The sequence below is a fragment of the Micromonospora sp. NPDC048169 genome (genome assembly GCF_040652815.1).
In the GTDB taxonomy this organism is placed as follows: Bacteria; Actinomycetota; Actinomycetes; order Mycobacteriales; family Micromonosporaceae; genus Micromonospora.
Window position 1 is genome coordinate 112,762 of the sequence record NZ_JBEZMS010000007.1, and the last position, 56,782, is coordinate 169,543.

Consider the following 56,782-nt stretch of genomic DNA (forward strand, 5'->3'; position numbering starts at 1 on the left):
TGTGCACCTCGGCCCGGCGTCCCTCGGCGCCGACCGCGAGGCCTGTGACCACGCACTCCTCGCCCGGCTGTGGCAGCGCCGTGACCTGCGCGGCGATGCGCCCCAGCACGTACGGTCGGCCGGGCGCGAGCACCGCCCAGCCGCCCGGGCAGTCCAGCGCCGCCCACACGGTCGCGGGCACCACCTCGGCCGGCGCGTCGAACGGGGCGGCGGTGCGCCCGTCCGGCAGCCGCCCGGGGAAGATCCGTAGCCCGTCCGGGTGTGCCGGGCCGCAGACGTAGCAGCGGGGGAAGGGATGGTCGACCAGGCCGGGGTACGCCCGCGCGGCGTCGGTCGCCGTCGCCCGGTCCACCGGCGGCACCACCGCGTCGACCGGCCGGGCGCGGCGTACCTCGGCGACCAGGTGACCGTCCGGGTCGCGTACCTCGCCGTCGGCGGCGGCCAGCGGGGTGTCCAGCGGCGGCGGCCGGCGCAACGTGACCTCCACCGGGCCCCGGTCGTCGATCAGCGCGGCGAAGATCCCGGCGCTCCAGCCGCCGTTGCCGGAACCGTCCGGCCCCTGGAAGCGGGCCTCGACCAGCATGTGCACCTCCGGTTCACTGCCGCCGGCGCCGTCGCGGGCGGTCCGCCCCGGCAGCCTCGCACACGCCCGTCGCGCCCCGGCCGTCCCGGTTCGCACGCCGCGGCCCACCGGCGTTCACCGGATCGACACCGCTCACCCCGGCCGGTGGCAACCCGGGGCACCTACACAGGAGTCATGGCCGTTCTGCACGCCGCTGGCGCACCGCTCACGACCAGCGGTTACACCCTGCTGATCGCCGACGACCCGACTCTGGTCGCGGCCGCGCAACGCCTGCGCCACGAGGTGTTCGCCAGTGAACTCGGCGCCACCCTGCCGACCGCCGCCACCGGCCTCGACACCGACGAGTTCGACGCGCACTGCGACCACCTGGTGGTGCTGCGCGAGGAGACCGGCGAGGTCGTCGGCACGTACCGGCTGCTGCCGCCCGGTCGCACCGAACGCCGGTACGCCGACGGCGAGTTCGACCTGAGCCCGCTGGCCCCGCTCCGCGACCACCTGGTCGAGGCGGGCCGCTCCTGCGTGCACCCGGATCACCGCACCGGCGCCGTGATCAACCTCATGTGGGCCGGGATCTGCCGCTACCTGCACCTGCGCGGCACCCGCTGGCTCGGCGGCTGCGCCTCGGTGCCGGTGGCCGACGGCGGGACCGCCGCCGCGCAGGTGTGGGCCGAGGTCACCGCCCGGCACCTCGCCCCGCCGCTGTTGCGGGTCACCCCGCGCCGGCCCTGGTTCGCCGAGGCGTCGGCCGCCGACCCGGCCGCGCTCACCCCCGCGCGACGAGGGGCGCTCGTGCCGCCGCTGCTGCGGGGCTACCTGCGGCTGGGCGCGTGGGTGGCCGGCGAGCCCGCGTACGATCCGGACTTCGGCTGCGCCGACTTCTACGTGCTGTTCTCGCTGGACCGGATGAACCCCCGCTACCTGCGGCACTTCATCGGCGGGGACGGGTCGTGACCACCACCGCCGCCGATCCGGCCGGTCCGTACGCCGGGGAGGGGCTGTGGCGTCCCGCCTCGGGCTGCGGGCCGGACTGCCTGCCGCCGCCGGTCGCCCCGGACGTGTCGCGGCTGCGCCGGGCGGGGCGGCTGCTCGGCGTACTCGGCATGCTGCTGGCCGGGGCGGGCGTGGCAGTGCTGCTGCCGCTGCTGCCGGCCGCCCGGGGCCGGGCCGCGTCGCGCGGCTGGGCACGGTGGACGCTGCGTACCCTCGGGGTGCGGCTGCTGGTCCGGGGCCGGACGCCGCGCGGGCGCGCCCTGCTGGTCGCCAACCACGTCTCCTGGCTGGACATCCTGGCGGTGCTCGCCGTGTCGCCGACCCGGATGGTCGCCAAGTGCGAGGTCCGGAGCTGGCCGCTGGTGGGCGCCCTGGCCGCCGCGGCGGGCACCGTCTTCGTGGACCGGTCCCGGCCGCGTGACCTGCCGGCCACCGTCGCGCGGGTGGCCGGCGCGCTGCGGTCCGGGCGGTCGGTGGCGGTGTTCCCGGAGGGTACGACCTGGTGTGGCGCCGCGACGGGCTGCCGCCCCAGCCGCGGGTTCCGCCCGGCCATGTTCGAGGCCGCCGTGGCGGCGGGTGCGCCGGTGGTGCCGCTGAGCCTCGCCTACCGGTACGCGGGCGACCCGAGCACGCTGCCCGCCTTCCTGGGTGCGGAGACGCTCTGGGCGTCGGTACGCCGGGTGCTCGCCGCCCGAGGTCTGACCGTGTCGGTGACTGTGGGCGCGGCGCTGCACCCGGCCGAGGGCGTTGATCGCCGCGCGCTGGCCCGGATCGCCGAGGCCGCGGTCCACTCGACCCCTCGCTCCGTGCTCGCGGACCGGCTCGACCTGGCGGCCTGACCCGCTGGGGCGTCGGGACGCGACACAGACGCGATAGTGTCTTGTTCAGTCGCGATGTATCGCGTTATGCTCCTCGCAACACCTGGCGGGGCCGTGGGTCGGCCCGCCGACGAGGGGAGCGCGTCATGGCCAGCTGGACCGTCGAGAGCCCGCAGCGGATCACCGTGGACGAGCCGATCACCCGGCTCGACGCCGAACTGGTCAGCGGCCGGCTGAACGTGGTCGGCGCCGACGGTCCGGCCCGGGTCGACGTGACCCGGGTCAGCAACCGGCCGCTCCTCGTCGAGGTCCGCGACGGGCGGCTGACCATCCGGCACAAGCGCAAGCCCGGCCTCTTCGGCATCTTCTCCTGGTTCGGCAACCGGATCCGGGCCGAGGTGTCGGTCGCCGTGCCGCCGGACGTGCTCGCCAACCTGTCTGTGGTCAGCGGCGCGCTCGTCGCCTCCGGGCTGCGGCGGGAGACCCGGGTCGACGTCACCTCCGGCCAGGTCACGCTGCGCGGACTGCGCGGGCGCACCAGCGCGAAGGTCATCTCCGGCCCGGTCGAGGCGCTCGGCATCGGCGGCGACCTGGACCTGGAGACGGTCTCCGGCGAGCTGATCCTCGCCGACAGCGCGCCCGAGCGGGTCCGCGCCCACGCCGTCTCCGGCTCGATCACCTGCGACCTGGACAACCCGCGCGGCAGCGAGATCCGGCTCAGCGCCATCTCCGGCAGCATCACCGTGCGGGTCCGCGAGGACAGCGACCTCACCGTGCACCTGCACACCACCTCCGGCAAGATCACCAGCGGCTTCCCGCAGGTGGACGGCGGCGGGCGCGGGCTCGGCTCGATCAAGGACAGCCACGGCGTGCTCGGTGGCGGTGCGGGTAGGCTCTGGGCCTCCGCGACCTCCGGCAGCATCGCGCTGCTCGCCCGCCCGGTCGCGCCCGCCGACCACGTGGAGGACGTGCCGTGACCGCCGTGTTCAGCCACGGCCGCCTCCGGCTCTACCTGCTGAAGCTGCTCGATGACGGCCCGAAGCACGGCTACGAGCTGATCCGCCTGCTGGAGGAGCGCTTCCTCGGCCTGTACGCGCCCAGCGCCGGCACCATCTACCCGCGGCTGCAACGGCTGGAGGCGGAAGGGCTGGTCCGGCACACCGCGGCCGGCGGGCGCAAGGTCTACGAGATCACCGAGGCGGGCCGCGCCGAACTGAGCCGCCGCGCCGACGAGCTGGCGACGCTGGAGAGCGACATCGGCGCCGCCGTCGAGGATCTCTCCGCGCTGGCCGGGGAGATCCGCACCGAGGTACGCGGATCGGTGCGCGACCTGAAGCGGGAACTGCGCGAGGCGACCCGGCAGACCCGGCAGGGCGGCTGGGCGCCGTCCGCCACCGCCCGCCCGGCGAACGGCGGGGGCGCGGCCCGTCCGGACGACCCGCCGCTGCTCGCCGACTTCGACGAGCGGCTGGCCGCGTTCACGGTCGAGGTCGGTGCGCTGGTCCGGGCCCGGGGCCTGAGCGACAACCAGCTCCGTACCGCGATCCGGCTGCTCGACGGCGCGCTGGACGGGCTGCGGCGGCTGCTCCGCTGATCTCACAGGTTGTTTCCAGCCGGCGCCCAGCGCGACCGCAGCCGAGGCGCGGATGATGGGTGCCATGGCGGCTACCCAGACCGAGGCACGACTTCTCGTCGTCGAGGACGATCCCAACATCCTCGAACTGCTCTCCGCGAGCCTGCGCTTCGCGGGCTTCGACGTGGCCACCGCGACCAGCGGCAGCGCCGCGCTGAACGCCGCCAAGGACCACCGGCCCGACCTGGTGGTGCTCGACGTGATGCTGCCCGACCTGGACGGCTTCGAGGTCATCCGGATGATGCGCGAGGGCGGCACGCGTACCCCGGTGGTCTTCCTGACCGCGCGCGACGCCACCGACGACAAGATCCGCGGGCTCACCCTGGGCGGCGACGACTACGTCACCAAGCCGTTCAGCCTGGAGGAGCTGACCGCGCGGATCCGGGCCGTGCTGCGGCGCACCGCGACCGGCGAGCAGGCCCCGTCCCGCCTCACCTTCGCCGACCTGGAGCTGGACGAGGAGACGCACGAGGTGCACCGGGCCGGTCAGCGGGTGCAGCTCTCGCCGACCGAGTTCAAGCTGCTGCGTTACCTGATGCTCAACGCCAACCGGGTGCTCAGCAAGGCGCAGATCCTCGACCACGTCTGGAACTACGACTTCCGCGGTGACGACAACATCGTCGAGTCGTACATCTCCTACCTGCGGCGCAAGGTCGACAACACCCAGCCCCGGCTGATCCACACGCTCCGGGGAGTGGGTTACGTGCTCCGCAAGCCGGCGGCGTGAACCTCGTCCACGACGCCAAGGGCTGGCTGCGCGGGATTCCGCTGCGGCTCAAGCTGGTCACCGCCGTGCTGGCGCTGGTGGCCGGCGCGTTGCTGGTGATCAGTGTCTCCACCGCCTACTTCCTGCACAACTACCTGGTCGACCGGATCGACGGCGAGCTGAGCGACCAGTTCAACAAGGATGTGGTGGTCAACCAGGCCAACGCCAACAACCTGCCCACCGACTACCTCTTCAGCGAGTGGGACCGCCGCACCCAGCGCGTGGCGATCCTCCGCGACAGTTCGCTGGTGCCGGACGACCTGCCCGCGGGGCTCAGGGACGCGAACTGGTACCTCGACCACGCCGGCGGAGCGGCCTTCACCGACGACGGCGCGGACATGCGGGTGCGGTGGCGCCTGATGGTGCGGCAGGTCGACGAGAACACCTACCTGGCGATCGGGCAGAACCTCGACGACGTCGACCTCTCGGTCCGGCAGCTGCTCTGGATCGACGTGCTCGTCGGTGGCGCGGTCCTGATCATCCTGGCCTCGGTGGGTGCGGGAATCGTCCGGGCCAGCTTGAAACCGCTCGTGGAGATAGAGCGTACGGCGGCCGCCATCGCCGGCGGCGATCTGACCCGGCGGGTGCCCGACCCGGAGATGGGGCGGCCCTGCCCCACCTCTGAGCTGGGCCGACTGTCCCGGGCGCTGAACGCCATGCTCGCGCAGATCGAGGCCGCGTTCACCGCGCGGGCCGCCTCCGAGGCGGCGGCGCGCAGCGCCGAGATGGGCGCGCGGGACGCCGCCGCGTACGCGCAGGCGTCGGAGGCACGGGCCCGCCGCTCCGAGGAACGGATGCGGCAGTTCATCGCCGACGCCTCGCACGAGCTGCGGACGCCGCTGACCACCATCCGGGGCTTCGCCGAGCTGTACCGGCAGGGCGCGGTGCGCGCGCCGGAGCAGACCGCGGATCTGCTGCGCCGGATCGAGGACGAGGCGTCCCGGATGGGTCTGCTGGTGGAGGACCTGCTGCTGCTCGCGCGGATGGACCGGGAACGGCCGATCACGCTGGCCCCGGTCGAGCTGCCGGTGCTGGCGTCCGACGCGGTGCAGGCGGCCCGGGTGGTCGACCCGGAGCGGCGGATCGAGCTGGAGCGGGAGCCGGGCGGCGGCCCGCTGGTGGTGCTCGGCGACGACGCCCGGCTGCGCCAGGTGATCGGCAACCTGATGACGAACGCGCTCACCCACACGCCGCCGGACGCCGCGGTGACGCTGCGGCTGCGGGAGGAGGCGGGCAACCTCGCCGTGGTGGAGGTGGCGGACACCGGTCCGGGCCTCACGCCGGAGCAGGCCGAGCGGGTGTTCGAGCGGTTCTACCGGGTGGACGCCGCCCGCACCCGCCGGGCCGGCGGGCCGATCAGCACGGGCCTCGGCCTGGCCATCGTCGCCGCGCTCGTCGCCGCTCACCACGGCACCGTCGAGGTGGCGGAGACGCCCGGGGGCGGAGCGACGTTCCGGGTGAAGTTGCCGCTGCTCGCCGAGGCGACCGATTCGGGCGAGTGACATTCAGAAAACTTCCAGGCAGATTCCAGGCTGGTGACAGTGCTACGGGGAAAGCTGGTGACATGACCGACCACGAGACCGATCCGCAGCGGTCGCCGGCCCCCGCCGACGCCGAGCCGTCGCACCACACCGCCGAGCTGCCCCGCGTCGAGAGCGGGACGTCGGACTCCTCCTCCACCACCCCGGCCCCCGCGTCGGTTCCGGCCGACTCCCCGGCCGCCGGAACCGCCACGCCCGCCGGGAACACCACGCCCGCCGGGCCGTACCCGCCGCAGCCGGCGACGCCGTCCGCCCCGCCGTACCCGGCCTCGGGGCAGCCGCAGCAACCCCATCCCTGGTACGGGGGACAGCACCAGCAGGGCGGCTGGAACCAGCAGGGCAACGCGGGCTACCCGTCCACGCAGCACGGTGGGCCGGTGCCGTCGTACCAGGCGCAGCCGTACCAGGGGCAGCAGGGCTACCAGCCGTACCAGCCGACGCCGCAGTGGGGCCCGCAGCAACCGGCGCGGCCCAGCCGGGCCGGTAAGTTCGTCGGCGCGGGCGTGCTGGCGCTGGCGCTGATGTTCGGCTCCGGTGTCGCGGGTGGCGCGCTCGCCCTCGCGCTCGACGGGGGCGGCCCCACCCGCACCTACTCCGCCGCTCCGGTGATCAACAGCGCCGACCTGCCCAAGATCGCGGCCTCCGTCCAGGACAGCATCGTCACGATCATGACGGGCAGCGGTGAGGGCTCCGGGGTGATCCTCAGCGCCGACGGGTACGTGCTCACGAACAACCACGTGGTCGCCGGTGGCGGCGACACGGTCCGGGTGGTCTTCGCCGACGGCAAGAGCGCCTCCGCCAAGGTCGTCGGCACCGACCCGAAGACCGACCTCGCGGTGGTCCAGGCCGAGGGCGTGCGCGACCTGAAGGCGGCCAAGTTCGGCGACAGCGACGCCATGCAGGTCGGGGACCAGGTGCTCGCCCTGGGCAGCCCGCTCGGCCTCCAGGGTTCGGTCACCGCCGGCATCCTGAGCGCCCGCGACCGCACCATCCAGGCGGGCGGCGGCCAGCAGCAGAACCCGCAGCAGGGCGCCAGCTCGATCTCCGGGCTGCTGCAGACCGACGCCCCGATCAACCCGGGCAACTCCGGCGGCGCGCTGGTGAACACCCGGGGCGAGGTGATCGGCATCAACACCGCCATCGCCACCGCCGGACAGGGCAGCACCGGGAACATCGGCGTCGGCTTCGCCATCCCGAGCAACAAGGCCAAGGACGTGGCCGAGAAGCTCCAGCGCGGTGAGAAGATCAGCCACCCCTCGCTGGGGGTGAGCGTCAACGGCGCCGAGGACGGCGGGGCGCTGGTCGCCGCCGTCACGCCGGGCAGCCCCGCCGAGAAGGCCGGGATCCAGCGCGGCGACGTGATCACCAAGTTCGGCGACAAGGTGATCAACGACTCGAACGACCTGGTCGGCGCCGTGCAGGCCGGCAAGGTCGGTGACCGGGTCGAGGTGCAGTACAAGCGAAACGGATCCACCGAGAACGCAACCGTGACGCTCGCCGAGACGTCATAGTCCCGAGGACCTGCCTCCCTCCCGGGCGGCGGGCGACGGAGCCAAGGGGGTTGGCTCCGTCACCCGCCGCCCCTCCTCGTTCCCTCTCGCCCGAGCCGCGACTCACAGTGACGTGGAGCCGGCGTCGAGGTCACCGACGCCGGCAGGGCCGGCCTCGCCCCTGCGAGGGCGGATCGCCCACGGCGGATGACGATCTGTCACCCGGTACGGGTGAGGCCGGCTCACCCGCACCGGCGGCAGCCTGGCGGGTATGACCACCACCATGCCTGCCGTGCGTACCGACCAGGCGATCCAGCGTGACGTCCTCGCGGAACTGGACTGGGACGCGCAGACCCGGGCCACCGAGGTCGGCGTGACGGTCGCCGACGGCGTCGTCACGCTCACCGGCCAGGTGGACGGCTACGCCCGGCGGTGGGCCGCCGAACGCTGCGCCCACCGGGTACGCGGCGTGCGCGCGGTCGCCAGTGACCTGGCGGTCGTCCTGCCCGCCACGGAACGGCGTACCGACGCCGACATCGCGATCGCGGCGAGCCGGGCCCTGGAGTGGGACAGCTTCGTGCCCGCCGAGCGGCTGGACGTGACGGTGGCCGACGGCTGGGTGATGCTCCGCGGCGAGGTCGAGTTCGGCTTCCAGCGCCGTACCGCCGAGCGGGAGCTGCGCCGGCTGCGCGGCGTACGCGGCGTGACGAACCTGGTCGAGGTGCGGCCCCCTACCCCGCCGAGCGACGAGCAGAGGCGGCTCGACCTGCGCCGCCTGCTGGCGCGGCGTACCGGGACCGAGCGGATCGACGCCCGGGTCGACGGCGACACGGTCGTGCTCGACGGCGTGGCGAGCGCCTGGTGGCAGCGGGAGGACGCGGAACGGGCCGCCTGGGCGCTACCCGGCGTACGGGAGGTGCACGTCGGGATCGTGGTGTCCGGCTGACGCGGTCGTTTACCGCGAGCCGGGTCGGGAACCCGCGCGCAGCGGGGTACGCCGGGGAACCGACGGGGAGGACTCGTAGCCGTGAACCAGCAGTCCCCGGAGCGCGGGTGGGCCGGGCCGTTGCGGATCGCCATGGTGGTGCCGCCCTGGCTGTCGGTGCCGCCGCCCGGCTACGGCGGGCTGGAGACCGTGGTGGCGGGTCTCGTCGACGCGCTTGTCGAGCGGGGGCACCGCGTCACGTTGTTCGGCGCCGGGACCGACCACGGCACCGCCGCCGAGTTCGTCTCCACCTGCGCCGACCTCCAGTACGAGCGGATGGGCGAGTCGCTGCCCGAGCTGGCGCACCTGGCCCACGTCGACCGCCTGGTCGGCCCGGCCGACTTCGACCTGATCCACGACCACACCACGATCGGCCCGATGGTGGCCGGCCGCCGCCGGGTGCCCACAGTGGCCACCGTGCACGGCAACCCGGTCGGCGAGTACGGCACGGCGCTCGGCGCCACCGACCAGGGCGTGGGGCTGGTCGCGATCTCGCACGCCCAGCGCCGGGCGAACCCGGGGCTGCCCTGGGCCGGCACCGTGCACAACGCGATGCCGCTGCGGGACATCCCCCGCAAGCGCGGTCCGGGCGCGGGCCCGGTGCTCTGGCTGGCCCGGTTCAGCCCGGACAAGGGCCCGGACGTGGCCGTGGCGGCCTGCCGGGCGGCCGGGCTGCCGCTCACGCTCGCCGGCAAGAGCAGCGAACCGGCCGAGCGGCGCTACCTGGAGCAGGTGGTCCGGCCGCTGCTCGGCGACGACGTGACACTCGTGGTGAACGCGGACCGGGCGACCGCGCTGCGGCTGATGCTGGACGCCCGCTGCCTGATCATGCCGATCCAGTGGGCGGAGCCGTTCGGCATGGTGATGGTGGAGGCGATGGCGACCGGTACGCCGGTGGTGGCGCTGAGCCGGGGCGCGGTGCCGGAGCTGATCCGCGACGGGGTCACCGGTTTCGTCTGCGACCACCCCGGCGAGCTGCCGGCGGCGTTGCGGGCGGCGGCGGACCTGGATCCGGTGGACTGCGTCGCGCACGTGGCGGAGAACTTCTCGGTGGAGCGGATGGCCGCCGACTACGAGGCGGTCTACCGGGGCTTCCTGGCCGCGCGGGCGAGCACGGGGGCGGCCCGCGCGGTGGCGCCGGCCGTCGCCGGCTGACCCGTCAGGTCTGCCCGGCCACGAGTTCCGCGGCGGCGGCGTCGAGCCGCCGCGCGTACCCGGGACTGATGCTGCCCTCACGGCGGCGTTCGTCGATCTTGCCGCGGAGCCGGTCCACGGCGGCGGTCACCGCGTCCTCGCCGTTCGCGGCGACCGCGTTGCGCAGCAGGTTACGCAGGTCCACCCCGACGTCCTCGCGGATCTGGCCCTCGGTCAGCCCGGCCTCGATCAGTCCGTCCACCCGTTCGGCGGCGTCGGCCTGACCGGCGGCCGGCGGGCGGGTGCCCCCGGTCGGCGGCGGGGGTGTCGTGGTGGCCGGCGGGGTGGTGGCCGGGTCGTCGGTCACCGGCGGTTCGGCGGGCGACGGCTGCACCGGCCCGGCGGTCGGCAGCACCCGGGGTCCGGCCTGCCGGTCCGGCGTCAGCGCGGGCACCAGCAGCGCCGCGGCGGCGACCACTGTCACACCGACCGCTGCCAGCGTGAGGGTACGCCGCCGGCCCGGCCGCGCAACCGGCAGCGGCTGCGCGGCGGGGGACGGCTCCGGCACCGGCTGCGCCACGGGGATCCGGCCCGCAGCCGGCTGCGCGGCTGGATCGGGCGGCGGCGAGGTCAGCGCGGGCAGCGTCATGGTCGGCGCCAGCATGGTGGCCGCCTGCGGGTCGGCGGGCAGCAACTGGTCGCGCAGCACGGCGGCGACCCGGTGCGCGGTGGGCCGCCGCCGCGGGTCGCGGGCCAGGCAGCGCAGGCAGATCTCCGCGACCGGCCGGGGCAGTCCCGGTACGTCGTCCAGAGTGGGCTCCGGACTGTCCGCGAGCGCCGCGCTCAGTTCCTCCCAGGTCTCCGCCGGGTACGGCGGGTGCCCGGTCAGCGTCTCGAACAGCAGCACGCCGAGCGAGTACACGTCGGTGGCCGGCTGGGCGGGCGCACCGTCGAGCCGCTCCGGTGCCACGTACGCCGGAGTGCCGAACGTGCCGCCGTCCTCGTCGTCGTCGGGCGTGCCGATCCGGGTGGCGATGCCGAAGTCGAGCACCTTCGCGCCGGTGGCCGTCATCATCACGTTGGCCGGTGTCACGTCGCGGTGCACGATGCCGAGCCGGTGCGCCGCGGCCAGCGCCTCGGCCACCTGCGCGCCCGTCTCCACCGCCGCCGGCCAGGGCATCGGCCCCTCGGTGAGCCGGTGCTCCAGTTCCTCGCCGCTGAGCAGCTCCATCACCACGAACGAGGTGATCGAGCCGTCCGGGGCCACCGTCTCGCCGTAGTCGTGCACGGCGGTGACGTGCGGGTGGTCGAGCTGCGCGGCCGAGCGGGCCTCCTCGCGCACCATGTCGCGGAACCGGGCGTCGGCGGCGAGCGAGGGGGCGAGCACCTTCACCGCCACCACCCGGTCGAGCACCTCGTCGCGGGCACGCCAGATCACCGACATGCCACCGGCGCCGATCCGGTCGATGAGCCGGTACCGACGGGCCAGCAGACGGCCGGCCTGGAGTGTCGCCATCAGCTCGCACCTGCCTGGGCTCGGGAGCGCTATCAGGTTGCGGGAATGTGTCTGACCTGTCAACAGTCGTCCGGTTGACGATCGCGGTGCGTCACAAGCCGGGCCGGTTCGTGTGACGCTCCGGTGACCGGGCGGGGCGGCCAACCGGCCGGGTGTGGGCCGCGTGCCAGGATGAACGGCATGGCAGCAGGTCCGGTGGCGTTCGTGCTCGGCGGCGGGGGAGTGCTCGGCGCGGTCGAGGTGGGGATGCTGCGCGCCCTGTTCCGCGCCCGGATCAAACCCGACCTGGTGCTCGGCACGTCGATCGGCGCGGTGAACGGCGCCCTGGTCGCCGCCGACCCGACCGAGGCGGTCACCGACCGGCTGGTCCGGCTGTGGGCGTCGCCCGAGGCCAGCGAGGTGTACGGCGACTCGGTCGCCCGGCAGCTGCGCCGGTTCGCCGCCCGTACCCACCTGCACTCGCCCCGGCCGCTGTACCGCCTGCTGGAGAGCACACTGGGCGAGAACACCACCTTCGCCGACCTGGTTGTGCCGTTCCGCTGCTGCGCCGCGAACATCGAGCGCGCCGCCGAGCACTGGTTCCACACCGGACCGCTGGTGCCGGCGGTGCTCGCGTCCGCCTCGGTGCCGGGGCTGCTGCCGCCCACCCAGATCGACGGCCAGCACTACATCGACGGCGGGGTGGTCAACTCGATCCCGGTCGGCGAGGCGGTAACGCTCGGCGCGAAGCAGATCTTCGTACTCCAGGTGGGCCGGATCGAACGCGAGCTGAGCCCGCCGCGCCGCCCGTGGGAGATCGCCCAGGTGGCGTTCGAGATCGCCCGCCGGCACCGGTTCGCGCGGGAGATGGCGGCGCTGCCCGAGGACGTCGAGGTGCACGTGCTGCCCACCGGCGGGCTGGAGCCGCGCGACGACAGCCCGTGGGCGTACCGGGACACGGCGGCGGTGGGACGGCGGATCAGCCGGGCGTACACTGCCTCCCGCCGATACCTGGACACCGCGCTGGAGCGCTGAATGCCGCTGCCGCCCCGCTGGCTACGCCGGCTGGTGCTCGCCCCTGGTGTGGTGCTGCTGGCCTTCTTCGTGGTGACCACGCTGCCCGGCTGGGCGCTGCTGGCGCTGGCCGCGTCCCCGCTGGTGCCGGGGCGGCTGCGCCCGCTGCGGCTGCTCTGGATCGGCACCGTCTACCTGGTCTGGGACGCCGCCGCGCTGCTCGCCCTGTTCGTGCTCTGGCTCGCCTCGGGCTTCGGCGTGTACAAGCGCGCGCCGGCCTTCCAGCGGGCCCACTACGTCCTGGCCGGCTGGTTCCTGCGGGTCATGTTCTGGCAGGCCCGGTGGACGCTGCGGCTGAGCATCGACGTGGTCGGCACCGACCCGGACACCGCCCTGCCCGGCCGCCCCGAGCTGGTGGTCTGCCGGCACGCCGGGCCGGGCGACTCGTTCATCCTGATCCACGCGCTGGTGAACTGGTTCAACCGTGAGCCCCGGATCGTGCTCAAGGAGACGCTCCAGTGGGATCCGGCCATCGACGTGCTGCTCAACCGGCTGCCCAACCGGTTCATCGCGGCCGGGCCGGACGGGCGCGAGTCGGTGACCCGGCAGGTCGGGCACCTGGCCACCGGCCTGGACGACGACGACGCCTTCGTGATCTTCCCGGAGGGCGGCAACTTCACCCCGTCGCGCCGGCTGCGCGCGATCGACCGGCTGCGCTCGCTCGGCCTGGAACGGATGGCGCGGCGGGCCGAGCGGATGCGGCACGTGCTCGCCCCGCAGCCGGGCGGGCTGCTCGCCGCGCTCGACGCCGCGCCGGACGCCGGAGTGATCTTCGTGGCGCACACCGGTCTGGACCAGATGCTCACCGTCGCGGACGTGTGGCGCGAGCTGCCGATGGACAAGCGGATCGTGATGCGGTTCTGGTCGGTGCCGCCGGAGGAGATCCCGGCCGGCAAGCAGGAACGCATCGACTGGCTTTTCGACTGGTGGGCCCGCATCGACAGGTGGATCGCGGACAACCGCGACGGCGCGGCCGACACCTGAGCCGAATCACCGGAGCTCCTGTTCAGCGCGGTGGCGGCGGGCGACGTAGGGTGCGCTGGTGGACCAGATCTGCGTGGTGACGACTGTGGTGGACGCCCGCGGGGTCGCGGACGTGCTGGCGGCCGCGGCCGTCGCCGGCCGGCTGGCGGCCTGTGCTCAGGTCGGCGGCCCGGTGGACAGCACCTACTGGTGGCAGTCGGCGATCCAGACCACTGTCGAGTGGCAGGTGCGGTTCAAGACCGCGCCGGACCGGGTGGACGCCCTGGTCGACCAGATCCGGGCCAACCACCCGTACGAGGTGCCGGAGATCCTGGTCAGCCGGGAGGGCAGCGGCAACCCCGGTTACACCGCCTGGGTACACGAGCAGACCCGGCCCTAGGTACTCCTACTCTGTCCCTCCACCCCGCCGCCCGCGAGGCTGGCCGGGTGGAGAACACCGGCTACCCCTGCCCCGGTTGCGGCGCCCCGGCCGACCTCGTCGCCGGATGCCGCGGCTGCGGCCGTCCGCCCTACCCGCCCGCCGCCGAGGTGATCCGGCTGGACCGGGAGATCGGCGAGCTGGTGCCGCGCGTCGAGGCGGCCCGGCTCGCGTACCAGGAGCTCTCCGGCCGGCTGGTCACGGCCCGGCAGCGGCGGGCGGCGCTCGCCGCCCGGGTCCGCCAGGAGATCCCCGCGCCGCACGCCGCCGGTCCCGCGCCGCACCCGGCGGTGACGCCGCCGCGCCCGGTTCCCCCCACCCCAGCGGTACGCCCCGGCGGCGCGGAGACCTCCACCCGCGCGGTCCAGGGCCTGCTGTTCGTCCTCGGTGGACTGCTGCTCGGCACCGCCGCTGTGGTGTTCACCGCCGTCGCCTGGACCACGTTCGGGGTGGCCGGCCGGGCGCTGATCCTGCTCGCCGTGACCGCGCTGGCCCTGGCCGCGCCGCTGGTCGCCCGGGCGCGCGGGCTGCGCGGCACCGCCGAGACGCTCGCCTCGGTGGCGTTGCTGCTCGTGGTCCTGGACGGGTACGCCGCCTGGTCGGTGGACCTGTTCGGGGTGACCGCCCTGCCCGGCAGCCGGTACGCGGCGCTTGTCGCGGCGGCCGGCACGGCGGTGGCGGCCGGGTACGGCCTGGCCAGCCGGCTGACCGCACCCTGGTTCGCGGCGTGGCTGCTCGCCCAGCCGGTGCTGCCGCTGGCCGCTGCCGCGTTCCGGCCCACCGCCGCCGGCTGGGCGCTGGTGCTGACCGCTGTGGCGCTCGGCAACCTCGCGGTGGTGCTCGCGCTGCGCCGCCGGACCCCTGAGGCGCGCGTGGCGCTGGTGGTCGGGCGGGTGCTGGGTTGGACCGGACACGGTGTGGCGCTGGTCCTGGCGGCCGGCTGCGCGCTGGTGCCGCTGGCTGTCGGTCGCGCGGCGGGCACGCCGCTGCTCGCCGGTGGCCCGCTGCTGGTGGTGGCGCTCGCAGTGGTCGCCGGCGCGCTCGCCGCCGGTGGCCGCCTCTGGCGCGCGACGACCACCGGGCTGCTGGTGCCGGTGCTCGCCCTCGCGCTGATCCGGCCGGTCGGCGAACTGCGGCCGGGGCTGCTGCTGCTCGCCGCCGGCCTGGTGGTGGCGGCGCTCGCCGGTGCGGTCCGGGCGCTGCCGGCGCCGGTCCGGACCGGCCCGCTCGTGGGCGCGCTCGCCGTGGCCGCCGGGCTGGGCCAGGTCGCGGTCGTGCTCACCGGCCTGGTCGGCGCGGCCACCGCGAGTGCCGGATTCCCGGCCTGGCAGGGCGGCCGGGACGTGCCGGTTCCGTCCTGGGGCTGGCAGCTTCCGGTGGCCCTGCTGCTGACCGCCGGGGCGGTGGCGCTGCTGACGCCGCGGGCCGTCCGGCCGCTCGCCGGCGTGGCGGCCGCCGGGCTGGTCGCCCTCGCGGTGCCGGCCGTGACGGCGACGCCGTGGCCGCTGGTGCTGGTCGTGGACCTCGCGGCGGCCACCGCGCTGCTGCTGGCGGCGGTGGTCCGGCCGCGCGGGGGACGGGTCGTCGTGCCGGCCGCCGCGTCGGCCGGGGCGGTGCTGCTCGGGCACGCGCTGCTGGTCGGCTGCGCCGCCCCGGCCGGTGCCGTCGCCGTGCTCGCCGTGACGGTGGTGCTCGGCGTGGCGCTCGCGGCACTGGGCCGGCGCGGGCGGGACGCGCAGCCCGTGGTCGGCGGCGTCGCGCTGGCGGTGGCGTTGCTTGCCGTACCGGCTGCGGTGGCCGTCGCGCTGCTCGGCCTGGGTGCGCCGGTCTGGTGGCAACTGCGGGGCGCTACCGCCGCTGTCGTGGTGCCGGTCGCCGCCGTCCTCGCCGTCCGTCGCCTGTGGACCGACCTGAGCGGGTACGCCTCGGCGGGGCTCGCCGTGGCGCTCGCCGGGGTCGGCCTCGGCCCGGTCGTCGCGCCGGGCGGGGAACCGGTGGCGCCGTACGCCACGGCGGGGGTACTGCTGGCGCTCGCCGCCGGGGCGGGTGCCCGGCCGGCGGTCGCGCCGCGGGTGGTGGGTGCCGCGCTGGCCGTGCTGGCGTTGCTGGACTCCGCGCGGCCGGTGCTGCTGGTGCTCGCGAACCTGCCGGTGCTGCCCTGGTCCGGGGCGCCCGCCGTCGCGGCGGCGTCCGCCGAGACCGCCCGTGCCGGGCTGGTGCTGCTGGCCCTGGGCGTCGCCGCCGCAGCCTTCGCCGCCACCGATCGCCGCGTCGCGTGGTGGCTCGCCGCGCTGCCGTTCGGCGCGGTGGCGCTTCCGGTGCTGCTGGCGGCGGCGGGTGCGCCCTGGCCGGTGGTGCCGGCGGTCGCGTTCGGGATCGGGCTGGCCGCGCTGCTGGCCGCCGCGCTCACCGGTGTGCGCCCGGTGGTGCTCGTGCCGCTCGGGGCGGTGCTGGCCGTACCCGGGTTCGGTGGCCTGCTCGCCACCCGGGCCCTGACGCTCACCGCGCTGGGTGTGCTGGTGGTGGCCGGGGTCGTGACCGGGGTGGCCGGGCGGTCGACGCCGGTCCGGATCGCGGGCTGGCTGGGCGCCGTGGCGGCGGCCACCGGGTTCGCCGTCACCGCGTCGATCGCGGCCGGGCAGCCGATGCGTACCGGGGCGTTCGCCGTCCTGGCCGTCGCGGCGGTGACGTCGCACGCGGCGCCGCTGCTGCGCGCGGGCCGGTCCCGTCGGCCGGCAGCGGCCGGGCCCGTCGTGCCCGCTCTGGCGCCGGGTGCGGCTGGGCCGGTGACGTCGGGTGCTGTGGGCGGGCCGGCCCTGCCGGCGAACGGGCCGGGCGGAGTCGGCGCGAAGCGGGCCGGTGCGTGGGTGCTGGAGGCGGCGGCGCAGGCCGTGGCGCTGCTCGCGCTGCTGCTCGCCAGCGGCTCGTTGCGGCACGCGGCGGCCGTCTGCGTGCTGTGGGGCGTCGCCGTCGCGCTCCGGGTGCTGCGCCGGGGCGAGTCGCCGGCCGGGCGGCGCGTGCTCGCGGCGGTGGCCGCGAGCAGCGAGCTGGTCGGCGCCTGGCTGCTGCTGGCCGCGCGCGGGGTGACGGTGCCGGAGGCGTACACGCTGTCGGCGGCGGCGCTCGCCCTGGGCGCCGGGTTGCTGGCGTTGCGGCGCCGGCCCGGGCTGACCAGTTGGCTGGCGCTCGGCCCGGGACTCGTCGCGGCGTTCCTGCCGAGCCTCGTGTCGGTGCTGGTCTCCGGTGAGCCGCAGCCGTGGCGGCGGCTGGCGCTCGGCGCGGCGGCGCTGGCGGTCGTGCTCGGCGGGGCGGCCCGGCGCTGGCAGGCGCCGGTGGTGCTGGGCGCGGCCACGCTGGTGCCGCTGGCCCTGCACGAGCTGGCCCGGGGCTGGGACCTGATGCCCCGCTGGATCTTCCTGGGGGTGGGTGGGCTGCTGCTGATCGGGCTGGCCGCCACCTACGAGCGGCGCCGGCGCGATCTGGTCCGGCTGCGCGACGCCGTCGCCCGGCTCGGCTGACGAACGCGGCGAGCCCTCTCACCCGCGATGGTGGGAGGGCTCGCCGCGTCGGGATCGATCGGTGTCGTCGGTCTCACCGGATCGGCGAACCGCCGTCGACCGGGATGGTGTGGCCGTGGATGAAGGACGCGTCGTCGCTGGCGAGGAAGCAGACCGCGCGGGCGATCTCGTGCGGCTCGCCGTACCGGCCGGCGGGCGCCTGCATGGTCAGGTCGTAGAACGGGAAGTCGCTGGTGATCTCCGCGCCCTCGAAGGCGGCGGTCTTGATCACGCCGGGGCCGATGCCGACCGCGCGGATGCCCTTGTGGCCGTAGTCGTAGGCGATCTGCTTGGTCAGCCCGATGACGCCGTGCTTGGCGGTGGTGTACTCCGCGCCGACCTCGCTGGCGACCAGGCCGGACGCCGAGGACACGTTGATCACGACGCCCTTGCCGCGCTCCAGCATGTGCGGCAGCGTGGCCTTGGTGGCGAGGAAGACGCCCTTCAGGTCGACCTCCATGACGCGGTCCCACTGGCTGTTCTCGATCTCCAGCAGCGGCACGTACGCGCCGAACACGCCCGCGTTGTTCACCAGCACGTCGATGCGCCCGTACGCGTCGAGAGCGGCGCTCACCATGGCGCGTACCGAGTCCTCGTCGATGACGTCGGCGGCCACCGCCACCGCGTCCCCGCCGGCCTCCTTGATCCGCGCGACGGTCGCCTCGGCGCGCTCCAGGGAGAGGTCGGAGACGACGACCTTCGCGCCCTCGGCGGCCAGCTCGACGCACATGGACATGCCGAGTCCGGAGCCGACCTGATCGGGGCTGAAGCCGCCGCCTGTCACGAGCACAACCTTGTCTGTCAATCCACGCACCGCGCTGTCTCCCGTCTGTCGATGACCCTGCGGCCCGCACCTGGCCGTTCGGGTGAGCAACACTCATCTTTTCGTCCAGACTAGCTGGTCAGAGCGGGTGCGCCCACCGGCGAGCGGGCTCGCTGCGATGTGACGAAGATCGTTTGCGCTGGTCCGGCCCGGCGGGGTAGGGACAGCACCACCATCGGGCCGGGGGTCTGCGGGATTACCCACGGCGACGAAAATCGCCAGAATCGGTGACGGAGAGTCGCGTACGAGAGCGTGGCTCGCGGCATCGGGGGCGACATGACTTCTTCCACGTTGACGGAACCCGCGGCACGGCGGGGCAGCGACTACGCGCGGCTGTCCCGCCGGATCGCCGAGGCGGGGCTGTTCGAGCGGCGGCCCGGCCGGTACGCGCTCCGGATCGCGCTGACGCTCGGCGTGTTTGTGGCCGGCTGGGTGGTGGTGGCGCTCGTCGGCGACTCGTGGTGGCAGATCCTCCTGGCGGTGGTCATGGCGGCGGCCACCACACAGGTGGCCTTCCTCGGCCACGACGCCGGGCACCGGCAGATGTTCCGCCGGCGCGGGCCGAGCGAGGCGGCCGGACTGGTCGCCGGCAACCTGGCGGTCGGTCTCAGCTACGGCTGGTGGGTGGACAAACACAACCGCCACCACGCCAACCCGAACCACACCGACGAGGACCCGGACGTCGGCGCGGGCGCGCTGGTCTGGACGTACGAGCAGGCGACGGCCACGCGCGGCCTGAGCCGGTGGATGGCCCGCCGCCAGGCGTGGCTGTTCTTCCCGCTGCTGCTGCTGGAAGGGCTGGCGCTGCACGTGGCCAGCGTGCAGGCGCTCGTCGGCCGCGAGCCGGACGGGCGGTGGCGGGTGCCGATGCGGCACCGGGCCGTGGAGGCGCTGCTGCTCGCCGCGCACGCCGCCGGCTATCTCGGGCTGCTGTTCGCGGTCATGTCACCGGCCAAGGCGCTGCTGTTCGTCGCCGTGCACCAGGGGCTGTGGGGCCTCTACATGGGCTGCTCGTTCGCCCCGAACCACAAGGGCATGCCGATGCCGACCGCCGACGACGAGCTGGACTACCTGCGTAAGCAGGTGCTGACCTCGCGCAACGTACGCGGCGGCCGGTTCGTCGACCTGGCGCTGGGCGGGCTCAACTACCAGATCGAGCACCACCTGTTCCCGAACATGCCGCGCGCCAACCTGCGCCGGGCCCGGCCGCTGGTGATGGCGTACTGCGCCGAGCAGGGCGTCCCGTACGCGGAGACCGGGCTGGTCGAGTCGTACCGGCAGGCGTTGGCGCACCTGCACGACGTGGGCCGGCCGCTGCGCGCGGCCTGAGCCGACCGGCTGCCGGTAGGGTCGTCGGGTGGTGGAGGGCGCGCCGCGGTGGTGGCGCGCGGCGCGGCGGGGCGAACGGGCCCGGCCGCGTCACTGACGACATCGTGCGGAGCTGCGGCATGAGATTCGAGATCAGCAAGGTGCTCGACGCCATCGAGGGGCGGGTCTGCACCGACCCGTCGCTGGCCCGGGCCGTGGTCGACCTGGCCGAGGTCATCCGGTGGCAGAACCTGGACGGCGGCCGTCCGGCCAGCCTGCTGCGGCTCGGCATGGTGATCGACGCGCTGTCCCGGCAGATCGGCGAGGACAGCGTCCCGGTCTACGCGATCGTGCACCGGGCGCTGCTGTCCGACGCCGACCTGACCTCCAACGAGCGGATGGTGGTGCGCCGCTGGGCCGACGACGGCCTGGTGGAGGTGCTCGACCAGCCCGGTGACCGGATGCTGGAGGTGGCCGACCTGCTCGGCCTGCCGGTGCTCACCCGGGCGCGGCTGGACGGGCTCGTCGGGCGGTACCCGTGGGTCGGGCAGGCGGGCCGCGTGCTCGCCCCGGTGCCCGGCGCCGGCGGGCCGGTCTTCATCGCGCACGTCGGCGGCGGCCAGGACCCGGCCACCGGCAGCCGCTCCCCGGCCGGGGTCAAGCTGCTCTCCCGGAAGTGGCGCTGCCCGGAGCCGGGGTGCGCGCTGTTCGGCGGCGGCGGGGGCGGGGGCGCGTTCGCCGACCTGGCCGCCGTGGACCGGGTGCCGGCCGAGCAGCCGCCGCCCACGCTGCGTACCGGGGCGCCGACCTGCCCCCGGCACGGCGCACGGCTCTCCGACGCCGGCCCGCGCCCGCGTACCGTGGTGCTCGCGGCGCGCATCGGCGGGCTGGTCCGCAAGCGGTTCGTGCTGACCGAGACCGAGCCGGTGGCGATCGGCCGGGCGCCCGACGGCCCGGGCGGGGTGACGCTCGGCCAGTGGCTCAACGACGAGGCCCGCCGCTGGATCAGCCGCAGCCACATCCGGCTGGAGCTGCGGGTGGGCGAGGTGGTGGTCACCGACACCAGCACCAACGGCTCCGGCGTACGCCCCGGCGGCTCGATGGCCGAGCACGAGCGGATCGCGCTGGCGCCGCAGCAGTCCCGGGTGCTGGCCGAGGGCGACCTGATCGAGCTGTACCCGGGCGTGCAGATCGGCCGCGCCGACGACATGAGCAGCGACGCGAAGTACACGCCGAACTCGGTGATGGCCGAGGCGCCGACCATGGCGATGCGGCTGCCGCGTCAGTGACCGGCACGCGCGAAGGCGCCGGGACCGTCGCGGTCCCGGCGCCTTCTCGTGTACGGAGTGAGGCGTACGCCCTCAGCCGGCCAGCACGGCGGCGAGCTGCGCCACCGCGTGGTCGATCTCGTCCTCGGTGATCACCAGCGGCGGGGCGAGCCGGATGGTCGAGCCGTGCGTGTCCTTCGCGAGCACACCGCGCTCCATCAGCCGCTCGCACGCCTGCCGGCCCGTCATCAGCGCCGGGTCGATGTCCAGCCCGGCCCACAGGCCGCGACCGCGTACCGCCACCAGGCCCTTGCCGATCAGGCCGCGCAGGCCGGCGTGCAGCCGCTCGCCCAGCTCGGCCGAGCGGCGCTGGAACTCGCCGGTGGCCAGCAGCCGGACCACCTCGGTCGCTACCGCGCAGGCCAGCGGGTTGCCGCCGAACGTCGAGCCGTGCTGGCCCGGCTGAAGCACACCCAGCACGTCGCGGTTCGCCGCCACCGCCGACACCGGCACGATGCCGCCGCCGAGCGCCTTGCCCAGCAGGTACATGTCCGGCTCGACGCCCTCGTGCTCGCAGGCGAACGTCGCCCCGGTACGCCCCAGCCCCGACTGGATCTCGTCGGCGACGAACAGCACGTCGCGCTCGGTGCAGACCCGGCGCACACCCGGCAGGTAGCCCTCCGGCGGCACCACGACACCCTGCTCACCCTGGATCGGCTCCAGCAGCACGGCCACCGTGTTCTCGTCGATCGCCTCGGTCAGCGCGTCCAGGTCGCCGTAGGGGACCACAGTGAAACCCGGGGTGTACGGCCCGAAGTCGGCGCGCGCGTCCTCGTCGGTGGAGAAGCTGACGATCGTGGTCGTACGGCCGTGGAAGTTGCCCTCCGCCACCACGATGTTGGCCTGGCCCGGCGTGACGCCCTTGACCTGGTAGCCCCACTTGCGGGCCACCTTGATGCCGGTCTCCACCGCCTCGGCGCCGGTGTTCATCGGCAGCACCAGGTCCTTGCCGCAGAGCGCGGCCAGCTCGCGGCAGAAGTCGGCGAACTGGTCGTGGATGAACGCGCGGCTGGTCAGCGTGAGCCGGTCGAGCTGCGCGTGCGCGGCCTCGATCAGCTTCGGGTGCCGGTGGCCGAAGTTCAGCGCCGAGTATCCCGCCAGGCAGTCGAGGTAGCGGCGGCCGTCCACGTCGGTCAGCCAGGCGCCCTCGGCCGACGAGATCACCACGGGCAGCGGGTGGTAGTTGTGCGCCGTGTGACGCTCCGCGTCCCGGACCGCGGACGGAGTCCGCAGCATGTCGTCGATGATCACTTGCTCGCCTTTCCCTGACGGAGTCGCAACGTGCAGCACTTCGGTCCGCCGCCGGCCTTGCGCAGCTCGGACAGGTCGATCCCGATGGTCTCGTAGCCCCGGTCGCGCAGCTTCGCGGCCAGGTCGGTGGCCTGCGCGGGCAGCACCACGTGCCGGCCGTCGCTGACCGCGTTCAGGCCCAGCACCTCGGCGTCGGCCATGGTGGCGTGGATCGCGTCCGGGAACAGCCGGCGCAGCACCGCCCGGCTGCCGGGGGAGAACGCCTCCGGCAGGTACGCCACGGTGCGCTCGTCGAGCACCGTGAGCGCGGTGTCCAGGTGGTAGAAGCGGGGGTCCACCAGCTGCATGGTCACCACCGGGTAGCCGAAGACCTCCTGGAGCTGCGCGTGGGAGGCGTGCGCGGTGCGGAACCCGGTGCCGGCGAGCAGGTGGTCGCCGGCCAGCAGGACGTCGCCCTCGCCCTCGTTGACGTGCTTCGGGTCGTACATCTCGAAGCCGGCGCCCTCGAACCAGGCCCGGTACGCGGGCGCCTCGTCGGCGCGCTGCGGGTCGCGGAACTGCACCGCCATGGCCCTGCCGTCGATCACGGTGCCGCCGTTCGCGGCGAAGACCATGTCCGGCAGGCCGGCGACCGGCTCGATCAGCTCGACCTCGTGGCCCAGGTCCAGGTACGTCCGGCGAAGCCGCTCCCACTGCCGGATCGCCAGGTCGGCGTCGACCGGGGCGGTGGGGTCCATCCACGGGTTGATCGCGTAGTCGACGGCGAAGTACGTCGGCCGGCACATCAGAAAGCGCTGGCGGATGGCGTCCATCGTCATGTCGTGCTCCCAGGGTCGGGCGCGCCCGGCCACCGTCGGCCCACGGGCTGGCGCCGTGGTCCAACGTTATGCGGCCCCGGTAGACGACATCCACCGCGAGAAGTTGCGTTCGGCGGCGAATCGTTGCGTTGAATCGGTCACCAGTGAGCAATCATTGCGCCGACGCCGGACACACTTCGGGGGCGGCGAACCGCCGCCCCCGAAAGAGGTGTCGCCCGGCTGGTGAACCACCAGATCTGATCGGGCTGGCCGGCCCTGCCGGCGATCGGAAAGGTGCCCGTCAGAACCAGGCGCCAAACTGTGAGTCGAGCCACTCGCGGAAGCGGCCCACCCAGTCGCCGTCGGTGGTCGGCCAGTCGAACTGGCCGGTCATCGCCACGATGCCGAGCACCACCGCGGAAAGGCCCACCGCGATGCCGATCAGCGCGTCGGTCTTGCCGGCCACGTGCCGCCGACGGGTGGCGATCAGGCCCAGCACCGCCAGCACCGCGCCGGCCGCGCCGAGCCCGATGCCGTACCCGGCGAGCGTGCCGGAGAGCACGAACAACGCCCCGACCACCGAGACGATCAGGCCGAGCGTGGCGAGCAGGCTGGCCCGGGGACGCTTTGTGGTGTACGGCTCCGGCCGGTCCACCCGGCCGTCGCGGTCGGCATCCGTACCGTCGGGGCGGCCGTCCCGGTCGAGGTCGGTGTGGTCCGGGCGGCCGTCGCGGTCCAGGTCGACGGTGGGCTCGGCGACGGGGGCTCCGACGGCGGGCGTCGCACCGGCGGTCCGGGCGTCGGTCACCGGAACCGTCCGGGTGTCGGCGTCGACCCGGCGGCCGGTGACCGCTCGCGCCGCCGCGCCCCGGTCCGCGGCCCGGCGCCGGGCCTCGGCGTCCGGCTCGTCGTCGGCCGCCGCGTTCCGGCCGTGGGCCGTCGTGGCCGCTCCCCGGAGGTCGGTCGTGCGGTCGTCGGCCGGCGTCGCCGCGTCGAGATCGCGCGCGTCCCGGTCGGCCACCGCGTCTCGGGCACGCTCGTTCTCGGTCGCGGTGGCGGCGCTGCGGTACGTGGTCCGCTCCTCGTCGCGGTCGGTGACCACCGGCCGGCCGGCCGGCTGCTCGGCGGTCCGGTCGCGCTCGTCGACCACGCCGTCGCCGTTGGTATCGGTACTGGTCGCCGGAGGGTTCCGGCGGGACAGGATCTTCACGATGGCACCTCCTGATCCAGGCGCGGAGGCCGCGCATGACAGAAAGGAAGTACCCAGGTGTGCCGAAATCGACACCCGTCGGCTGCTCCGCACGCTCAGGCGACCAGCACCGGAGCGTGCGGAGATCGGCGCCGGTCAGGACACGGTGCGTGACCACTGCTGGTTGGTGCCCGCGCCGCAGGTGTACTGCTGCACGTCCGCGCCGTCGCCGGTGCCGGCGTTCACCACGTCCAGGCACTTGCCGCTGTGCCGCGCCCGCAGCTGGAACCAGCCGCCCAGCGCGGCCCACTGCCACTGCTGGTTGGCGCCGCTGCCGCAGGTGTACTGGATGATGTTGGCGCCGTCGGCGGTGGACGCGTTCGCGACGTCGAGACACTTGCCGCTTCCGGCGTTGACCAGGCGGAACCAGCCACCTCCGGCGTCCTGGAACTCCCACCGCTGATTGCCGCCGCCGTTCCAGCTCCACTGCTTGACCTCGGCGTTGTTCGCCGTGGAGCCGTTGATCACATCGAGCACCCGGCCGCTGTGCCGGGCCGTGACGCGGTAGTACGCGGGCGAGTTCCCGGTGACGGTGCCCGCCGCCGTGTCGATGGTGATCGACGGATACCAGGTCAGGCTCATGCTGGTGGCGGTCGGGAAGGTGATCGGCAGCCACACGTACTGGGAGTCGTTGGCCGGGCCGCCCCACGCGCCCGCCCACCTGTCACCCAGGTAGAGGTAGCTGGTGCCGGACGTGCCCTGGATCGGCAGCACGAAGGCCGGCTGGGAGTTGAAGGTGGTGCCGTTGCCCACGTCGGTCCAGCCGCTCCACGGCCCCGCGATGCTCGGCGCGGTGGCGTACCGGGCCTGGTTCGGGCTCCAGCCCGTCGCCCCCGACGTCAGCAGGAAGTACGTCGAGCCCCGCTTGAACATCGCGGGCGCCTCGCGGTGGGCACCGTCCCAGAAGTTGCCCACCAGGGCGGCCACGTTCAGGTAGTCCGGCGTGAGCCGGTAGATGTTCAGGTCGTAGTTGTCGTCGGCCGCCGAGATCATGTACGCGGTGCCGTTGTCGTTGTAGAGCGTGATGTCGCGGGACATGTGCTGCCCCAGCGGCCGGAAGCTGCCGTGGTAGGTGTAGTTCCCGTCCACAGTCGCCGAGGAGGCGACGGCGGCCCGCGCCTCGTTGTAGTCGGACCCGTTCTCCTTGTGCATCCACATCACGAACCGGCCGGTGCCCGCGTTGTAGACGACCTTCGGCCGCTCGATGTTGGCGACCCGCAGTTCGGCGGCCGACGACTGGGTGAGCACGTTGTTGCGGAACTCCCAGGTACGCAGGTCCGTGGAACGGTAGACCGACACCGCCCGGAACGTGTTGTCCGGGTTGCGGTTCTCGCCGAACCAGTAGTAGTAGTCGCCGACCTCGAGCACGCCGCCGCCGTGGGCGTGCACCACCGCGCCGCTCGTGTCGGTGAACTGGGTGCCGTTCGTGACCGTCACCGGCGCGGCGAGCGCACCCGCCGCCGGCCCCAGCACTGTCGCCGCCAGGGCCACCGTGAGCGCCAGCCCCGCCGCCAGGAGGCGGCCCCTGCCGCCGTGCCGTCGCATGGCGGTCACCGCCCGCAGACCGGCGTGATCGCGGCGGGCGTCGTGCCCGCCGCCACGAGCAGGCCGAACGTCGCCGAACCGCCGGGTGCCAGCGTCCCGTTCCAGGAGGCGTTGCGCACCGCGACGTCCTGCCCGGCGCCCTCGACCACGCCGCCCCAGACCGACCGGATGTGCTCGTCACCGGACCACCGCCACGACACGAGCCAGCCCGGGACCGGCTCGGCGCCGTCGTTGCGCACCGTCACTGTCGCGACGAAGCCACCGTCCCACCGGCTGTCGATGGTGGCCGTCGCGGAACAGAGCGACAGCGTGCGCGCCGGGCCGCCGATCACGTACGGATCCCGCGTGCCCTTGGTGTCGCCGAACCGGAACCAGTACTCGGTACCGGGGGTCAGGCCGCCGAGCGTCACCTTCCCCGACCGTTCCGGCCCGGTGACCGCCTCGGCCACCGGATCGCGCCACGCGGTGGCGTCCTCGCGGCTGGCGAAGAGGCTGATGAGGAGCGGCGGGTCGTAGCCGCAGGGCGGGCTGAGCACCATCCAGTAGGTGATGGTGATGCTGGTCGTGGTGGCACCGGTCACCTGGCCGGTGACCGGCAGCGCCGGCGGGCAGGCGTACGTGGGCGTGGGGGTTGGCGTCGCCGCGGTGGCAGGCGTCATCGCCGTGGTGGCGGGGGACCGGCCGGCGTCCGCCGAGGCGGCCAGGCCGGTCAGGGCGAGCGCGGCGGCCAGGGCCGCGCCGAGCGTACGGAGCATGTGTCTCTCCCGAGCTGGGGGCGCCGGGGGCGGTCGGCGCCGCGGTGGTGGACCGCGATGTCGCCGCCGCGTGATCGGCTGGTGCCCAGCCGTCCCCGAGGGGCGGCGCGGCGGCACGGTGGACTGCCGGAGACGACTGCCCGGCACCGGGGCGGCGCATCACCCCGCGCTTGTCCCTCCGGCGAGATCGAGCGGCTCGCACTGGCTCCCGAGCGCTACCGCAGCCAGTCTTTCAGTCGACGAGCATCGATTCAATGCCGTCCCACGACCCGACGTCGCCGACGGTGCGACCCGCTGGCTACGCTTGGCGGTCGTGCCAGAGGGACACAGCATCCACCGCCTCGCCGCCCGGCACGCCGAGCTGTTCGCGGGCGACAAGGTGCACGCCGACAGCCCGCAGGGCCGCTTCGCCGAGGGCGCGGCCCGCCTGAGCGGCACCGTGCTGGACGGCACCGAGGCGTACGGCAAGCACCTGCTGCACCACTACGCGGGCGAGTTGACGCTGCACGTACACCTGGGTCTGTACGGGAAGTTCGCCGACGGGCCGGGGGAGCCGCCGGCCCCGGTCGGGCAGCTGCGGCTGCGCCTGCACAGCGACCGGAACTGGCTGGAGCTGCGCGGCCCGACCGCCTGCGAGCTGCTGACCCCGCCGGAGGTGGCGGCGCTGCGCGACCGGCTCGGGCCGGACCCGCTGCGCGCCGACGCCGACCCGGACCGGGCGTACGCGCGGATCCGGCGCAGCCCCACCCCGCTCGCGGCGCTGCTGCTCGACCAGTCGGTGGTGGCCGGCACCGGCCTGATCTTCGTGACCGAGGCGCTGTTCCGGGCCGGGCTGCCGCCGCTGCTGCCCGGGCGGGAACTGACGCCGGCCGGCTGGACCGAACTCTGGGCAGACCTGGTCGCGCTGATGAACCGGGCTGTCGAGCGGGGGCGGATCGACACGGTGCGCGACGCCGACCTGCCGGAGGTGACAGGCCGCGCGCCGCGCGTCGACAGGCACGGTGGCGAGGTGTACGTCTACCGCCGCCCCGGCGCGCCCTGCCACGTCTGCGGCACCCCGGTCAGCCGGGGCACACTGGCCGGCCGCAACCTCTACTGGTGCCCTGCCTGCCAGGCGGGCTGACCGCGCGCCGCACCGGCTGTCGCGTCGGCCGCGTCGCGCCCTCCCGGGTGCGGCGGCGCTGTCACGTCTCGTCGAGCAGCCACCGGGCGACCTCGACGTTGCCGGGGAAGACCTGGTCGCCGCCGATGCTCCAGGCCACCGTCTGACCGATCGCCCAGCCGCGTACCCGCTCCCGGTCCAGGCCCAGGCCGGCGCTGAGCCGGTCGAGCCGGTGCCGCACCGCCGCCGGGGAGTGCCCCAGCTCCGCGCCGCGCACCAGCGGCACCACGGCGAACTCCCGCTCGCCGACCAGCGGCTTCGGGTCGATCACCAGCCACGGCTCGCGTGCGGCGGCCAGGATGTTGCCGGCGTGCAGGTCCTGGTTGACAAGCACCTGCTCGCCCTGGCCCGGCGCCAGCTCGGCGAGCAGCCCGAGCGCGGCGTCGAGCAGGCGCCGCTCGTACGGGCGGCCGGCCCGTCGCCAGTTGCCAGGCATCCGCTCCGCCCACCCGGCCGCCTCCTCGGCCAGCGAGGTGAACGGCGCGCCGGCCGGCACCGCGAGCCCCGGCAGCAGGCCGACCGCGACGTCGAGCGCGACGTCGGCCGCCAGCGCGTGCAACGGCGTACCGGGGTCGCACCGTTCCACGAGCAGCGCGCGCCGGTCGGCGTCGTGGGCGAGCAGCCGGATCGCGCCCCGCCCGGCCCAGTGTGCCAGCGCTGTCGCCTCGTGGACGCTGTCGTCGTCCGGGTACTGGAGCTTCAGCACCGCCCGCGTGCCGTCGGGAAGCGTCGCGGGCAGCGCCAGCGAGGCGAACGCGTACGCGAACGGCGGGCCGACCGTCAGCTCCCACCGCGCGACGCAGTGGGCCAGCCGGCCGGGCAGCTCCGCGAGCCACGCCCGGCCGGCCTCCGTCCGCTCGACCCAGCGCAGCCCTTCGGGAATGTCGTACCGCATCGGCACATCCTGGCCGGTACGGCGACGATCCGCTGTCCCGGCCCGGCCTCGTGCGGCCCGCCTCGCCGGTGCGCGTCAGCGCAGTCGGCGGATGTCCCCGTACGCCCGGTAGAAGCCGCCACGGCCCGACTCGCGGACCTCGGTGACCAGGTAGCGCGCGCCCGGCTCACGGATGCCCTTGGGGAACTGCACCGACCAGTCCCGCCGGTAGCCGTCGGCGAGGACGTGCACGCGCAGCCGGCCGCCCTGCTCGACGCACTGCACCAGCACGCCGTCACGGTCGTCGGTGGTCACCTCGACCGAGGTCCAGGCGGCCGTCTCCGGCATCCGGGCCGGTGCCTTGACGTCGACCACGTCGGGCACGCTGCCCCCCTCGGCCGCCCGGATCGCCGCCTCGCTCGCGTCGATGCAGGCCAGGTGGCCGCTCGTGGTGACCACGTAGAGCCGGTTGTCGTGGTACTGCATCGAGTATGCCGAGCCGCAGCCGGTGCCGAGCTTCCACAACCGGTTGCCGGCCTGGTCGAAGCAGTAGATCGAGGAGGCGCTGTCGCCCGCGAACACGTACCGGCCGCCCTCGGCTGTGGCGCAGGAGAAGACCGCCGAGTCGCAGCGGTAGACCTGCTCGGCCCGGCCGTCCTTGCGCAGGCGCACCACCTCGCGGGTGCCGGTGCCGGCGAAGACCGCGTCGCGCTCCTGCCAGCCGAACAGCACCGCGCCGGTGCCGGTGTGCCACAGCTCCCGCCCGGTGCGCCAGTCGTAACCGGTGACGCCCTGCGAGTGGCCGTGGTAGAGCGCGTCGGCGTCGCAGCGGACCATCCACGCCGACCGGCCCCGCCCCGGCCGGCGCCAGAGGAACTCGTCCTCGTGGTCGATCGCCGAGATGCCGCCGTCGCGGTCGGACACGCCCAGCACGCCGTCGTGGATGTCCAGCCAGTAGATGTCGATCTCGGGCGCGATCGCGTACGCCGCGCGGGGCACCTTGCCGGACAGGTCGTAGACGTTGCCGTCGTCGCAGCCGGCGTAGACCCAGGCGTCGTCGGCGACGATGCACTTCACCCCGTCGGGCAGCCGGACCTGGTTGACCAGGCGGGCGTCGTGGTCGAGCGTGGTGATCACGCCGTGTTCGTTGCCGACCATGCAGTGCCTGTCGTCGACGAAGATGCCGAAGGCGGGGGCGCCCGAGGCGTACCGCCAGAGGACCGGGGCGGTGCGGGCGGTCGAGCGGGTGCTGACGATCTGCCGGCGCGAGACAGTGCGCTTCTGGCGTACGCCGGGCACCGCCGGGGCGTACCCCTTGCGGATCTTCTCGCCGATCTTCTTCGCCGCGGCGGCGCGGGCGCGGGAGTTGTCCGGGTAGGTGCTGGTCTTCACCTGGCCCTGGTCGCCGATCCGCCCGAAGCGCACTGTCATCGCGGTGTCGTCGACCACCACCTCGTAGAACTTGTGGGCTCCACCGTCCACTTCGGACAGTTCGAGGTAGGTCGTCTCCTGGGACATGTGGGGTTACCTCCGAGGGGAGTGCCGGACCGGCGACGCGCACACGCTAACCCCCGGCACCGACAAACCCGGGTCTCGGTGTTAAGAAGGGGCCCTTCCTCTACCGGAGGCGTTAATAGGGGGCCCTTCCTTACACGGCGGCGAGGGCGTCGACGGCCTTGCGGGCGGCGATCAGCACCGGATCCCACACCGGGGCGTACGGCGGCGCGTACCCCAGGTCGAGCGCTGTCATCTCGTCCACCGTCATGCCGTTCCACAGTGCCACCGCGAGCGCGTCGATCCGCTTGGCCGCCTCGGACCAGCCGACGATCTGCGCCCCGAGCAGCCGCCCGCTGGGCCGCTCGGCGATCAGCTTGATCGTCATCGGCCGCGCGCCCGGGTAGTAGCCGGCCCGGTTCGTCGACTGGGTGTGCACGGTGACGAACTCGAAGCCGGCCTCCCGGGCGTCCCGCTCGCGCAGCCCGGTGCGGCCCACCTCCAGCTCGCAGACCTTTGTGACGGCGGTGCCGATGACGCCGGGGAAGGTGGCGTACCCGCCGCCGATGTTGATGCCCGCCACGCGGCCCTGCTTGTTGGCGTGCGTGCCGAGCGGGATGTGCACCGGCATGCCGCTGACCCGGTGCAGGGACTCCACGCAGTCGCCCGCCGCCCAGACGCCGGGCACGCCCGGCACCCGCATCCGCCGGTCCACCCGGATCGCCCCGGAGGGACCGATCGGCAGGCCGGCGGCCTCGGCGAGCGCGGTGTTGGGGCGTACCCCGAGACCCAGCACCACGACGTCGGCCGGGATCGGCCCCTCGTCGGTGAGCACCGCGCGGATCCGGCCGTCCCGCTCCTCCAGGCCGGTGACGGTGATGCCGGTACGGACGTTGATCCCGGTGGCCCGCATCGCCTCGACCACCAGCTCGCCCATGTCCGGGTCCACAGTCGACATCGGCTGGTCGGCCTGCTCGACCAGCTGCACCGAGAGCCCGCGCTGCACGAGCGCCTCGGCCATCTCGACGCCGACGTAGCCGCCGCCGACCACCACCGCCCGCCGCGGCCGGGGCTCACGTGCGAGCCAGTCGATCAGCGCCGCGCCGTCGTCGAGCGTCTGCACGCCGAACACCCCCGACACGTCGTCGCGCGCCCAGTCCGGCTGGATCGGTGACGCGCCGGTGGCGTACACCAGGGTGTCGAAACCGGCGCGGACCTCGCCGCCGCCGTCCAGGTCCCGCGCGAGGACCTCGCGGCGGTCGAGGTCGATGGCGGTGACCTCGTGCCGGGTGCGGACCTCGATGCCGAACTCGTCGCGGAAGGTCTCCGGGTCGCGGGAGATCAACTCGTCCCGCTCCTCGACCACGCCGCTCACCCAGTAGGGGATGCCGCAGGCCGAGTAGGAGGTGAAGTGCCCCCGCTCGAACGCGACGATCTCCAGGTCGGAGCGGTCGCGGCGGCGGCGTCGCGCCTGCGACGCCGCCGACATTCCGGCGGCGTCGCCGCCGATGACGATCATGCGCTCGGCCACGTCGCCCATCCTGTCACGCCGGGCCGCGGCCGCACGGCCGCTCAGCCACGGGTCTGCCGTGCCACGTCCGCGACCACGTCGACGAGGCTGCCGGTGCGCTCGAACACCGCGCGCTGCCGCGCCGCGCCGCTGCCGTGCCGGCGCAGCCCGCCCAGCAGATCGGTGACCCGGTCCAGGTCGCCGTGCCGTTCCAGTTCCGGGCGCAGCCGGTCGACGAGCCGGTCCAGCAGTTCCCAGGCCGGGCGCAGCTCACCGTCGGTGAGGTCGACGCCCTCGCCCTCCAGCCCGTCGTGGGCGGCCCGCCAGTGCGCCGCCACCAGGAGGTGGTGGTCGGTGTTGACGGCCGGACGGCCGGCGGCGATGTCGGTGAGCGCTGTCGCGACGAGCGCGCGGACCAGCGCCGCCACCAGCACCGCGTCGTCCACCGACGGGCAGACGTCGCCGATGCGGATCTCCACGGTGGGGTACTTGGCGGAGAGCCGGGCGTACCAGTAGAGCATTCCCTCGTCCAGCATCACGCCGCTGGCGATGAGCTGCCGGATCAGCCGCTCGTAGTGCTCGTGCGACTCCAGGTACGGGGTGGGCGCGACCGACGGCCAGCGTTCCCACTCCACCGAGCGCCAGCTCGCGTACCCGGTGTCCTCGCCCCGGGAGAACGGGGAGTTCGCGGTGGCCGCGTGCAGGATCGGCAGCCACGGCCGGACGTGGTTGAGCACCTGCACGCCGGTGTCCGGGTCGGGAATGCCGACGTGGATGTGCATGCCGTTGTTGCCGGGGCCGGGCACCAGCAGCCGGAACCGCTCGATCATCCGGTCGAAGCGCGGCTTGTCCACCACCGGCGGCACCGGCCCGTCGACCGGCCCGGTGCCGATCGCCAGCAGCCGTACTCCGGCCCGCTCGGCCGCGTCGGCCAGCTCGGCGCGCAGCATCGACAGCGAGTGCCGGATCGAGGACAGGTCCAGCCCGGGCGGGCTGCCGATCTCGATCTGGCTGGTCTGGAACTCGCGTTCCACCTGGCCCCGCAGCTCGGCCGGCACCTGCTCCATCACCAGGTCCACGGCGGGTACGGCGGTCCCGGTGTGCGGGTCGGCGAGCAGGAACTCCTCCTCGACGCCGACTGTCAGCAGGTCGGTTCCGCCCGCTGCGGCGCTCCGCTCCCGCTCCGCCACTGAGCCACTCATCGTCACCACCGTCTTCCTCGGGACCGCTTGCGGCACCGTGCCGCGTGGTCGATGGCCTGTTACCCACCGTGTCCGGGCCCGGAAACGCGCCCGGCGGCGTGTCGGCGCCGGTTCGCCCGTTCGGGTCGTGGGGGTCCGCCCGGCGGCGCGGCGGCGTGGACGCACGGGCCGCGGGGCGTGACACGGCGGGCTACTGTCACCGTGTGGCGGGGATCCTGGCGGTGCTGACGGGGGCGTGGGCCTACGCCCTCGCGCTGGTCGCCGACCGGCCGGCCGGGCTGCTCGCCGGTGCGGCGGTCGTCGCCGCGCTGCTGCTGGCGACCCTGCTCGCGCTGCGGGTTCGCGCGCTGCCCACGCCGCCCGGCACCCGGTTCGCCGCCGCCCTGCGTGCCCGCGCCCGCCGTCGGGGCGTGCCCCGGCAGGTCGACCCGGACGCGCCGGGGCGTCCGCGTCCCCGCGCGCCCGGCCTGCGCCCCTCGGCCGCGTAGCCACCTTCCGGCCCGCGTCGGCGGGCCGCCGGTTCCTCCACCCCGGCTTTCGCGGCCGATTCCGTCGTCATCAGTCCCGCCGCGCGGCATGCCGCCGCCCGGGACACCCGGAATCGCCATCGAGGGGTCCACCCATGCTCGCCTTCGCACCGTTGCATTCCGCGGCCTCGGCCGCGGCCACAGTCGTCACCTGGCTCGCCGACGTGCTCGCCCCGCTCGCCGGCGGCGCCGCGACGGCCGCCGCCATCGTCCTGTTCACCGTCGCCGTCCGGCTGCTGATCTCCCCGCTGACAGTGGCGCAGGTCCGCGGGGAGCGGCGCCGCACCGCGCTCGCCCCCGAGGTACGGGAACTCCAGCGCCGGTACGCCGACGATCCGGCCCGCCTCCAGAGCGAGCTGTTCGCGCTCTACCGCAACGCCGGGGCCAGCCCGGTCGCCGGCTGCCTGCCGGCGCTGTTGCAGGCACCGTTCTTCCTTGTCATGTACCGCCTGTTCGCCACCGGTGACGGCGCACCGGAGCTGCTGGGGGAGCGGCTCGCCGGCGTACCGCTGGGGTGGCACCTCGGCGACGGGCTGGCCGGTCCGGTGCCGCTGGTGTTCGGGGTGCTGCTGGCCGCGCTGCTGGCGCTGGCCTGGTGGTCCTCGCGGCGGATGCGCCGGGCGGCGGCGGCCACCGGCACCGTGGCCGGTACGCCGGCCGAGGGGCCGGGCGCGGCGGTGCTCGGGCGGCTGCTCCCGCTGCTGCCGTACGGCACGGTGCTGGTGGCGCTCGTGGTGCCGCTGGCGGCCGTGCTCTATCTGGTCACCACCACGGCGTGGACCGCGCTGGAGCAGGTGGTGCTGCGCCGGCCGCAGCCGGCGGAGGCCATCGACAAGCGTTGACAAGTGCGGGGACGGGCGCGTAGAAATCGCTCTCAGAGAGCGCTCTCCCGGACCCGTCCCCCGCAGAGAGGCACCCCGAATGAACCCGATCCCGGCGGCTCCGGCCGCCTCCGCCACCGTGCCCCGACCACGCCGCCGGCTCGCCCTGGGCGCCGGCGTCCTCGCGCTCACCACAGCACTCGCCGGCGTCTCGATGACCGCCCAGGCCGCGGTGCCCCCGACACCGTCCGGGTGGAACCTCGTGTGGAGCGACGACTTCACCGGCCCGTCCGGCACGCTGCCCTCGTCCGCCAACTGGATCATCGACACCGGCACCAGCTACCCCGGCGGCCCGGCCAACTGGGGCACCGGCGAGATCCAGACCTACACGTCCAGCACTGCCAACCTGGCCCAGGACGGCTCGGGCAACCTGCGCATCACGCCGCTGCGGGACTCGGCCGGCCGCTGGACCTCCGCCCGGATCGAGACGGTACGGGCGAACTTCAAGCCGCCGTCGGGCGGCGTGCTGGCCCTGGAGGGCCGGATCCAGATGCCGAACGTCACCGGTGCGGCGGCGTCCGGGTACTGGCCGGCGTTCTGGGCGCTCGGCTCGCCGTACCGGGGCAACTACCAGAACTGGCCGGGCATCGGCGAGTTCGACGTGATGGAGAACGTCAACGGGATCAACTCGGTCTGGGGCGTGCTGCACTGCGGCGTCGCGCCGGGCGGCCCGTGCGGGGAGTTCAACGGCATCGGTGCGTCCCGGGCCTGCCCGGGCAGCACCTGCCAGTCGGCGTTCCACACCTACCGGTTCGAGTGGGACGCCTCGACCAGTCCGCAGCAACTGCGCTGGTACGTCGACGGCCAGCTCTTCCACACCGTCGGGCAGAACCAGATCGGTGAGCCGTACTGGAGTCAGATGACCGGCCACGCCGGCTACTTCCTGCTGCTCAACGTGGCGATGGGCGGCGGCTTCCCGGACGGCGTGGCCGGCTCGGCGACGCCCACCGCGTCCACCGTGCCGGGCCGGTCGATGCTGGTCGACTACGTGGCCGTCTACACCCGGGGTGGCGGGAGCAACCCGTCGCCGACGCCGACCACGCCGCCGCCGGGCGGGGTGCGCGACGCCTACTCGACGATCCAGGCCGAGTCGTTCAACGCGCAGAACGGCGTGCAGGTGGAGACGTGCGCCGAGGGCGGGCAGGACATCGGCTGGCTCGCCAACGGCGACTGGGCCCGCTACGACAACGTCGACTTCGGCTCGACGCCGCCGCGCGACTTCGTGGCCCGGGTCGCCTCCGGCGCGGCGTCCGGGGTGAGCGGGCTGGTGGAGGTCCGGGTGGACAGCCCGACCGCGCCGCCGATCGGGAGCTTCGCGGTCGGCAACACGGGCGGCTGGCAGACCTGGCGCTCGGTGCCGGGCAACGTCGGCGCGGTGACCGGGCGGCACACCGTCTACCTGACGTTCAGCAGCGGGCAGCCGTCCGACTTCGTCAACGTCAACTGGTTCACCTTCCGTCGCTGAGCGCGGCGAGGCGCGGCCCGGGCACATCGTCCGGGCCGCGCCCGAACCGGTGCTGGACAGAAACAGTTAACACTCTTAATAATAGGCGCACGTCGACGGTTGTGAATCCCTCTCCATCCCCCGCCCGTCCCCTGGAGGACGCCGTGAGACTCCGCCCCCGCCTGGCGACACTCGCCGCCGCGCTGACCACCGCCGTGGTCGCCGGTGCCCTGCTCGCCGCGCCGCCCGCCTCCGCCGCCACCGCGGCCTTCGTCCGCACCTCCAGCTGGAGCAGCGGGTACGAGGCCCGGTTCACCGTCACGAACGACAGCTCCGCTGCGATCTCCTCGTGGAACGTCCAGTTCGACCTGCCGGCCGGCAGCACGCTCGGCTCGTTCTGGGACGCCCGGCTGACCACCTCCGGCCAGCACGTCACCGCCGTCAACCAGTCCTGGAACGGCGCGCTCGCCCCGGGCGCCAGCACCAGCTTCGGCTTCGTGGTTAGCGGCACCGGCGACCCGGTGAACTGCACGGTCAACGGCGCCTCCTGCACCGGCGGCGGCAACCCCGGCAACCCGGGCGCCCCCGCCACCCCCGGCGGGCTGCGGGTCACCGGCACCACCGCGTCCGCCGTCTCGCTGGCCTGGAACGCGGTCTCCGGCACCGTCACCGGCTACCGGGTGTACGAGGGCGGCACTGTCAAGGCCACCGTCACCGGCACCTCGGCCACCGTCTCCGGGCTGGCCGCGTGCAGCGGGCACAGCTACACGGTGGCCGCGTACAACGGCAGCGGCGAGTCGGCTAAGTCGACGGCGGTCGCGGCCACCACCAGCGGCTGCACCGGTGGCGGCGGTGGCGCGATGGCCGCCGCGCCCTACCTCTACCCGGGCTGGGGCGACCCGCCCGCGCCCGCCACGGTGATGGGCGCGACCGGGATCAAGTGGTTCACCATCGCGTTCGTGCTCTCCGGCGGCGGCTGCACCCCGGCCTGGGACGGCAACGGCCCGCTGACCGGCGGCACGCACGCCGCCACCATCGCCGCGATCAAGGCGGCCGGCGGCGACGTCATCCCGTCCTTCGGCGGCTGGAGCGGCAACAAGCTCGGCCCGAACTGCTCGTCCGCCGCCGCCCTCGCGGGCGCGTACCAGCAGGTCATCAACGCGTACGGGCTGAAGGCCATCGACATCGACATCGAGAACAGCGACGAGTTCGAGAACGAGGTGGTGCAGGACCGCATCCTGGACGCCCTCAAGATCGTCAAGCAGAACAACCCGGGGATCAAGACCATCATCACGTTCGGCACCTCGACCACCGGGCCGTCGTACTACGGCACCCGGCTGATCAACCAGGCCGCCGCGAAGGGCGCCGGGATCGACGTGTTCACGATCATGCCGTTCGACTTCGGCGGCGGCGCGAACATGTACCAGAACACCGTGAACGCGGCCGAGGGCCTGAAGACCGCACTGAAGAACGCGTTCGGCTGGTCCGACGCCACCGCGTACGCCCACATGGGCCTGTCCGGCATGAACGGCCTCTCCGACCAGCAGGAGCTGACCTCGCCGGCCACCTGGACGCAGATCCGCGACTGGGCCAAGGCGCGCGGCCTGGCCCGGTTCACGTTCTGGTCGGTCAACCGGGACCGGCCCTGCCCGGGCGGCGGCGTGGTCGCCAACTGCTCCGGCATCGCGCAGAACACCTGGGAGTTCACCGGCATCACCGCGGGCTTCTGAGCCCACGCGGCGGTCAGCGCCCGGCGGTCACCGACTGCCGGGCGCGCCGCCGGCGCACCTTCTTCACCGCCCAGCTCACGATCATGAAACCGAAGACGGCGAAGATCGCGTAGTTGAACCACTGGCTGTACTTGTCGACGTCCTCCCACCGCGTTCCGAGGGTGAACCCGGCGCCGACGATCAGGGCGTTCCACACCCCGCTGCCGAGCGTGGTGAGCAGGATGAACTCGCCCAGCGGCATCCGGTTGGCACCCGCCGGGATGGAGACCAGGCTGCGCACCACAGGCACCACCCGGCCGATCAGCACCGCCCACCGGCCGTGCCGCTCGAACCAGCGGTCCGCCTTTTCCAGGTCCTCCAGGTCGACCAGCGGGATGTGGTCCAGCCAGCGCTTGAGCCGGTCCTCGCCGAGCGCCGCGCCGAGCCAGTAGAGCACCAGCGCGCCGATCAGTGAGCCGACTGTCGCGGCGACCACGATGAACACCACGTTGAACCGGCCCTCGGCGGACAGGTAGCCGGCCATCGCCAGCACGATCTCGCTCGGGATCGGCGGGATGATGCTCTCCAGCGCCACCAGAAGCGCCACGCCGACCGCGCCGAACGAGTCGATCACGCTCGCCACCCAGCCGGTCAGCCCGGTGAACTGGTTCGGGTCGACGTCCTGGGCCAGGGCCATGGCGGTCCTTCCACGTGAGAGCCGGAGATCCGGAAGTGTTACCCGGACCGGCCGGTGTCACACCTGTGACTCAGCCCTCCGGGTGCAGCGCGGCGTCCGCCGGACCCCGCCGCCAGCCGGTGAAGCGGACCAGCAGACCACCCCGGCTGGGCGAGCAGCAGTACGGCCCGGCCGACGCCTCCGCCGCCGGATCGAGCGGGGCGACGCGGACCAGCCGCCACGGCTCGTCCGCGCAGCGGGCCCGGACTGTCAGCGCGTCGCCGGCCCGGCTCACCCGGACCGTCACCTCCCGGCCCGACCACTGCGGCACCGGCGCCACCGACCAGTCGGAGAACTCGTCGGTGACCACGGCGCCCACCTGCGGAGCGCCGTCGCTCACCTCGACGCCGGCCTTGGTCCACCGCCGCTCGTCCACCCGCACCAGCACGCCGGCCTGGTCGAACTGGGCCGCGTAGTCGAGCAGGAACGACACCTCCACGGCGGTGTCCACGCCGAACGGCGCGAGCAGCGCCGAACCGTCGTCGTGCACGAAGCCGTAGCTGGTGCGCCGCCAGAAGTCGCTACCGCCACGCGGCTCGACCAGCAGGCCGCCGTCGACCGGCTCGGCCCGCTCGGGCGGGTTCAGCCAGGTGCCGGCGGACCAGTCGTACGCCTCCTCGCTCATCCCGGCACCGTACCGGGTTTGCCGTCGCGCGCGTTCGGAGAAGTAGTCCCCGCATGGGTGACAGGTGGTATCAGGAGGCGGTCGTCTACTGCCTCGACGTCGACACGTACGCGGACTCCGACGGCGACGGGGTGGGTGACTTCCAGGGGCTGATCGGGCGCCTGGACTACCTGGCCCGGCTCGGGGTGACCTGCCTCTGGCTGAACCCGATCCATCCCTCGCCCAACGAGGACGACGGGTACGACGCGACCGACTTCTACAACGTCGACCCGCGCCTCGGCACGCTCGGCGACTTCGCCGAACTGCTGCACCAGGCGAGCAACAGGGGCATCCGGGTGATCATCGACCTGGTGGTCAACCACACCTCGGACCAGCACCCGTGGTTCCAGTCCGCCCGCTCCTCGCCGGACTCGCCGTACCGGGACTGGTACGTCTGGGCCGACCACGAGCCGGCCGACCGCCACCAGGGCATGGTGTTCCCGGGCGAGCAGCACGAGACGTGGACCTACGACCGGACCGCCAAGGCGTGGTACTACCACCGCTTCTACAAGTTCCAGCCGGACCTGAACATCGAGAACCCGAAGGTCCGGGCGGAGATCAAGAAGATCACCTCGTTCTGGCTCCAGCTCGGCGTCTCCGGCTTCCGGATGGACGCGGTGCCGTTCATCATCGAGCGCACCGAGCCGGGCAACCCGAACTCACCGAAGGACTTCGACTTCCTCACCGACCTGCGCCAGCACGTGCAGTGGCGGCGCGGCGACGCGGTCCTGCTGGCCGAGGCGAACGTCGAGCCGGACGAGCTGCCCGTCTACTTCGGCGACGGCAGCGGCTCGGGCAACCGGATCCACATGCTCTTCGACTTCATGCTCAACGGACGGCTGATGCTCGCGCTGGCCCGGGAGGACCCGGAGGTGATCATCGAGGCGTTGCGCGACACCCCGAAGCTGCCCACCGGCGGCCAGTGGGCCACGTTCCTGCGCAACCACGACGAGATCGACCTGTCCCGGCTCACCGCCGACCAGCGCAACGACGTGCTGGCGAAGTTCGGGCCGGACGAGAACATGCAGCTCTACGGCCGGGGCATCCGGCGGCGGCTGGCGCCCATGCTCGGCAACGACCGCCGGCACATGGAGCTGGCGTACTCGCTGCAGTTCTCGCTGCGCGGCACGCCGGTGCTGCGCTACGGCGAGGAGATCGGCATGGGGGAGGACCTGTCGCTGGACGGGCGCGACGCGATCCGTACGCCGATGCAGTGGTCCTACGCCGACAACGCGGGCTTCTCCACCGCCGAGCCGGAGAAGCTGGTCCGCCCGGTCATCGACAAGGGCGAGTACGGCTACCAGAACGTCAACGTCACCGCCCAGCGCAAGGACCCGCGGTCCCTGCTCGGCTGGTTCGAGCGGATGATCCGGACGCTGCGGGAGGCGCCGGAGACCGGGTCCGGCAGCACCACCCACATCGACGTGCCGATGCCGCCGGGCGTGCTCGCGCACCGCGCCGACGGGCGTACCGGGACCATGGTCTTCCTGCACAACCTCGGCACCGAGGACGTCGAGGTGGACCTGAGCACGCTGGCGCCGGAGGCGGACCTGCCGATCGACGTGCTCAGCGACCGCAACTACGAGGACGTGGGCAAGCTCGACCGGCTCAAGCTCGCCGGCTACGGCTACCGGTGGATCCGGCTCTGCCGGGACCACGAGCGGTAGGCGCGGCGTACCGGCGGGTTAAGCTCCTTCGATCGAGCCACAAGTTACCGGGAGGTAAGCATGTCGGAGGAGCCCCGCGTCGCCATCGTCACCGGAGCCGCGCGCGGCATCGGCGCGGCGACCGCCCGCCGGCTGGCGGCCGACGGCATGGCCGTCGCCGTTGTCGACATCGACGAGTCCGCCACCAAGGAGACGGTGGACGCCATCGGCTCGGCCGGCGGCCGGGCGCTCGGCGTCGGCGCCGACGTGTCCGACCGGGCCCAGGTCGAGGCCGCCGTGGAACGGATCGCCGCCGAACTCGGCGCGCCGACGGTGCTCGTCAACAACGCCGGCGTGCTGCGCGACAACCTGCTGTTCAAGATGGCCGACGCCGACTGGGACACGGTCATGGGTGTGCACCTGCGCGGGGCGTTCCTGTTCAGCCAGGCCGCGCAGAAGCACATGGTCGAGGCGAAGTGGGGCCGGATCGTCAACCTGTCCAGCACGTCCGCGCTCGGCAACCGGGGGCAGGCGAACTACTCGGCCGCCAAGGCCGGTCTCCAGGGCTTCACCAAGACGCTGGCGATCGAGCTGGGCCCGTTCGGGGTGACTGTCAACGCGGTCGCGCCCGGCTTCATCGTCACCGACATGACCGCCGCCACCGCGGCGCGGATGAAGGTCGACTTCGACGACCTCCAGAAGCACGCCGCCGCCGAGATCCCGGTACGCCGTCCCGGCCGCCCGGAGGACGTCGCGCACACCATCTCGTTCCTGGCCAGCGAGGGCGCGTCGTTCGTCTCCGGTCAGGTCATCTACGTCGCCGGCGGCCCGAAGGACTGACCGGCCCGACCCGGCGCGGGCCCGCTCAGGCGGGGTCGCGCCGGGTGCGCCACAGCCAGAACAGGCCGAGCACCGGCAGCACCAGCGGCACGTAGCCGTAGCCGCTGCCGAAGTCGGACCAGACCGTCTCGTCCGGGAACAGCTCCTTGTCGGCGATGCTCAGCACGCCCACCCCGAGCACGCCGACCAGTTCGACGGTGCAGCAGGCGAGCGCGACCCGGCGGCCGGTGTGCCCGGCCCGGGCCAGCCCGACCGCCGCCACGATGTAGATCAGCGCGGCGAGCGCGGAGAGCAGGTACGCCACCGGCGCCTCGTCGAACTTCGTGGCGATCTGCAACCCGGCCCGCGAGGTGGCGGCGATGGCGAAGACGATGTAGACGGCGATCAGCAGCCGCCCCGGGCCGCGGTTGGTGACGGGTTGCTCGGTCGTGGTCTCAGCCACCGAGGACCTCCCAGGTCTGCTGGAGCCGTACCGCCACCACCGGCGTGACCAGGCAGATCGCGCAGACGATGCCCGAGCCCCAGCGGGTCGGCTCCATCCGGGCCAGCACCCAGGCCAGCGGGGGCAGGCAGACGAGCGTCGCCAGGTAGCCGAAGAACGCGCCCGGCTCGCCCGGCCGCTCGCCGCCGCCGAGCGCGACGAGAGCCGTCACGGTGAGCGCGAGCAGCGCCACCTCCAGCACGGCCAGGCCGACGAACTGGATCCGGTCCGGCGGGCGGTGGCGGACAGCCGCCACCAGGGCCCAGACGGCGAGCGCCAGCGAGATCACGATCGCGACAGTGGCGAGTGGCCCGTCCACCGGGGAGGAGGCCGCCGCGCTGGTCGTCGACACGGTGTCGTTCACCGGCACAGCCTACTAATGCGTGTAGTAGCGGCTGGCCCGCCGGGTCGGGGCGCGCCGGGCTGGTCCGGGGACTAGCGTGGATCACGGTCCCGGCGTACGCCGGTGGCGGACGTCGGCGGCAGGGGGTCGGGGTGCGGTTCGGGTTGTTCGGCACGGGTTACTGGGCGGCGGAGACGCATGCCGCGGCCATCGAGGCGCACCCGCGGGCCCGGCTCGCCGGTGTCTGGGGGCGGAACCCGGCGAAGGCGGAGGAGCTGGCCACCCGGCACGGCGTACCCGCCTTCACCGACGTCGACGCGCTCATCGACGCCTGCGACGCGATCGCGGTGGCGCTCCCGCCGGACGTGCAGGCCGACATCGCCGTGCGGGCCGCCACCGCCGGGCGGCACCTGCTGCTGGACAAGCCGCTGGCGCTCGACCTCGCCGACGCCGACCGGGTGGTCGACGCGGCACAGGCGTCCGGGGTGGCCTCGGTGGTCTTCTTCACCCAGCGCTTCCACCCGAACGTCACCGGGTTCCTGGCCTCGACCGCTGCCGCGGGCGGCTGGCAGCACGCCCGCGCGACCATGTTCGCGTCGATCTTCCAGCCCGGGAACCCGTACGGCGACTCGACCTGGCGGCGGGAGCGCGGCGCGCTCTGGGACATCGGCCCGCACGCGTTGTCGCTGATCCTGCCGGTGCTCGGCCGGGTCACCCGGGTCGCCGCGATGGACGGCCCGAGCGGCCTGGTGCACCTGCTGCTCACCCACGACGGCGGCGCGACCAGCTCGCTCTCGCTGACCCTGGACGCGCCGCCGGAGGCGGTCACCCGGGACTTCGTCTTCTTCGGCGAGAACGGCACCGAAACCGTCCCGCCCGGCGACGGCAGCGCGCTCCAGGCGTTCGGGGCCGCGCTCGACCAGCTGCTGGAGGAGGTCGACGCCGGCACCCGCGACCACCGCTGCGACGTGCGGTTCGGCCGTGAGGTGGTGGCGGTGCTGGACGCCGCGCAGACCGCCCGGTCGCAGGGCCGCACAGTCGACCTGTAGAAAACCGGTCGCCGGGGACGGACCCGGTCGCTAGCGTGGCGGCATGTTCACGCATGCCCTGATCCGCGTGGCCGCCGCGCCGGCCGCGTGTGGGCTCCTCCTGGTCGCCCGTCCGCGGTTCCGGCGCCCGGCCCTGGCCGGCCGGTACGCCGCCCACGTCTGACCCCGACCGCCGGTTCCGACCCGCCCGCCGAGGGCGCCGGTCGCGCCACCTCGCCGAGGTGGCGGCTGGTCCGTCCACCATGCCACCTCGTCGAGGTGGCCGTCTCAGGCATGCGCCGCGTCCCGGCCACTCTCCAGGGTCGTCCGAGTCCCGATCCGCTCGGACCGCCCGCCCGATCCGCCCCGCGCCGCCTCGACGGCGGGGGTGACACCCGCGCAGCGGTCCGTACCCGTCGCCGTCCGGCGACAGACAGGACGAACCCGTGGCGCCCCGCCGAACCACCGCACGCGACCGGTCCCGTCGCGTACTGTCCCAGAACTTCCTCGCCGACCCGGCCGCCGTCGCGCTGATGGTCCGCTCGGTCCGGCCCGGCCCGGACGACCTGCTGCTGGAGGTCGGCGCCGGGCGCGGCCGGCTGACCCGGCCACTCGCCGCGCGGTGCGGGCGGCTGATCGCGTACGAGGTCGACCCGGCAGTGCTGCCGGAGCTGACGGCCGCCTGTGCCCCGCTGCCGAACGTCGAGGTGCGCCCGGCCGACTTCCTGGCCGTGGCCCCGCCCGCCGGGCCGTTCTCGGTGGCCGGCAACATCCCCTGGTCGCTCACCGCGGCAGTGGTGAGATGGTGCCTGGCCGCGCCCGGACTGCGTACCGCGACGTTGCTCACCCAGCTCGACTACGCCCGCAAACGCAGCGGCGACCACGGCCGGTGGAGCCGGCTCACGGTGCTGACCTGGCCCGAGTACCACTGGCGGCTGGCCGGGCGGGTGCCCCGGGCCGCGTTCCGGCCGGTGCCGGGCGCCGACGGGGGCATCCTGCGGCTGGAGCGCCGGAGCACGCCACTCGTGGCGCCGGCGGCGCTGCCCGCGTACCGGCGGATGGTGGAGCTGGGCTTCGGCGGAGTCGGCGGCTCGCTCGCGGCCTCGCTGCGCGCGGCCCGTCCCCGGCGGCATGTCGACGGCGCGTTGCGGGCCGCGCGGATCGCGCCGGAGACCCCGGTGGGCCTGGTCTGGCCGGAACAGTGGCTGGTGCTGTTCCGGCTGCTGCACGCGCGGACGGGCCCTCACCCCACGCCTCCGGCATAGAAGCTCAGGCGTCGGCCAGCACGACCAGCGCCTCACCCAGTTCGGCGGGGGAGTGGAACTCCTCGGCCGGCAGGGACCGCAGCGCCTGGAGCGCCTCGGTGTCGGCGCCGTTCTCCTGACCCCAGCGGACCAGGTCCTCCCGGGAGACCGGATAGTCCAGGCCGGCCAGGAACTCCCGCAACTGCGCACCGGTGACGGTCATGCCGCCCGGCTACCCGCTGGGCCCGGCGGCATGCCCGCCGCCGGGTCCGGGCCGCGGTTTGTCGCGGCGGGGCCCGGGTAGCCGCGGACATGCTGGTACAGCGGCTCGGCGCGCCGAGCGACTTCGACCCCTTGCTGGACCGCGTACGGGACGCCCGGGTGGTGATGATCGGCGAGGCGACGCACGGCAGCTACGACTACTACCGGCTGCGGGAGCAGGTGACCCGGCGGCTCATCGCCGAGCAGGGCTTCGACTTCGTGGCGGTGGAGGGGGACTGGCCGGACTGCGACCGGGTGCACCGGTCGGTGGTCGGTGCGCCGGGCGGCCTGGCCGATCCGCTCGTGGCGCTGGAACGGTTCGAGCGCTGGCCCACCTGGATGTGGGCGAACGCCGAGGTGGCCCGCTTCTGCCGCTGGCTGCGCGCGTGGAACCTGGAACGCCCGGAGGGGGAGCGGGCCGGCTTCCACGGCTTGGACGTGTATTCCCTCTGGGAGTCGATGCAGGCCATCTTCGACTACCTCGGTGAGGAGGACCCGGCCTCGCTGGAGGCGGCCCAGGAGGCGTACCGCTGCTTCGAGCCGTACGGCACGCGGGCCGAGGAGTACGCGATGGCGAGCCGGTTCGTCTCCGCCCGGTGCGAGGAGGAGGTGGTGCGGCTGCTGGCGCGTACCCGGGAACAGGCCGCCGCGGACGGCCCGGACCGCTTCTCGGCCTGGCAGAACGCGGAGGTGGTGGCCGGCGCGGAGCGGTACTACCGGGCCATGGTCGGCGGCGGCCCCGAGTCGTGGAACGTCCGCGACGTCCACATGGCCGACACGCTCGACCGGCTGTTGGACCGGTACGGGCCGGGCTCGCGGGGCATCGTGTGGGCGCACAACACGCACGTCGGCGACGCCCGGGCCACCGACATGGCGGCGGACGGCATGGTCAACATCGGGCAGCTCGGCCGGGAACGGCACGGCCGGGACGCGGTGGCGCTGATCGGCTTCGGCAGCTGGCGCGGCAGCGTGGTGGCCGCGCCGCGCTGGGGATCACCGGCCGAGACCATGGTGGTGCCGCCGGCCCGGGCGGGTTCGGTGGAGCACCGGCTGCACGAGCTGATGCCGGACCGCGCGGTGCTCGTCTTCGGCGGCGACGACCAGCCGGAATGGGTGACCGGCGAGGCCGACCACCGGGCGATCGGGGTGGTGTACGACCCGAGCTTCGAGTCGTGGGGCAACTACGTGCCGACCCGGCTCGGTGAGCGCTACGACGCGTTCGTCTGGTGCGACGAGACGACGGCGCTGCACCCGCTGCCGACGCGGGTCACACCGGGCGAGATGGAGACGTACCCGGCGGGGGTGTGACCGGGTGGGGCCCGTCGGACCCCACCCGGTACGGCTCACACCTGCGCGTGCTGCTTCTCGGCGAGGTGGGCGCGCAGGCCCTCACCCTCGACGTCCACGTTGGGCAGGATCTTGTTCAGCCAGCGCGGCAGCCACCACGCGGCGTTGTTCAGCAGCGACATCACCGCCGGCACGATCGTCATCCGGACCACGAACGCGTCGATGGCGACACCGATCGCGAGCGCGAAGCCCATCGACTTGATGATCGGGTCCTCCAGGAAGACGAAGCCGCCGAACACCGAGATCATGATGAGCGCGGCGGCGGTGACCACCCGGGCGCCGTGCCCCATGCCGTTGATGGTGGCCTGCTGGGCGGTGTCGCCGTGCACGAAGTCCTCGCGCATCCGGGAGACCAGGAAGACCTCGTAGTCCATGGCCAGGCCGAACAGGATGCCGATGAGCAGGATCGGCAGGAAGCTGACCAGCGGCGCCGGGGTGTCCAGGCCGACCAGGTCGGCCAGGTGGCCCTGCTGGAACACCGCGACGGTGATGCCGAACGTGGCCGCCACGGTGAGCAGGAAGCCCAGCGCCGCCTTGACCGGCACCAGGATCGACCGGAACACCAGCATCAGCAGCAGGATCGACAGGCCCACCACCAGCAGCAGGTAGACCGGCAGCGCGTCGGAGAGCTTCTCCGACACGTCGATGCCGACCGCCGTGACGCCGGTGAGCAGCACGTCGACGTTCTGGATGCCGGAGACCTGCTTGCGGATGTCGTGCACCACCGTCTCGGTGGCCTCGTCGGTCGGCCCGGACTTCGGGATCACCCCGATCAGCGCGGTACGCCCCGACGGGTCGACCTGCGGCGGGGCCACCGCCAGCACCCCGTCGGTCTTCTGGATCAGCGCGGTCACCTGCGGGATGGCGCCCTGGGTGGCCTGCGGCGAGTCAGCCGTCACCACGACGGCGAGCCGGCCGGTGAAGCCGGGACCGAAGCCCTCGCGGATCAGGTCGCTGCTGACCCGGGCCGGGGTGCCCTCGGCGGCGGCGGAGGCGTCCGGCAGCGCCAGGCGCATGTCCTGCGCCGGGATCGCCAGCAGGCCGAGGCCGAGCAGGCCGACGAGGATCACCGGGATGCGGAACCTGGTCACCCAGCGGGCCCAGCGGAAGCCGAAGCCGGAGCGGTCCTCCGAGCCGGTGGTCGGGTCCTCGACCGCCTTGCGGTCGCGCAGCTTGCGCGGCAGCACCTTGTGGCCGGCGAAGCCGAGCAGCGCCGGGGCCAGCGTGATCGCCACGAGCACGGCCACGGTGACGGTGCCGGCGGCGGCCAGGCCCATCACGGTGAGGAACGGGATGCCCACCACGGCCAGGCCGGCGAGCGCCACCACCACCGTCGCGCCGGCGAAGACCACAGCCGAGCCGGCGGTGCCGACCGCGCGGCCGACCGCCTCCTCCGGGGAGAGCCCGTCGAGCAGGTTCTGCCGGTGCCGGGAGGTGATGAACAGCGAGTAGTCGATACCGACCGCGAGGCCGAGCATCAGCGCCAGGATCGGCGCGGTGCTTGTCAGCTCGACCGCGCCGCTGAGCGCGAACAGGCCGGCCATGCCGACGCCCACGCCGATCAGCGCGTTCAGCATGGTCATCCCGGCTGCCACGAGCGAGCCGAACGTGATGACCAGGACGATCGCCGCGACCAGCACGCCGATCGCCTCGGTCGAGCCGACCTCCGGCTCACCGTTGAGCACCTCGCCGCCGGGCGCGATCTGCCAGCCCTGCGCCTCGGCCTGCGCGCCGACCTTCTCGTACGCGTCGCGCTGCTCGTCGGTGACCTCGTCCGCCCCACCGGCGAACTGCACCTGGATCAGCGCGTACCGGCCGTCCGGGGTGAGCGCCTGCGCCTGGTACGGGTCGACCGCGCCGACCACGCCGGGGAGCGTGGCCGCCTCCTGCGTGACCTGCTGGACCACCGCCTGTCCGGCGGGTGAGGTGAGCGCGCCGTCCTGTGGCGCCTTGATCGCGATGGTGCCGGTGGCGCCACTGGCCGCCGGGAAGCGGTCGGCGAGCAGGTCGATCGCCTTCTGCGACTCGGTGCCCGGCATGGTGAAGTTGCTCGCCGTCGGGCCGCGCAGCGTGGCCGCGGCCAGGCCGAGCCCGACGAGTACGACGAGCCAGACGACGGCGACGAGTCGCCGCCGGCGCAGGGATGCCCGGCCGAGCCGGTACAGCAGGGTCGCCATGGACCTTCCTTGTCCTCGCAGTTTCGGATCAGGTGGTGACTTCGAGCGCGCGGTACGCCACGGCGAGCAGCGCGGGGCGCAACTGCTCGTCGGGGATGTCCAGGAACTCGCCGCAGGTCTCGGCGATGCCGGCGAGCACGACGAGCGCGGCGACGCGGGCCTCCGGCCGGTCGGAGAAGCCGGCGAAGGCCGCGACCAGCCGTTCGGAGATCTGCTGGATGTGCGTGAACGCGGGCTGCTGGAGCAGGTCGGGGAACTCGCCCCGGAGCAGTGCGATCTCCCGGCGGAAGCGGACCGCCAGGTCGACGAAGCCGTCCGCGGCGACGCGTTGGGCCCCGGCGCCGGTGTGCGCGGCGATCCGGGCGTCCAGCTCCTCCAGCATCGTGATGGCCGGGGCCATCAGCTCGCAGAGCAGGGCGTCCTTGCTGGCGAAGTGGTAGAGCACCGTCGCCTTGGAGCAGCCCACCTCACGGGCGATGTCCTGGAGCGAGGTGCCCTTGTAGCCGGTTACGCCGAACCGGCGAGCGGCCGCGGCCAGCAGCTCGTCGTGGGTGGCGGTGGTGGGTCGCGCCATGTCCTCCAGCATGCCTGACCGATCGGTCAGGATCTGACCGATCGGTCAGATCCGGTCCGTGGCGTTCGCCACAACTGCCTGTCCGCGCAGGTCAGGACGGTGGCCGCCATGCGTCCGGTCGTACTCGGCCCGGGCCGCGCTGATCGCCTCGCGGTGCCGCTCCGCCCAGCTCGTCAGCGCCACCAGCGACTCGTACAGCTCCTGGGCCATCGGGGTGGCGGTGTACTCCACCTTCGGCGGCACCGTGGGATGCACGTGCCGGTGCAGCAGCCCGTCCCGCTCAAGGTTGCGCAGCGTCAGCGTGAGCATCCGGCGGCTGATCCCCTCCACCCGGCGCTCCAGCTCGGTGAAGCGGACCGGGCCGGCCGAGGCGGCGATGAGGATGCCGATGGCCCACTTCCCGCCCACCCGGTCCAGCGCCTCCCGCACGGTGCAGGCGCTCGCCTGCTCCGCCGACACGCACCGGTCCGCCTCCACGTCACCCACCCCTCGATCGTCGCAGGTGCGGGCCGCCGAGACGCGCTGGGCACCGTGTCGGGGTTGCCGAGCCGGGCGCGGCCCGGGAAGGTGGTCCGATGGGCGCAGCCGACGAGACCCGGGCCGGAGTGTCGCTGACCAACCTCGACCAGCCGCTGTTCGACGGCGCCGGGGCGACCAAACGCGACCTGGTCGACTACCTCGACGTGGTGGGCGACCGGATCCTGCCGGAACTGCGGGACCGGCCGCTGTCGGTGCTGCGGGTGCGGCCCGGCCAGGAGCCGTTCATGCAGAAGAACCTGCCGAAGTACACGCCCGACTGGGTACGCCGCACCGAGGTGTGGGCGGAGGCGTCACACCGGAAGATCTCGTACGCCCTCTGCGACGACCGGCGGACGCTGCTCTGGTTCGCCAACCAGCGGGCGGTGGAGTACCACCCGACGCTGGCCCGCACCGGGGCGCCCGAACACCCGACCCACCTGGTGCTCGACCTGGACCCGCCGGAGGGGAACGCGTTCGGCGCCGTGGTGCGGGTCGCGCTGCTGGTGCGCCAGGCGCTCGCCGACGCCGGGCTGGCCGGCGCGGTGAAGACGAGCGGCGCCAAGGGGCTGCACGTGATCGTGCCGGTGGACCCGGCGACCACCGCGGAGGAGGCCGCCGCCGCGACCCGGGCGCTCGCCGCCCGTACCGAACGGCTCGACCCGGCGGCCGCGACCACCGCGTTCATCGTCGCCGACCGCGGCGGCCGCGTCTTCGTCGACTCCACCCGGGCGTACGGGGCGACGGTGGTGGCCGCCTACAGCCCTCGGATCCGACCCGGCGCCCCGGTGTCGTACCCGGTGGGCTGGACCGACCTGGAGAGCGCGAGCCCGGCCGACTTCACCGTGCGGACCGTGCCCGCGCTGCTCGGTGACCGGGATCCCTGGGCGGAGGCGCTGCCCGCGCCGCAGCGGCTGCCGGCGGAACTCGTCGAGCACGGTCGGACCATTCCGGTGGCCCGGGTGCAGGCCATGCACGAGGGCAAGCGCCGCGCGAAGGCCCGCCGCGAGGCCGGGTGAGGCCGGCCCGCGTCAGCGACGTCCGGTCGCCGTCGCGGGGGGCCGCTTGCCCCAGGTGAACGCGATGAGCACCACGGCCAGCGCCCAGGTGACGATCATCGTCCAGATCGGGCGGGTCTCGGTGGCCGCGCCGACGAAGCCGCCGATCGCGTAGCTGACCAGGCAGAGCAGGCCGGTCGCGGCGAGCCGCCCGGCAGCGCTGCGGCCCTCCGGCTCGAACACCCAGTCGGCGATGCCCTTCGTGGTGCGCAGCACGGTGCCGGTCTGGTACGAGGTGGCGGTCTGCACGCCGAACGTGCGGACCACGAGCCCGCCGAGGATGCCGACCGGGAACGCCAGCAGCGCGGGCCGCCGACGCGGCGGCCCACACCCGGAAGGAAACTCGTCATGCCCAGATCCACTGACCGTGCCGGTATGGGATCGCCCAAGGACCACCAGATGGTCGGCACGGTCCCGCGGAATCCGGCGATCGACCAGTCCCACCCCGACCTGGTGCACCCGCCGTCGACGGACAACGGGCTCATGCCCAACCTGGTGTTCCCGTTCTCGCTGGCGCACACCCGGCAGGAGAGCGGCGGCTGGACCCGGGAGATCACCAACCGTCTCCTGCCGATCGCCCACGACCTGGCGATCGTGAACATGAAGCTCAACCCCGGCGCGTACCGGGAACTGCACTGGCACATCCAGTCGGAATGGGCCTTCGTCCTCACCGGCAGCTGCCGGATCGCCGCCGTGGACCAGGAGGGCCGCAACTTCCTGGAAGACGTCAAGGCCGGTGACCTCTGGTACTTCCCGGCCGGTATCCCGCACCACATCCAGGCGCACGAGGAGGGCGTGGAGTTCCTGCTCGTCTTCGACGACGGCTGTTACTCCGAGGACGCGACGTTCCAGGTGACCGACTTCTTCTCGCACGTGCCGAGGGAGGTCATCGCCAAGAACTTCGGCTGGACCATGCAGCAGATGGCCAATTTCCCGGACGAGTCCGAGCGGTACATCTTCCCCGGGCAGGCGCCGCCGCCGCTGGCCGAGGACCGGGTGTTCAGCCCCACCGGCGACGTGCCCCGCACGTTCAAGCACAGCCTGCTCGCCCAGACACCGGAGAAGTTCGAGGGCGGGAGCGTACGGATCGCCGACTCGAGCAACTTCGCCGCGGCGATCACCACGACCGTCGCCATGGTGGAGATCGAACCGGGCGCGCTGCGGGAACTGCACTGGCACCCGAACGGCGCCGAGATGCAGTACGTGATCTCGGGCAAGGGGCGGATGGGTGTCTTCGCCAACCACGGCACCGCGCGCACCTTCAACATGGAGACCGGCGACGTCGGATACGTGCCGATCTCGATGGGCCACTACATCGAGAACATCGGCGACAAGCCGTTCGTCTACCTGGAGCTGTTCCGGACCGCGAAGTTCGAGGACGTGTCGCTCGCGCAGTGGCTGGCGAACGTCCCGCCCGAGGTGGTGGCGGACACGATCAACGTGCCGCGCGAACTGGTCGAGGCACTGCCGAAGACGAAGAGCCCGGTGCAGCGGCACTGAGGCCGGACCGGTACGCGGACGCCACGCCCCTCGCGTGGCGTCCGCGCCGTGTCCGGTCAGCCGACGTCCCGGGCCTCCCAGACCAGCGCCAGCTCCACCCGGTTGCGGACACCGAGCTTGGCGTAGATCGAGCGCAGGTGGGTGTCGACGGTGTGGAACGAGACGAACAGGTCCCGGGCCGCCTCCTGCTTCGTCATGCCGACCGCGAGCAGTTCGGCCACCCGTACCTCGGCGGGGGTCAGCGCGGCCACGGCCGGGCGGCCGGCGTCGTCACCCACCGGGCTGCCGGCCTCCGGCGTCCGGGCCCCGTCGCTCGCCGCGCCCATCCGCGTGTACATCGCGGCGGCCTCGGCGAGCAGGTCGAACGTCTCCGCGGGCGGCAGCCCGGGCGAGCGCGCCAGGTCGTGCAGCGCGTCGGCCAGGGCCGGCCGCGCGGAGGTGGTACGCAGCAGCCGTACCGCCGCGCGCAGTGCCGCCGGATCGCCTGTGAGCAGCCCGTCGACCTGGTGCGCCACGCCGCGCCAGAGCGCGTTGTTCGCCATCCCGGCGGCCCGCTTCAGCTGGTCGGCGAGGTTCTCGGCGCGCTGCCGGTCACCGAGCGCCAGCGCCGCGCGGACCAGTCGCGGGCCGTGGTGCGGCACCAGCAGCAGGGGCGCCATCGAACGGTCCGGCAGGGCGAAGGCGACGCCCAGGAGCGCGGTGTGCCGGCCCGGTTCCGGGTCACCGGCGGCGGCGCAGCCGAGCCGGAACCACTGCACGTCGTCGGGCCAGCCCACAGCGGGGCGTTCCCCGGCCAGAAGTTCCCGGGCCGCTGCCACCTCACCCCGGCGCAACAGCACCTCCACCACTGTGGCGAGCAGGTCCACCCGGGCCGGTGCCGGCAGGGCGCCGCCGCGTTCGGTCAACGCGAGGCGGGCCCGGGCCTCGGCCTCGGCCAGCTCTCCGGTGGCGAGCCGCAGCACGCAGTCCAGCGCGGTGACCAGCGGCTGCGCCACCGCACCGAGCGTGTCGATCTCAGCGGCGACGCCGTCGAGCGCGGTCACCGCGTCGACGTACCGGCCGAGCGCGATCTGGTTCGCCACCCGGTCGACGCGCAGGAAGATCGCCTGGGTGCGGGCGGCGGGCTCGCCCGCGTCCACCTCCTGGAGGATCCGCGCGGCGCCGGGCAGGTCGCCGACAGCGGTCGCCCGGGCCGCGTTCGCCAGGGCCAGCCGGATACCGCCGCCGGGGGAGGGGCTGCGCTCGTGGGCCCGCTGCGCCGCCGCCACCAGCTCGGCGGCGTCGGGATGCCCGAACCGGGCCGCCAGCGACGCCAGCATGGTGAGCGTCCAGCTCCGCCCGGCGGCGTCGAGCTCCTGGTTCAGTGCCCGGCCGAGGTACGTCAGGGACAGCGAGGGACGCTGGGTCGCGTAGTGGGCGCCGAGCCGCCCGAGCAGCATCGCCCGCTGGCGCGGCCCGTACCGGTCGGCGGCGACCTCCCGGTGCAGCATGCTCAGCGTCTCGTCCACCCGGCCCGCCAGGTAGAGGTTGTCGGCGACGTCGACCAGCCAGGCCAGGCGCGCGTCGGCCGATCCGGGCGCGGGGGCGGCCAGCAGCAGATCCGCGGCGAGGCTCGGGCCGACCGCCGGGTCGGCCGCCAGCCGCGTGGCGAGCGCCCGCGCGGACCGGCTCACCGCCGGCGTGGCCCGCAGGAGCTGCCGGGCGGCCTGGGCCGGACGCCCGGCGTCGGCGAGCACCCCGGCGGCCACCTCGCGCAGCGCCTGACGCACCGAGGGTGGGGTGTCCCGCAGGATGCCGTCGCGCAACGCGATCGAGGCCAGCCGCAGCCCGGCGGCGGTGTCGGCGAGGAACCCGCGCGCGATCAGCTCCTCCACCGTCGCGTCGATCGGCTCGTCCGGCGTGGTGCCGGTGCCGGTGGCCACCGCTTCGAGGAACCACAGGCCGCACGGGGCGTCGGCGACGGCGACACCGCGCAGCACCCACCGCTGCGCGGTGGTCAACGACGAGGAAACGCCTGTGTGCATCTTGGGGCGGCTGGTCAGCGGCGTCTCGGGCAACTGGCTCACCTTCGCTGAGGTTCGACCCGTTCACCGCGAGGTTAGCCAGCTCGTGACCTGCTCATCCCCGAATCGGGGGGACAAAGGTGAGGGTTGCTCAGATGGCCTGGACACGACGAAGGCCCTCGACCGGTCTGGTCAAGGGCCTTGTGGTGATCGAGGTTTGCTAGCAAGTGTGCCCCCGGCAGGATTCGAACCTGCGCCCCCGCCTCCGGAGGGCGGTGCTCTATCCCCTGAGCTACGGGGGCTCAGCGACCCGAGAAGAGTAGCAAACCCCCTCCCGGATCACCGAATCGGTACCCCCGCGAGTCGATCTTCGTCGGATCAGGCGGCGGCGACGGCGCGACCGCAGCTCGGCAGCGGGTGCAGCACGACCCGCCGAGGCAGCCGGCGGGGCCACTCGTTGCGCGGCCACGAGCCGTCCACGATCAGGTGGACCGTGCGTTCCTCGGCGCCGCTGAGCCGCAGGACGAAGTCCCGGGGCAGCGGCGGATCCACCGACGGTGTGGTCACCATGAACCGCACCCGCCCCCGCGAGGAGACCGCCGACACCACGTCGGCGGCGGGCATGGTGCCGCGCAGGCGTACCCGGCCGATCCAGTAGACCTCGGCGGCGTGCTCCTGGGCCGCCCGCGTGATCGCCGGGTACTCGCTGCGTACCCAGCGCTCGACCGCGCCGACGCACAGGCCGCAGGCCCGCTCGCGCGGCTCGCGCGGCCCGAGCCCCCAGGCCCGCAGGTACGCCCCGACGGTGCCGGCGTCCATCGCCAGCCCGAACCGGCGCTCGATGAGGGCGGTCAGGCTCTGCCGTGTCCAGAGCTCCTCGTCGAGGCCGAACTCGTCGGGGTGGACCCCCCGGAGCACGTCGATGAGTTCGAGTTCCTGTTCGCGGCTGAGCGTTCCCGGCTCGCCCTGCCGCAGTCCGCGACGGACGGCTGCCACCGCTCCGTCACCGCCGATGGTGTGGCGTCGGCACCAGCTGGTCACCGACCGCCCTGCGTCTCTGAGTGCAACCCCCACGTCTTGGGCAACGAGCCCGAATCGCAACTGGTCACGATATGTGGGTAGAAAACTCTCCAACCCCCACAATGACCCGTTAACCCCAAACCGTTACAAACGCCCATACCGAACATTCCGGACAGTGCGTAGCTCCCACCCCCGAGATCTTGGTACGAAACCGCCCTCCCAGGGGTGCCCCCGTACCAAGATCTCCAGGGGTCTGCCCTTCCCCCGCGATCTTGCACTTTCGGTCCTCCGATAACGGGGCGAATCCGGCATCCAGGGGGCAGCAACTGCAAGATCGCGGGGGGCGGGGGGCGGGGGCGGGGGTGGGGAGGGCGGGGATGGGTGAGGCCCGGTGCCCCTGGGAGGGGGACCGGGCCTCGGTGGTGAGTGGTGCGGTGTTTACGGGGTGCCGCCCAGGCGCTTCAGGGCGGCGCTCAGGTTGGTCAGGTCGTTCTGCTGGGTGTTCTTCATGACCTGGGCGACCGCCAGCACGTCGTCGTCGTGCCCCTCGTCGAGGATGCCGTCGATCATGTGCACCCCGCCGATGTGGTGGCGGATCATCATCTGGAGGAAGAGCACGTCGAACTCGCGACCGCTCGCCGCGCGCAGCTTCGCCATCTCCTCCGGCGTCGCCATGCCCGGCATGAGGCCGTCCTTGATCAGCCCGCCGCCGTCCGGCATCCACGCCATCGGGGCCTGGTCACCGGTCGGGTCCAGCTTCCAGGAGCGCAGCCAGGTCTGCATGGTGCCGATCTCGCCCTGCTGGCCGGTGGCGATGTCCACGCCGACCTGGCGTACCTCGGGGTCCTGGCCCTGGCTGAACGCCAGCAGGCCCATGGCCACTGCCTGGTTGTGGTGCGCGGTCATGTCCCGGGCGAACCCGGCCTCCGGCGAGTTCTCACCGGGCCGGGTGAGCGTCGGGGTGAGCAGGCCGCCCGCGTACCCGAGGACCAGCCCGACCACGAGGGCGGCGGCCACCGCCAGCAGGCCGTAGCGGCGCACCGCGCCCCGGCCGCCCTGGTCGGCGGCCGGAGCCTCGTCCAGCTCGTCGTCGGTGGTCACCGGAGCGGTCATCGCGGCTTCCTCACTGGGTGGGCTGCTGGGGCATGTTGTTCTGCAGGTTGTCCCGCGGGGCGGTGCCGGTGGCGGTGACGCCCTGGTCGCAGAGCGCGTTCGGGCCCTCGATGGAGGCGTTCACCCGCAGCGTCTTGATGAACTCGTCGATCCGGCCGTCGTCGGCGTTGTCGACCTTGAGCTGGTAGCCCCAGGCCTGGAGGGAGATCGGCTTGTCCAGACCCTCGAACGGGCTGAGCATCAGCTTCTCCTTGCCCTGCACCTTGCCGCGCAGCTTCTCCACCTGGTCGGCGGGCAGGTCCGGGCGGTAGGTGATCCAGACCGTGCCGTGCTCCAGGCTGTGCACCGCGTGCTCGTTGGCGATCGGGGCGTCGTAGACGTCACCCATGCAGTTCTGCCAGGCCTGGTTGTGCGGGCCGCCGACCGGCGGGGCGATGTCGTACTTGATCGTGCCGGGCTGGTGGTTACCGCCCTTGACCAGGTCCTTGTCCTTGGCGCGGTAGTCGACGATGCCGTCGATCGCCTCGGCCCGCTTCTGCCAGGGCTGGGCGCCCTGGTAGACCGCCCAGGCGCCGGCGCCGATGATGCCCACGGCCAGGACGCCGACCGCGACGAAGAGGGCGATCGGACCCCAGGAGCGGCCCTGGCTGACCTTCACCGGGGTGACCGGCTTGCGGCCCTTGCCCCCGGCGCCCTGCCGTGGCGTGCCCTTGCCGCCCCCGGCCTTGCCCGAGCCGGCCTTCGCGGCGGGCTTGTCGGCAGCCGCGGGCCGGCCGGCGGCCGGCTTCTTGCCGGTGCTGACCACGGTGGGACGGCGTTCCGGGCCGCCCGGGGTGCTGATGCTCATCGTGCCTCGTCAGGTCGGTCGGTCAGGGGGAGCGCGGGACCGGTTCACATGCTGGGT

General features: G+C 73.8%; 52 protein-coding genes and 1 tRNA gene (1 of these 53 cut by a window edge). 27 read left to right on the forward strand and 26 right to left on the reverse strand.

The features are described from left to right. Positions 1-583: the 5' portion of a hypothetical protein gene (locus AB0D28_RS09000; RefSeq protein WP_357383762.1), read on the reverse strand. The gene continues 74 nt to the left of window position 1, outside the view; the window shows 583 of its 657 coding nt (coding positions 1-583); its start codon is at positions 581-583; its stop codon lies off the left edge, out of view. 174 nt (positions 584-757) lie between these two features. Between AB0D28_RS09000 and AB0D28_RS09005 the strand changes: the two genes are divergently transcribed. From AB0D28_RS09005 to AB0D28_RS09045, 9 genes are all read left to right on the forward strand, one after another. Beyond that, a complete protein-coding gene (locus AB0D28_RS09005; RefSeq protein ID WP_357383764.1) occupies positions 758-1,534 on the forward strand; it encodes a GNAT family N-acyltransferase in 777 nt (258 codons plus the stop codon). Further along, entirely contained in the window at positions 1,531-2,412 is an 882-nt protein-coding gene (locus tag AB0D28_RS09010) for a lysophospholipid acyltransferase family protein (RefSeq protein WP_357383767.1), read from the forward strand. Before AB0D28_RS09005 ends, AB0D28_RS09010 begins: the two co-directional genes overlap by 4 nt. Positions 2,413-2,537: 125 nt before the next feature. After that, positions 2,538-3,368 (forward strand): DUF4097 family beta strand repeat-containing protein, encoded by an 831-nt coding sequence (locus tag AB0D28_RS09015; RefSeq protein ID WP_357383769.1) that lies wholly within the window; start codon positions 2,538-2,540, stop codon positions 3,366-3,368. Then, positions 3,365-3,985, forward strand: a complete 621-nt coding sequence (locus tag AB0D28_RS09020) for a PadR family transcriptional regulator (RefSeq protein ID WP_357383771.1) — start codon at positions 3,365-3,367, stop codon at positions 3,983-3,985. Before AB0D28_RS09015 ends, AB0D28_RS09020 begins: the two co-directional genes overlap by 4 nt. 64 nt (positions 3,986-4,049) lie before the next feature. Then, a complete protein-coding gene (locus tag AB0D28_RS09025) occupies positions 4,050-4,751 on the forward strand; it encodes a response regulator transcription factor (RefSeq protein WP_357383773.1) in 702 nt (233 codons plus the stop codon). Next, positions 4,748-6,292 carry an ATP-binding protein gene (locus AB0D28_RS09030; protein WP_357383775.1) on the forward strand — a complete coding sequence of 515 codons (1,545 nt, stop codon included), beginning with the start codon at positions 4,748-4,750 and terminating at the stop codon, positions 6,290-6,292. Before AB0D28_RS09025 ends, AB0D28_RS09030 begins: the two co-directional genes overlap by 4 nt. 62 nt (positions 6,293-6,354) lie before the next feature. Next, complete coding sequence (locus AB0D28_RS09035) at positions 6,355-7,842, forward strand: trypsin-like peptidase domain-containing protein (RefSeq protein ID WP_357383777.1); 1,488 nt, start codon at positions 6,355-6,357, stop codon at positions 7,840-7,842. Positions 7,843-8,092: 250 nt separating this feature from the next. Beyond that, positions 8,093-8,767 (forward strand): BON domain-containing protein, encoded by a 675-nt coding sequence (locus AB0D28_RS09040; protein ID WP_357383779.1) that lies wholly within the window; start codon positions 8,093-8,095, stop codon positions 8,765-8,767. A 132-nt stretch (positions 8,768-8,899) separates the two neighbouring features. Further along, entirely contained in the window at positions 8,900-9,961 is a 1,062-nt protein-coding gene (locus AB0D28_RS09045; RefSeq protein WP_357383925.1) for a glycosyltransferase family 4 protein, read from the forward strand. Between the two features lie 4 nt (positions 9,962-9,965). On the opposite strand, the gene AB0D28_RS09050 is transcribed toward AB0D28_RS09045, so the two are convergent. Next, complete coding sequence (locus tag AB0D28_RS09050) at positions 9,966-11,456, reverse strand: protein kinase (RefSeq protein WP_357383781.1); 1,491 nt, start codon at positions 11,454-11,456, stop codon at positions 9,966-9,968. Positions 11,457-11,636: 180 nt separating this feature from the next. Here AB0D28_RS09050 and AB0D28_RS09055 point away from each other — a divergent pair, with 180 nt between their 5' ends. From AB0D28_RS09055 to AB0D28_RS09070, 4 genes are read left to right on the forward strand one after another with little or no spacing between them, the layout of a single operon-like run. Further along, positions 11,637-12,470, forward strand: a complete 834-nt coding sequence (locus AB0D28_RS09055; RefSeq protein ID WP_357383783.1) for a patatin-like phospholipase family protein — start codon at positions 11,637-11,639, stop codon at positions 12,468-12,470. Continuing rightward, positions 12,471-13,493, forward strand: a complete 1,023-nt coding sequence (locus AB0D28_RS09060) for a 1-acyl-sn-glycerol-3-phosphate acyltransferase (RefSeq protein ID WP_357383785.1) — start codon at positions 12,471-12,473, stop codon at positions 13,491-13,493. 58 nt (positions 13,494-13,551) lie between these two features. Continuing rightward, a complete protein-coding gene (gene cutA, locus AB0D28_RS09065; RefSeq protein ID WP_357383787.1) occupies positions 13,552-13,872 on the forward strand; it encodes a divalent-cation tolerance protein CutA in 321 nt (106 codons plus the stop codon). A 47-nt stretch (positions 13,873-13,919) separates the two neighbouring features. Beyond that, positions 13,920-17,429 (forward strand): hypothetical protein, encoded by a 3,510-nt coding sequence (locus tag AB0D28_RS09070; protein WP_357383789.1) that lies wholly within the window; start codon positions 13,920-13,922, stop codon positions 17,427-17,429. A 73-nt stretch (positions 17,430-17,502) separates the two neighbouring features. On the opposite strand, the gene AB0D28_RS09075 is transcribed toward AB0D28_RS09070, so the two are convergent. Next, positions 17,503-18,282, reverse strand: a complete 780-nt coding sequence (locus tag AB0D28_RS09075) for a glucose 1-dehydrogenase (protein ID WP_357383791.1) — start codon at positions 18,280-18,282, stop codon at positions 17,503-17,505. Between the two features lie 285 nt (positions 18,283-18,567). Here AB0D28_RS09075 and AB0D28_RS09080 point away from each other — a divergent pair, with 285 nt between their 5' ends. Then, entirely contained in the window at positions 18,568-19,620 is a 1,053-nt protein-coding gene (locus AB0D28_RS09080) for an acyl-CoA desaturase (protein WP_357383793.1), read from the forward strand. A gap of 119 nt (positions 19,621-19,739) precedes the next feature. Next, positions 19,740-20,888, forward strand: coding sequence for an FHA domain-containing protein (locus AB0D28_RS09085; RefSeq protein ID WP_357383795.1), 1,149 nt, complete (start codon positions 19,740-19,742; stop codon positions 20,886-20,888). A gap of 72 nt (positions 20,889-20,960) precedes the next feature. Here the strand turns inward: AB0D28_RS09085 and rocD are convergent, their stop codons facing one another. The 5 genes from rocD to AB0D28_RS09110 all read right to left on the reverse strand — a co-directional run bounded on the left by rocD (position 20,961) and on the right by AB0D28_RS09110 (position 26,524). Next, positions 20,961-22,175 carry an ornithine--oxo-acid transaminase gene (gene rocD, locus AB0D28_RS09090; RefSeq protein WP_357383927.1) on the reverse strand — a complete coding sequence of 405 codons (1,215 nt, stop codon included), beginning with the start codon at positions 22,173-22,175 and terminating at the stop codon, positions 20,961-20,963. Then, entirely contained in the window at positions 22,175-22,990 is an 816-nt protein-coding gene (gene ddaH / locus AB0D28_RS09095; protein ID WP_357383929.1) for a dimethylargininase, read from the reverse strand. The genes rocD and ddaH overlap by 1 nt, the downstream gene beginning before the upstream one ends. A 286-nt stretch (positions 22,991-23,276) precedes the next feature. Next, positions 23,277-24,185, reverse strand: a complete 909-nt coding sequence (locus AB0D28_RS09100; protein ID WP_357383797.1) for a thrombospondin — start codon at positions 24,183-24,185, stop codon at positions 23,277-23,279. Positions 24,186-24,320: 135 nt separating this feature from the next. Continuing rightward, on the reverse strand, positions 24,321-25,769 hold the full coding sequence (locus AB0D28_RS09105; RefSeq protein ID WP_357383799.1) for an RICIN domain-containing protein: 1,449 nt from the start codon (positions 25,767-25,769) through the stop codon (positions 24,321-24,323). 5 nt (positions 25,770-25,774) lie between these two features. Then, entirely contained in the window at positions 25,775-26,524 is a 750-nt protein-coding gene (locus tag AB0D28_RS09110) for a cellulose binding domain-containing protein (protein WP_357383801.1), read from the reverse strand. 313 nt (positions 26,525-26,837) lie between these two features. Here AB0D28_RS09110 and AB0D28_RS09115 point away from each other — a divergent pair, with 313 nt between their 5' ends. After that, positions 26,838-27,647, forward strand: a complete 810-nt coding sequence (locus AB0D28_RS09115; protein WP_357383803.1) for a DNA-formamidopyrimidine glycosylase family protein — start codon at positions 26,838-26,840, stop codon at positions 27,645-27,647. A 61-nt stretch (positions 27,648-27,708) separates the two neighbouring features. Here AB0D28_RS09115 and AB0D28_RS09120 read toward each other — a convergent pair whose 3' ends face one another. From AB0D28_RS09120 to AB0D28_RS09135, 4 genes are all read right to left on the reverse strand, one after another. Next, positions 27,709-28,581 carry an aminoglycoside phosphotransferase family protein gene (locus tag AB0D28_RS09120; RefSeq protein ID WP_357383805.1) on the reverse strand — a complete coding sequence of 291 codons (873 nt, stop codon included), beginning with the start codon at positions 28,579-28,581 and terminating at the stop codon, positions 27,709-27,711. Between the two features lie 75 nt (positions 28,582-28,656). Then, a complete protein-coding gene (locus AB0D28_RS09125) occupies positions 28,657-30,078 on the reverse strand; it encodes a WGR domain-containing protein (RefSeq protein WP_357383807.1) in 1,422 nt (473 codons plus the stop codon). A 130-nt stretch (positions 30,079-30,208) separates the two neighbouring features. After that, positions 30,209-31,585, reverse strand: coding sequence for an FAD-dependent oxidoreductase (locus AB0D28_RS09130; protein WP_357383809.1), 1,377 nt, complete (start codon positions 31,583-31,585; stop codon positions 30,209-30,211). A gap of 41 nt (positions 31,586-31,626) precedes the next feature. Beyond that, positions 31,627-32,775 (reverse strand): glutamate--cysteine ligase, encoded by a 1,149-nt coding sequence (locus AB0D28_RS09135; protein WP_357383811.1) that lies wholly within the window; start codon positions 32,773-32,775, stop codon positions 31,627-31,629. 194 nt (positions 32,776-32,969) lie between these two features. Here AB0D28_RS09135 and AB0D28_RS09140 point away from each other — a divergent pair, with 194 nt between their 5' ends. From AB0D28_RS09140 to AB0D28_RS09155, 4 genes are all read left to right on the forward strand, one after another. Further along, positions 32,970-33,254 carry a DUF6412 domain-containing protein gene (locus AB0D28_RS09140; protein ID WP_357383813.1) on the forward strand — a complete coding sequence of 95 codons (285 nt, stop codon included), beginning with the start codon at positions 32,970-32,972 and terminating at the stop codon, positions 33,252-33,254. Positions 33,255-33,388: 134 nt separating this feature from the next. Continuing rightward, positions 33,389-34,135 (forward strand): membrane protein insertase YidC, encoded by a 747-nt coding sequence (gene yidC, locus AB0D28_RS09145; protein WP_357383815.1) that lies wholly within the window; start codon positions 33,389-33,391, stop codon positions 34,133-34,135. Positions 34,136-34,214: 79 nt separating this feature from the next. Further along, positions 34,215-35,639, forward strand: coding sequence for a carbohydrate-binding protein (locus AB0D28_RS09150; protein WP_357383817.1), 1,425 nt, complete (start codon positions 34,215-34,217; stop codon positions 35,637-35,639). Between the two features lie 143 nt (positions 35,640-35,782). Next, on the forward strand, positions 35,783-37,348 hold the full coding sequence (locus AB0D28_RS09155; RefSeq protein WP_357383820.1) for a cellulose binding domain-containing protein: 1,566 nt from the start codon (positions 35,783-35,785) through the stop codon (positions 37,346-37,348). Positions 37,349-37,361: 13 nt separating this feature from the next. Here AB0D28_RS09155 and AB0D28_RS09160 read toward each other — a convergent pair whose 3' ends face one another. Together AB0D28_RS09160 and AB0D28_RS09165 are read right to left on the reverse strand one after the other, a co-directional pair. Then, positions 37,362-38,024, reverse strand: a complete 663-nt coding sequence (locus tag AB0D28_RS09160) for a DedA family protein (protein WP_357383822.1) — start codon at positions 38,022-38,024, stop codon at positions 37,362-37,364. A 70-nt stretch (positions 38,025-38,094) separates the two neighbouring features. Further along, on the reverse strand, positions 38,095-38,688 hold the full coding sequence (locus tag AB0D28_RS09165; protein WP_357383824.1) for a DUF1349 domain-containing protein: 594 nt from the start codon (positions 38,686-38,688) through the stop codon (positions 38,095-38,097). A gap of 53 nt (positions 38,689-38,741) precedes the next feature. Between AB0D28_RS09165 and AB0D28_RS09170 the strand changes: the two genes are divergently transcribed. Both AB0D28_RS09170 and fabG read left to right on the forward strand, forming a co-directional pair. After that, on the forward strand, positions 38,742-40,394 hold the full coding sequence (locus AB0D28_RS09170; RefSeq protein WP_357383826.1) for an alpha-amylase family protein: 1,653 nt from the start codon (positions 38,742-38,744) through the stop codon (positions 40,392-40,394). 60 nt (positions 40,395-40,454) lie between these two features. After that, entirely contained in the window at positions 40,455-41,213 is a 759-nt protein-coding gene (gene fabG, locus AB0D28_RS09175; protein ID WP_357383828.1) for a 3-oxoacyl-ACP reductase FabG, read from the forward strand. A 25-nt stretch (positions 41,214-41,238) separates the two neighbouring features. Here fabG and AB0D28_RS09180 read toward each other — a convergent pair whose 3' ends face one another. Next, positions 41,239-41,655 (reverse strand): hypothetical protein, encoded by a 417-nt coding sequence (locus AB0D28_RS09180; protein ID WP_357383830.1) that lies wholly within the window; start codon positions 41,653-41,655, stop codon positions 41,239-41,241. Next, complete coding sequence (locus AB0D28_RS09185) at positions 41,648-42,064, reverse strand: hypothetical protein (protein WP_357383832.1); 417 nt, start codon at positions 42,062-42,064, stop codon at positions 41,648-41,650. The genes AB0D28_RS09180 and AB0D28_RS09185 overlap by 8 nt, the downstream gene beginning before the upstream one ends. A 125-nt stretch (positions 42,065-42,189) precedes the next feature. On the opposite strand from AB0D28_RS09185, the gene AB0D28_RS09190 reads away from it, so the two are divergent. Together AB0D28_RS09190 and erm are read left to right on the forward strand one after the other, a co-directional pair. Then, complete coding sequence (locus AB0D28_RS09190) at positions 42,190-43,086, forward strand: Gfo/Idh/MocA family oxidoreductase (RefSeq protein WP_357383834.1); 897 nt, start codon at positions 42,190-42,192, stop codon at positions 43,084-43,086. A 425-nt stretch (positions 43,087-43,511) separates the two neighbouring features. Then, positions 43,512-44,330: an ErmE/ErmH/ErmO/ErmR family 23S rRNA (adenine(2058)-N(6))-methyltransferase gene (gene erm / locus AB0D28_RS09195; protein WP_357383836.1), complete on the forward strand. Its 819-nt coding sequence runs from the start codon at positions 43,512-43,514 to the stop codon at positions 44,328-44,330. 4 nt (positions 44,331-44,334) lie between these two features. Here erm and AB0D28_RS09200 read toward each other — a convergent pair whose 3' ends face one another. After that, positions 44,335-44,532 (reverse strand): DUF2795 domain-containing protein, encoded by a 198-nt coding sequence (locus AB0D28_RS09200; RefSeq protein ID WP_357383838.1) that lies wholly within the window; start codon positions 44,530-44,532, stop codon positions 44,335-44,337. An 89-nt stretch (positions 44,533-44,621) separates the two neighbouring features. On the opposite strand from AB0D28_RS09200, the gene AB0D28_RS09205 reads away from it, so the two are divergent. After that, positions 44,622-45,878 (forward strand): erythromycin esterase family protein, encoded by a 1,257-nt coding sequence (locus tag AB0D28_RS09205; RefSeq protein ID WP_357383840.1) that lies wholly within the window; start codon positions 44,622-44,624, stop codon positions 45,876-45,878. 35 nt (positions 45,879-45,913) lie between these two features. Here the strand turns inward: AB0D28_RS09205 and AB0D28_RS09210 are convergent, their stop codons facing one another. From AB0D28_RS09210 to AB0D28_RS09220, 3 genes are read right to left on the reverse strand one after another with little or no spacing between them, the layout of a single operon-like run. Continuing rightward, complete coding sequence (locus AB0D28_RS09210) at positions 45,914-48,094, reverse strand: MMPL family transporter (protein ID WP_357383842.1); 2,181 nt, start codon at positions 48,092-48,094, stop codon at positions 45,914-45,916. 28 nt (positions 48,095-48,122) lie between these two features. Then, positions 48,123-48,668, reverse strand: coding sequence for a helix-turn-helix domain-containing protein (locus AB0D28_RS09215; protein ID WP_357383844.1), 546 nt, complete (start codon positions 48,666-48,668; stop codon positions 48,123-48,125). A gap of 45 nt (positions 48,669-48,713) precedes the next feature. Next, positions 48,714-49,154: a helix-turn-helix domain-containing protein gene (locus AB0D28_RS09220; RefSeq protein WP_357383846.1), complete on the reverse strand. Its 441-nt coding sequence runs from the start codon at positions 49,152-49,154 to the stop codon at positions 48,714-48,716. An 89-nt stretch (positions 49,155-49,243) separates the two neighbouring features. On the opposite strand from AB0D28_RS09220, the gene ligD reads away from it, so the two are divergent. Then, positions 49,244-50,203 carry a non-homologous end-joining DNA ligase gene (gene ligD / locus AB0D28_RS09225; RefSeq protein WP_357383848.1) on the forward strand — a complete coding sequence of 320 codons (960 nt, stop codon included), beginning with the start codon at positions 49,244-49,246 and terminating at the stop codon, positions 50,201-50,203. Between the two features lie 12 nt (positions 50,204-50,215). Here the strand turns inward: ligD and AB0D28_RS09230 are convergent, their stop codons facing one another. Next, on the reverse strand, positions 50,216-50,701 hold the full coding sequence (locus AB0D28_RS09230) for a DUF1275 family protein (RefSeq protein WP_357383850.1): 486 nt from the start codon (positions 50,699-50,701) through the stop codon (positions 50,216-50,218). On the opposite strand from AB0D28_RS09230, the gene AB0D28_RS09235 reads away from it, so the two are divergent. Beyond that, positions 50,618-51,742: a cupin domain-containing protein gene (locus tag AB0D28_RS09235; RefSeq protein WP_357383852.1), complete on the forward strand. Its 1,125-nt coding sequence runs from the start codon at positions 50,618-50,620 to the stop codon at positions 51,740-51,742. The two genes, AB0D28_RS09230 and AB0D28_RS09235, sit on opposite strands and share 84 nt — an antisense overlap. Positions 51,743-51,798: 56 nt before the next feature. Here the strand turns inward: AB0D28_RS09235 and AB0D28_RS09240 are convergent, their stop codons facing one another. The 5 genes from AB0D28_RS09240 to AB0D28_RS09260 all read right to left on the reverse strand — a co-directional run bounded on the left by AB0D28_RS09240 (position 51,799) and on the right by AB0D28_RS09260 (position 56,725). Continuing rightward, positions 51,799-53,808, reverse strand: coding sequence for a helix-turn-helix transcriptional regulator (locus AB0D28_RS09240; protein ID WP_357383854.1), 2,010 nt, complete (start codon positions 53,806-53,808; stop codon positions 51,799-51,801). Positions 53,809-53,975: 167 nt separating this feature from the next. Next, a tRNA-Arg gene (locus tag AB0D28_RS09245) sits at positions 53,976-54,047 on the reverse strand. Positions 54,048-54,123: 76 nt separating this feature from the next. Continuing rightward, entirely contained in the window at positions 54,124-54,819 is a 696-nt protein-coding gene (locus AB0D28_RS09250) for a winged helix-turn-helix domain-containing protein (RefSeq protein ID WP_026267749.1), read from the reverse strand. Between the two features lie 384 nt (positions 54,820-55,203). Continuing rightward, a complete protein-coding gene (locus tag AB0D28_RS09255; protein ID WP_357383856.1) occupies positions 55,204-55,878 on the reverse strand; it encodes a DUF305 domain-containing protein in 675 nt (224 codons plus the stop codon). Between the two features lie 10 nt (positions 55,879-55,888). After that, positions 55,889-56,725: a DUF3105 domain-containing protein gene (locus AB0D28_RS09260; protein ID WP_357383858.1), complete on the reverse strand. Its 837-nt coding sequence runs from the start codon at positions 56,723-56,725 to the stop codon at positions 55,889-55,891. Between the last annotated feature and the right edge of the window lie 57 nt (positions 56,726-56,782).

Excerpts from the sequence above, each read along its gene's own strand:
- AB0D28_RS09120 (WP_357383805.1), bottom strand. The coding sequence starts at position 28,581 with ATGCGGTACGACATTCCCGAAGGGCTGCGCTGGGTCGAGCGGACGGAG.
- AB0D28_RS09080 (WP_357383793.1), top strand. The coding sequence starts at position 18,568 with ATGACTTCTTCCACGTTGACGGAACCCGCGGCACGGCGGGGCAGCGAC.
- yidC (WP_357383815.1), top strand. The coding sequence starts at position 33,389 with ATGCTCGCCTTCGCACCGTTGCATTCCGCGGCCTCGGCCGCGGCCACA.
- AB0D28_RS09210 (WP_357383842.1), bottom strand. The coding sequence starts at position 48,094 with ATGGCGACCCTGCTGTACCGGCTCGGCCGGGCATCCCTGCGCCGGCGG.
- AB0D28_RS09035 (WP_357383777.1), top strand. The coding sequence starts at position 6,355 with ATGACCGACCACGAGACCGATCCGCAGCGGTCGCCGGCCCCCGCCGAC.
- AB0D28_RS09040 (WP_357383779.1), top strand. The coding sequence starts at position 8,093 with ATGACCACCACCATGCCTGCCGTGCGTACCGACCAGGCGATCCAGCGT.
- AB0D28_RS09170 (WP_357383826.1), top strand. The coding sequence starts at position 38,742 with ATGGGTGACAGGTGGTATCAGGAGGCGGTCGTCTACTGCCTCGACGTC.
- AB0D28_RS09125 (WP_357383807.1), bottom strand. The coding sequence starts at position 30,078 with ATGTCCCAGGAGACGACCTACCTCGAACTGTCCGAAGTGGACGGTGGA.
- AB0D28_RS09205 (WP_357383840.1), top strand. The coding sequence starts at position 44,622 with ATGCTGGTACAGCGGCTCGGCGCGCCGAGCGACTTCGACCCCTTGCTG.
- AB0D28_RS09255 (WP_357383856.1), bottom strand. The coding sequence starts at position 55,878 with ATGACCGCTCCGGTGACCACCGACGACGAGCTGGACGAGGCTCCGGCC.
- AB0D28_RS09260 (WP_357383858.1), bottom strand. The coding sequence starts at position 56,725 with ATGAGCATCAGCACCCCGGGCGGCCCGGAACGCCGTCCCACCGTGGTC.
- AB0D28_RS09005 (WP_357383764.1), top strand. The coding sequence starts at position 758 with ATGGCCGTTCTGCACGCCGCTGGCGCACCGCTCACGACCAGCGGTTAC.
- AB0D28_RS09045 (WP_357383925.1), top strand. The coding sequence starts at position 8,900 with ATGGTGGTGCCGCCCTGGCTGTCGGTGCCGCCGCCCGGCTACGGCGGG.
- AB0D28_RS09085 (WP_357383795.1), top strand. The coding sequence starts at position 19,740 with ATGAGATTCGAGATCAGCAAGGTGCTCGACGCCATCGAGGGGCGGGTC.
- AB0D28_RS09235 (WP_357383852.1), top strand. The coding sequence starts at position 50,618 with ATGGGATCGCCCAAGGACCACCAGATGGTCGGCACGGTCCCGCGGAAT.
- AB0D28_RS09165 (WP_357383824.1), bottom strand. The coding sequence starts at position 38,688 with ATGAGCGAGGAGGCGTACGACTGGTCCGCCGGCACCTGGCTGAACCCG.
- AB0D28_RS09025 (WP_357383773.1), top strand. The coding sequence starts at position 4,050 with ATGGCGGCTACCCAGACCGAGGCACGACTTCTCGTCGTCGAGGACGAT.
- AB0D28_RS09050 (WP_357383781.1), bottom strand. The coding sequence starts at position 11,456 with ATGGCGACACTCCAGGCCGGCCGTCTGCTGGCCCGTCGGTACCGGCTC.
- AB0D28_RS09110 (WP_357383801.1), bottom strand. The coding sequence starts at position 26,524 with ATGCTCCGTACGCTCGGCGCGGCCCTGGCCGCCGCGCTCGCCCTGACC.
- AB0D28_RS09150 (WP_357383817.1), top strand. The coding sequence starts at position 34,215 with ATGAACCCGATCCCGGCGGCTCCGGCCGCCTCCGCCACCGTGCCCCGA.
- AB0D28_RS09200 (WP_357383838.1), bottom strand. The coding sequence starts at position 44,532 with ATGACCGTCACCGGTGCGCAGTTGCGGGAGTTCCTGGCCGGCCTGGAC.
- AB0D28_RS09160 (WP_357383822.1), bottom strand. The coding sequence starts at position 38,024 with ATGGCCCTGGCCCAGGACGTCGACCCGAACCAGTTCACCGGGCTGACC.
- ligD (WP_357383848.1), top strand. The coding sequence starts at position 49,244 with ATGGGCGCAGCCGACGAGACCCGGGCCGGAGTGTCGCTGACCAACCTC.
- ddaH (WP_357383929.1), bottom strand. The coding sequence starts at position 22,990 with ATGGACGCCATCCGCCAGCGCTTTCTGATGTGCCGGCCGACGTACTTC.
- AB0D28_RS09015 (WP_357383769.1), top strand. The coding sequence starts at position 2,538 with ATGGCCAGCTGGACCGTCGAGAGCCCGCAGCGGATCACCGTGGACGAG.
- AB0D28_RS09060 (WP_357383785.1), top strand. The coding sequence starts at position 12,471 with ATGCCGCTGCCGCCCCGCTGGCTACGCCGGCTGGTGCTCGCCCCTGGT.
- AB0D28_RS09055 (WP_357383783.1), top strand. The coding sequence starts at position 11,637 with ATGGCAGCAGGTCCGGTGGCGTTCGTGCTCGGCGGCGGGGGAGTGCTC.
- AB0D28_RS09105 (WP_357383799.1), bottom strand. The coding sequence starts at position 25,769 with ATGCGACGGCACGGCGGCAGGGGCCGCCTCCTGGCGGCGGGGCTGGCG.
- AB0D28_RS09215 (WP_357383844.1), bottom strand. The coding sequence starts at position 48,668 with ATGGCGCGACCCACCACCGCCACCCACGACGAGCTGCTGGCCGCGGCC.
- fabG (WP_357383828.1), top strand. The coding sequence starts at position 40,455 with ATGTCGGAGGAGCCCCGCGTCGCCATCGTCACCGGAGCCGCGCGCGGC.